This window comes from Commensalibacter sp. B14384M2 (genome assembly GCF_016101865.1).
Classification (GTDB): Bacteria; Pseudomonadota; Alphaproteobacteria; order Acetobacterales; family Acetobacteraceae; genus Commensalibacter; species Commensalibacter melissae.
Genome location: NZ_JACFPS010000001.1, coordinates 346029 through 403699, shown reverse-complemented (window position 1 = coordinate 403699; position 57671 = coordinate 346029). Strand labels below are relative to the sequence as shown.

At 39.5% G+C, this 57671-nt stretch carries 48 protein-coding genes and 1 pseudogene (1 of these 49 only partly in view); 25 read left to right on the top strand and 24 right to left on the bottom strand.

All coding sequences use genetic code 11. The annotated features are described in order from the left end of the window. The 5 genes in view from hisA to nth are tightly spaced (at most 26 nt apart) and all read left to right on the top strand, a layout consistent with a single transcriptional unit that may run on beyond the window. Positions 1-63, top strand: the final stretch of a protein-coding gene (gene hisA / locus H3R33_RS09185) for a 1-(5-phosphoribosyl)-5-[(5-phosphoribosylamino)methylideneamino]imidazole-4-carboxamide isomerase (RefSeq protein WP_347400748.1). It extends 702 nt beyond the left edge of the window; only the last 63 of its 765 coding nucleotides appear in the window; its start codon lies off the left edge, out of view; its stop codon occupies positions 61-63. Beyond that, the gene (gene hisF, locus H3R33_RS01820) at positions 57-815 is read left to right on the top strand and encodes an imidazole glycerol phosphate synthase subunit HisF (protein WP_110438257.1); all 759 of its coding nucleotides are present in this window, start codon (positions 57-59) and stop codon (positions 813-815) included. The genes hisA and hisF overlap by 7 nt, the downstream gene beginning before the upstream one ends. Before the next feature lie 26 nt (positions 816-841). Further along, positions 842-1186: a phosphoribosyl-ATP diphosphatase gene (locus tag H3R33_RS01815; RefSeq protein WP_198184629.1), complete on the top strand. Its 345-nt coding sequence runs from the start codon at positions 842-844 to the stop codon at positions 1184-1186. Positions 1187-1197: 11 nt separating this feature from the next. After that, a complete protein-coding gene (locus H3R33_RS01810) occupies positions 1198-1563 on the top strand; it encodes a histidine triad nucleotide-binding protein (RefSeq protein ID WP_110438259.1) in 366 nt (121 codons plus the stop codon). A gap of 13 nt (positions 1564-1576) precedes the next feature. After that, entirely contained in the window at positions 1577-2260 is a 684-nt protein-coding gene (gene nth, locus H3R33_RS01805; protein WP_232342105.1) for an endonuclease III, read from the top strand. Position 2261: 1 nt separating this feature from the next. Here nth and H3R33_RS01800 read toward each other — a convergent pair whose 3' ends face one another. After that, positions 2262-4310 carry a ComEC/Rec2 family competence protein gene (locus tag H3R33_RS01800; protein WP_198184628.1) on the bottom strand — a complete coding sequence of 683 codons (2049 nt, stop codon included), beginning with the start codon at positions 4308-4310 and terminating at the stop codon, positions 2262-2264. 180 nt (positions 4311-4490) lie between these two features. Between H3R33_RS01800 and gltX the strand changes: the two genes are divergently transcribed. From gltX to H3R33_RS01760, 8 genes are all read left to right on the top strand, one after another. Beyond that, entirely contained in the window at positions 4491-5894 is a 1404-nt protein-coding gene (gltX, locus tag H3R33_RS01795) for a glutamate--tRNA ligase (RefSeq protein WP_198184627.1), read from the top strand. Continuing rightward, positions 5887-6822, top strand: coding sequence for an aspartate carbamoyltransferase catalytic subunit (locus H3R33_RS01790; RefSeq protein ID WP_155565670.1), 936 nt, complete (start codon positions 5887-5889; stop codon positions 6820-6822). Before gltX ends, H3R33_RS01790 begins: the two co-directional genes overlap by 8 nt. Further along, positions 6819-8111 (top strand): dihydroorotase family protein, encoded by a 1293-nt coding sequence (locus H3R33_RS01785; protein WP_198184626.1) that lies wholly within the window; start codon positions 6819-6821, stop codon positions 8109-8111. The genes H3R33_RS01790 and H3R33_RS01785 overlap by 4 nt, the downstream gene beginning before the upstream one ends. Continuing rightward, positions 8108-8758: a glycerol-3-phosphate 1-O-acyltransferase PlsY gene (gene plsY / locus H3R33_RS01780; RefSeq protein WP_198184625.1), complete on the top strand. Its 651-nt coding sequence runs from the start codon at positions 8108-8110 to the stop codon at positions 8756-8758. Before H3R33_RS01785 ends, plsY begins: the two co-directional genes overlap by 4 nt. Continuing rightward, complete coding sequence (gene dprA, locus H3R33_RS01775) at positions 8759-9928, top strand: DNA-processing protein DprA (protein WP_198184624.1); 1170 nt, start codon at positions 8759-8761, stop codon at positions 9926-9928. It begins immediately after the preceding gene. Positions 9929-10099: 171 nt separating this feature from the next. Beyond that, positions 10100-12670: a type I DNA topoisomerase gene (gene topA / locus H3R33_RS01770; protein ID WP_198184623.1), complete on the top strand. Its 2571-nt coding sequence runs from the start codon at positions 10100-10102 to the stop codon at positions 12668-12670. A gap of 220 nt (positions 12671-12890) precedes the next feature. Further along, a complete protein-coding gene (locus H3R33_RS01765) occupies positions 12891-14447 on the top strand; it encodes a S41 family peptidase (RefSeq protein WP_232342104.1) in 1557 nt (518 codons plus the stop codon). Between the two features lie 297 nt (positions 14448-14744). Further along, on the top strand, positions 14745-15902 hold the full coding sequence (locus H3R33_RS01760; RefSeq protein WP_155568287.1) for an OmpA family protein: 1158 nt from the start codon (positions 14745-14747) through the stop codon (positions 15900-15902). Between the two features lie 68 nt (positions 15903-15970). Here H3R33_RS01760 and cysK read toward each other — a convergent pair whose 3' ends face one another. Continuing rightward, positions 15971-16948 (bottom strand): cysteine synthase A, encoded by a 978-nt coding sequence (gene cysK / locus H3R33_RS01755; protein ID WP_198184622.1) that lies wholly within the window; start codon positions 16946-16948, stop codon positions 15971-15973. 196 nt (positions 16949-17144) lie between these two features. Here cysK and H3R33_RS01750 point away from each other — a divergent pair, with 196 nt between their 5' ends. Further along, positions 17145-17594: an Rrf2 family transcriptional regulator gene (locus H3R33_RS01750; protein WP_110438269.1), complete on the top strand. Its 450-nt coding sequence runs from the start codon at positions 17145-17147 to the stop codon at positions 17592-17594. Positions 17595-17615: 21 nt separating this feature from the next. Here H3R33_RS01750 and H3R33_RS01745 read toward each other — a convergent pair whose 3' ends face one another. Then, positions 17616-18194 carry a hypothetical protein gene (locus H3R33_RS01745; protein ID WP_122123799.1) on the bottom strand — a complete coding sequence of 193 codons (579 nt, stop codon included), beginning with the start codon at positions 18192-18194 and terminating at the stop codon, positions 17616-17618. A 376-nt stretch (positions 18195-18570) separates the two neighbouring features. Between H3R33_RS01745 and H3R33_RS01740 the strand changes: the two genes are divergently transcribed. Next, positions 18571-19128 carry a hypothetical protein gene (locus H3R33_RS01740; protein ID WP_198184621.1) on the top strand — a complete coding sequence of 186 codons (558 nt, stop codon included), beginning with the start codon at positions 18571-18573 and terminating at the stop codon, positions 19126-19128. Between the two features lie 67 nt (positions 19129-19195). Further along, entirely contained in the window at positions 19196-21217 is a 2022-nt protein-coding gene (gene parE / locus H3R33_RS01735) for a DNA topoisomerase IV subunit B (protein ID WP_198184620.1), read from the top strand. Between the two features lie 112 nt (positions 21218-21329). On the opposite strand, the gene fumC is transcribed toward parE, so the two are convergent. The 10 genes and pseudogenes from fumC to H3R33_RS01685 form a co-directional block, all read right to left on the bottom strand. Next, entirely contained in the window at positions 21330-22775 is a 1446-nt protein-coding gene (gene fumC / locus H3R33_RS01730; protein ID WP_198184619.1) for a class II fumarate hydratase, read from the bottom strand. Positions 22776-22894: 119 nt separating this feature from the next. Next, positions 22895-24436 (bottom strand): NADH-quinone oxidoreductase subunit M, encoded by a 1542-nt coding sequence (locus H3R33_RS01725; RefSeq protein WP_198184618.1) that lies wholly within the window; start codon positions 24434-24436, stop codon positions 22895-22897. 131 nt (positions 24437-24567) lie between these two features. Next, positions 24568-26391: a DNA mismatch repair endonuclease MutL gene (gene mutL, locus H3R33_RS01720; RefSeq protein ID WP_198184617.1), complete on the bottom strand. Its 1824-nt coding sequence runs from the start codon at positions 26389-26391 to the stop codon at positions 24568-24570. Positions 26392-26452: 61 nt separating this feature from the next. Next, positions 26453-26971: a DUF3035 domain-containing protein gene (locus H3R33_RS01715; protein ID WP_232351039.1), complete on the bottom strand. Its 519-nt coding sequence runs from the start codon at positions 26969-26971 to the stop codon at positions 26453-26455. An 80-nt stretch (positions 26972-27051) separates the two neighbouring features. Beyond that, complete coding sequence (gene lspA, locus H3R33_RS01710) at positions 27052-27558, bottom strand: signal peptidase II (protein WP_255518766.1); 507 nt, start codon at positions 27556-27558, stop codon at positions 27052-27054. 20 nt (positions 27559-27578) lie between these two features. Continuing rightward, positions 27579-30455, bottom strand: coding sequence for an isoleucine--tRNA ligase (ileS, locus tag H3R33_RS01705; protein WP_198184616.1), 2877 nt, complete (start codon positions 30453-30455; stop codon positions 27579-27581). A gap of 106 nt (positions 30456-30561) precedes the next feature. Beyond that, the gene (locus H3R33_RS01700; RefSeq protein WP_122123807.1) at positions 30562-31512 is read right to left on the bottom strand and encodes a bifunctional riboflavin kinase/FAD synthetase; all 951 of its coding nucleotides are present in this window, start codon (positions 31510-31512) and stop codon (positions 30562-30564) included. Positions 31513-31652: 140 nt separating this feature from the next. Beyond that, positions 31653-31826 (bottom strand): annotated as a pseudogene (locus H3R33_RS01695) (twin-arginine translocase TatA/TatE family subunit); the annotation flags it as partial. 166 nt (positions 31827-31992) lie between these two features. Beyond that, complete coding sequence (locus H3R33_RS01690) at positions 31993-32460, bottom strand: CHAP domain-containing protein (RefSeq protein WP_230873441.1); 468 nt, start codon at positions 32458-32460, stop codon at positions 31993-31995. A 6-nt stretch (positions 32461-32466) separates the two neighbouring features. Continuing rightward, positions 32467-33051: a regulatory protein RecX gene (locus H3R33_RS01685; protein ID WP_155567105.1), complete on the bottom strand. Its 585-nt coding sequence runs from the start codon at positions 33049-33051 to the stop codon at positions 32467-32469. Positions 33052-33169: 118 nt separating this feature from the next. On the opposite strand from H3R33_RS01685, the gene H3R33_RS01680 reads away from it, so the two are divergent. The 4 genes from H3R33_RS01680 to H3R33_RS01665 all read left to right on the top strand — a co-directional run bounded on the left by H3R33_RS01680 (position 33170) and on the right by H3R33_RS01665 (position 37667). Beyond that, positions 33170-34360 (top strand): aspartate aminotransferase family protein, encoded by a 1191-nt coding sequence (locus H3R33_RS01680; RefSeq protein WP_198184615.1) that lies wholly within the window; start codon positions 33170-33172, stop codon positions 34358-34360. Between the two features lie 9 nt (positions 34361-34369). Further along, positions 34370-35353 (top strand): ornithine carbamoyltransferase, encoded by a 984-nt coding sequence (gene argF, locus H3R33_RS01675; protein ID WP_122123811.1) that lies wholly within the window; start codon positions 34370-34372, stop codon positions 35351-35353. Positions 35354-35437: 84 nt separating this feature from the next. After that, positions 35438-36358, top strand: coding sequence for an Hsp33 family molecular chaperone HslO (locus tag H3R33_RS01670; RefSeq protein WP_198184614.1), 921 nt, complete (start codon positions 35438-35440; stop codon positions 36356-36358). A gap of 436 nt (positions 36359-36794) precedes the next feature. Further along, positions 36795-37667: a hypothetical protein gene (locus tag H3R33_RS01665; protein WP_198184613.1), complete on the top strand. Its 873-nt coding sequence runs from the start codon at positions 36795-36797 to the stop codon at positions 37665-37667. A 3-nt stretch (positions 37668-37670) separates the two neighbouring features. Here the strand turns inward: H3R33_RS01665 and H3R33_RS01660 are convergent, their stop codons facing one another. The 4 genes from H3R33_RS01660 to H3R33_RS01645 all read right to left on the bottom strand — a co-directional run bounded on the left by H3R33_RS01660 (position 37671) and on the right by H3R33_RS01645 (position 42637). Next, entirely contained in the window at positions 37671-38249 is a 579-nt protein-coding gene (locus tag H3R33_RS01660; protein ID WP_198184612.1) for an LUD domain-containing protein, read from the bottom strand. Continuing rightward, a complete protein-coding gene (locus tag H3R33_RS01655; RefSeq protein WP_198184708.1) occupies positions 38242-39717 on the bottom strand; it encodes a lactate utilization protein B in 1476 nt (491 codons plus the stop codon). The genes H3R33_RS01660 and H3R33_RS01655 overlap by 8 nt, the downstream gene beginning before the upstream one ends. After that, positions 39714-40457, bottom strand: coding sequence for a (Fe-S)-binding protein (locus H3R33_RS01650; RefSeq protein WP_110438287.1), 744 nt, complete (start codon positions 40455-40457; stop codon positions 39714-39716). Before H3R33_RS01650 ends, H3R33_RS01655 begins: the two co-directional genes overlap by 4 nt. A 98-nt stretch (positions 40458-40555) precedes the next feature. Then, positions 40556-42637: a protein-disulfide reductase DsbD gene (locus H3R33_RS01645; RefSeq protein WP_198184611.1), complete on the bottom strand. Its 2082-nt coding sequence runs from the start codon at positions 42635-42637 to the stop codon at positions 40556-40558. An 88-nt stretch (positions 42638-42725) separates the two neighbouring features. Between H3R33_RS01645 and hrpB the strand changes: the two genes are divergently transcribed. The 4 genes from hrpB to H3R33_RS01625 all read left to right on the top strand — a co-directional run bounded on the left by hrpB (position 42726) and on the right by H3R33_RS01625 (position 48958). Continuing rightward, entirely contained in the window at positions 42726-45188 is a 2463-nt protein-coding gene (gene hrpB, locus H3R33_RS01640; RefSeq protein WP_198184610.1) for an ATP-dependent helicase HrpB, read from the top strand. 40 nt (positions 45189-45228) lie between these two features. After that, entirely contained in the window at positions 45229-46401 is a 1173-nt protein-coding gene (locus H3R33_RS01635; protein WP_155568306.1) for a S1C family serine protease, read from the top strand. Between the two features lie 265 nt (positions 46402-46666). After that, positions 46667-47734, top strand: a complete 1068-nt coding sequence (locus H3R33_RS01630; RefSeq protein WP_110438291.1) for a hypothetical protein — start codon at positions 46667-46669, stop codon at positions 47732-47734. A 150-nt stretch (positions 47735-47884) separates the two neighbouring features. Next, the gene (locus H3R33_RS01625) at positions 47885-48958 is read left to right on the top strand and encodes a hypothetical protein (protein ID WP_198184609.1); all 1074 of its coding nucleotides are present in this window, start codon (positions 47885-47887) and stop codon (positions 48956-48958) included. A 5-nt stretch (positions 48959-48963) separates the two neighbouring features. Here the strand turns inward: H3R33_RS01625 and H3R33_RS01620 are convergent, their stop codons facing one another. The 6 genes from H3R33_RS01620 to H3R33_RS01595 form a co-directional block, all read right to left on the bottom strand. Continuing rightward, a complete protein-coding gene (locus H3R33_RS01620) occupies positions 48964-49356 on the bottom strand; it encodes a DUF3293 domain-containing protein (protein ID WP_198184608.1) in 393 nt (130 codons plus the stop codon). 2 nt (positions 49357-49358) lie between these two features. After that, on the bottom strand, positions 49359-50516 hold the full coding sequence (gene rodA / locus H3R33_RS01615; protein WP_110438293.1) for a rod shape-determining protein RodA: 1158 nt from the start codon (positions 50514-50516) through the stop codon (positions 49359-49361). 12 nt (positions 50517-50528) lie between these two features. Further along, positions 50529-52454 (bottom strand): penicillin-binding protein 2, encoded by a 1926-nt coding sequence (gene mrdA, locus H3R33_RS01610; RefSeq protein WP_198184607.1) that lies wholly within the window; start codon positions 52452-52454, stop codon positions 50529-50531. Positions 52455-52467: 13 nt separating this feature from the next. Further along, the gene (locus H3R33_RS01605; protein WP_230882768.1) at positions 52468-53049 is read right to left on the bottom strand and encodes a hypothetical protein; all 582 of its coding nucleotides are present in this window, start codon (positions 53047-53049) and stop codon (positions 52468-52470) included. 2 nt (positions 53050-53051) lie between these two features. Next, positions 53052-53960 carry a rod shape-determining protein MreC gene (gene mreC, locus H3R33_RS01600; RefSeq protein ID WP_110438295.1) on the bottom strand — a complete coding sequence of 303 codons (909 nt, stop codon included), beginning with the start codon at positions 53958-53960 and terminating at the stop codon, positions 53052-53054. A 136-nt stretch (positions 53961-54096) separates the two neighbouring features. Beyond that, entirely contained in the window at positions 54097-55143 is a 1047-nt protein-coding gene (locus H3R33_RS01595; RefSeq protein WP_110438296.1) for a rod shape-determining protein, read from the bottom strand. 475 nt (positions 55144-55618) lie between these two features. Here H3R33_RS01595 and H3R33_RS01590 point away from each other — a divergent pair, with 475 nt between their 5' ends. Further along, positions 55619-55948 (top strand): hypothetical protein, encoded by a 330-nt coding sequence (locus H3R33_RS01590; protein ID WP_196424715.1) that lies wholly within the window; start codon positions 55619-55621, stop codon positions 55946-55948. 31 nt (positions 55949-55979) lie between these two features. Here the strand turns inward: H3R33_RS01590 and H3R33_RS01585 are convergent, their stop codons facing one another. After that, positions 55980-57554, bottom strand: a complete 1575-nt coding sequence (locus H3R33_RS01585; protein ID WP_155568309.1) for a 2-isopropylmalate synthase — start codon at positions 57552-57554, stop codon at positions 55980-55982. Positions 57555-57671: the final 117 nt, after the last annotated feature.

The following is a 57671-nucleotide window of genomic DNA, read 5'->3' as shown; positions in this document are numbered from 1 at the left end:
CGAGCCCTCTATGATGGACGCATTCGGATCAATGACGCTTTAAAGGTGTTGGAAACATGTTGAAAACCCGTGTCATTCCCTGTCTTGATGTCAAGAACGGACGTGTGGTCAAGGGAGTCAATTTTGTCTCCCTACGTGATGCCGGTGATCCCGTTGAACAGGCATTGGTTTATGATAAGGCAGGTGCCGATGAATTGACATTTCTGGATATAACCGCAAGCAATGAAAACAGAAACACCATCATTGATGTGGTGAATCGTACAGCGGAAAAAATTTTTCTTCCTTTGACTGTTGGCGGGGGTATTCGTACACCGGACAATATACGTGCGCTTCTTTTAGCAGGAGCGGATAAATGCGCCATTAATTCCGCAGCCATTAAAAATCCGGATCTTGTTAATGATGGAGCCAATAAATTTGGCAGTCAATGTATCGTTGTTGCTATTGACGCACGATCTGATAATAAAGGTTCATGGGAGGTCTATAGTCATGGTGGTCGTAATCCAACGGGTATTAATGTCATTCAATGGGCAAAGGAAATGACCAGGCGTGGTGCTGGTGAGCTTTTAATTACCAGCATGGATCGTGATGGTACGGGAAAAGGTTTTGATCTTGACCTTCTGAAAGCAATTAACAGTAATGTTCGTGTCCCTGTGATTGCTTCGGGAGGGGTGGGTCAATTACAACATTTTACCGAAGGCGCACAAACAGGAGCAACAGGATTACTTGCAGCCAGCGTTTTTCATTTTGGCCAATTTACGATTGAGCAGGTAAAAAAATCTCTGGCAGGAAACAACATTCCCGTCCGCCTTTCCTGATCTGTATTTAATAAAGGAAACAAGGTATGAAATCCAATCTAAATGGTGAAATTCTTGATCGTCTATATAAAAAGATTGAAGAAAGAAAAAATAATGACCCTCAAAAAAGCTATTCCGCCAAATTACTGAAAAAAGGGTCACACAAGGTTGCACAGAAATTCGGTGAAGAAGCTGTTGAATGCCTGATTGAATGTGCCACAAAAAATCCACAAAACCTGATCAGTGAAAGTGCCGATGTTTTGTATCATTTGTTGGCCATGTGGGTTATAACAGATATATCGCCTGAAGATGTTTGGGCGGAACTTCATAAAAGAGAGAAAATAAGCGGGATCGAGGAAAAGACTTCCCGTAATTTAAAATCTTCAAAATAACAGGTGAAACAATGGCTTCAACTTCAGTTCGTTACGATTCTCAAAATATATTTGCTAAAATTTTGAAAAAAGAAATTCCAGCAAAAACAATTTATGAAAATGAATATGTGTTGGCGTTTCACGATGTAGCCCCCAAGGCACCAATTCATGCCTTGGTCATTCCCAAAAACCCTTATACCTCCTATGCTGATTTTTCTCAACGTGCAGCCCCCGAGGAAATTGTGGCTTTTACCAAGGCTGTTGCACATGTAGCCAATTTATTGGGTCTTGACAAAGATGGTTATCGCATTATCAGCAATATTGGCAGGAATTCCGGCCAAGAAGTTTTCCATTTTCACTTTCATATTCTTGGTGGGAAAAAGTTACCATTTGCTTAATTAAAATTTTTCCATGATTATTAAAGCAGATAAAGAAACACCTTTAGCAAAGGCAATGAATAAGAAAGAAATCAAGGAATTCATTCGTCTTCTTGCCAAGGCACGTCCGGACGCTAAAACTGAACTGAATTATTCTTCACCCTACACGCTTTTAGTATCCGTTGTTTTGTCGGCTCAGGCAACTGACATATCTGTTAATAAAGCCACAAATAAATTGTTCAAGATTGCATCTACACCTGAAGCAATGGTTGCTCTTGGTGAGGAAAAATTAGTTCCCTTTATCAATTCCATCGGTTTATGGCGTGCCAAGTCCCGAAATGTTATAGCGCTTTCCAGACAATTGATCGAAAATTATAATGGGCAAGTCCCGCAAACGAGAGAGGCTTTGGAAGCTTTACCCGGTGTTGGAAGAAAAACGGCGAATGTAGTATTAAGTGTTGCTTTTGATCAACCTGCCATGGCAGTTGATACGCATATATTTCGAATAGGCAATCGCACGGGTCTAGCTCCCGGCAAGACACCCCTCGATGTTGAAAAAAATCTAGTAACAAATATTCCCCGAGAATTGATTGCGAAATCACATCATTGGTTGATTTTACATGGACGCTATTGCTGTAAGGCTAAAAAACCTGAATGCTGGCACTGTCCTGTTGCGCAAATATGCCATTACCAAGATAAAAACATAAGTCCGTTTTGATTTATTCACTCAAAGCTTCGGGTAAATTCGGAATACCACGTTGAATTGGTTCCATAACCCATGGACGATTGCCTCTTAATGACAAATCATTTTTGATCTTGTTTGAATTCAACCATATGCTATGTGATCCATATACCCAGTTTTTTTCTTTATCAACGAATGATATATCAGGACATAAACGCTGTTCCCATAATAAAGAAATTTCCAACCGCATAGCATGACATATTTCAGCTTGTGAAAAGAAATTCTCAGGTTTTTTTAATATGATCAAAACATGTTCATCCAGCAATTTGCAATAAAAATCCTTGCAAAGAATATTTCTGTCATGATTGTGAGAAAATTGAATTCTCACTTTTGATACACCCAAGTATTGTTTCCATCCCTCAATCGTATATTTATTGCATCCATGCTGACAAATTACCCATATAAACCCAGTTCGTCGAATGGCAATCATTTGTCCATCCGCAGAGGTTACCAGATCAGGATTTTTACCCCATAAACAAGATATAATCCCTATCGTAATCAGAAGAATGCCGGTACTTTTTAATCGAGTCACGCATAAACAGATAATGCATAATCCAATAAAATAGCATGTCAACCCCCATCCAGGCATATCCTTAACCCATATAACCGCATAAGGGAAATCATTAACAATTCGGGCTGTATTAATTACCAAATTAATTCCATACGCCATCAAATGTAAAAAATAATAATCAATTCCTGTCCCGATAGTTACCAGGGATAGTAATCCAGTTGGCATGATCAAAAACATTGTTACAGGAACCGCAATCAAATTTGCCAAAATAAAATATAAATTTAGTTCATGAAAATGAGCCATAACAATTGGACATACTGCCAAGCCAGCCAGGAAACTGATCCATGCAGCCTCTGAAATATAGAAAAAAAAATTTTTTAAACCACAAGTGTTCTTGGATTTTTTTAAAAAACGGTCATATCCCCAACCATATCCTGCAATTATAGCCATCACAGCTGCCATAGACATTTGAAAAGATACGTTCATGATCGATGAGGGTGAAAAAATCAAAATCATCAATGCTGCCAGCATCAAATTATGCATTGATAAACTTCGACGATCCATAGACATAGCGAAAACGATCAAACTTGCCATTATCAGACTACGAATTGCCGGCAAATGAAATCCTGTAAGAAAAAGATAGATACAACCTGCAATCCATCCAATTGATAACGCAATCATTTTCACTGGCCAATGCAAGGCAATATATTCACTTCGCAATAAAAGCCAGCGTACTGTACCGCCAACAATCAACATCACCGTTCCCAGATGCAGACCAGCAATGGCCAATAAATGGGCAAGTCCGGCCACAGCAAAAACATGTCTGTTTTCTTGAGATAAATTCGCATCAATTCCGGTTAATAGAATTTGCGCAATTGCACCAGTCTCACCAGGCAATAAAATCCTGATACGACAGGCTATTTTTTCACGTATCAATTGTATTGAGGTTTTATCGCTTTTTCTAATTACGTTAATAGGAGCGATAGCATATCCATAAGCACCAATATTTTTAAACCAATCATGAAATTGCAAATCATAACTCGCCATTCTAACTGGAGGAAATGGATGCTTCAGCATCGCTTTAACCTCTATCCAATCTCCGACATTAATTTGGGAATGATCGGTATGGAATAATGTAATTTGAATATATCGATGCCATTCTTTCTGTTCAGATTCTGGATATGATAAAAAATGAACACGATGCACTAAAACACGGGTTTTTCCACTTGATAAAATCTCTATTCGACGAATTTTTCCTTTCATTGTGGCCGCATGCGTTGGCAAACGGTAAAAAGGTTCCTGTCGATGTGTTTGTAACCATGCAAGACAAAACCCTGATCCCAATAAAAAAACAACACAGTGAAAAATATAGAGATTTAGTTGAAGGGGATAACGCCATCGAATGACTGCCATTCCTATCAAACCGAATATTGAAAATATAAAACCATAAGATAAATCTGGTTCACTCGTAAGAGTGAAATAAATCAGACTTCCAAGACCCAATATCACAGGCATCCATAATTTCGAATGGTCAGTTTCCCTTACCAACAGAGCAATGACATTTTTTATGCTGTCTAAAATAGTTCAAAAACTCCATAAAAATATTTTTTTTCTAGACTTCATATCTTTATTTTTAATAATTAATATAAACATTATTTCAATTCACTTTTCATTCTACGTGCAAGAAAGATACCCATGACCGTTCGTACACGTTTTGCTCCAAGTCCAACGGGATTGCTTCATATTGGCAATGCTCGCGCTGCACTATTCAACTATCTTTATGCCAAACATCATCATGGCGAATTCTTATTACGGATTGAGGATACTGACAGAGAGCGCTCTACTCAAGAAGCTGTTGATGTTATTCTTGATGGACTGGCATGGATGGAGTTAACACCTGACGAACCGCCTGTTTTTCAATCGACAAGAATTAAAAGACACCAGGAAATCGCTCTTCATCTTCTCGAGACAGGAAAAGCCTATAAATGTTTCTGCACATCAGAGGATTTGGCTCAAATGCGTGCCAAGGCACTGGCTGAGGGAAAACCTCCCCGTTATAACGGATACTGGCGTGACCGTGATCCATCCGAGGCACCCTCCAATGCACCTTATACCATTCGCATCAAGGCCCCCAAAGAAGGTGAAACCGTTATTCAAGACCTTGTTCAAGGAGAGGTAACCGTCGCCAATATCGAACTGGATGACATGATTATCCTACGCGCTGATGGAACACCAACATATCAACACGCTGTTGTCTGCGATGATCATGACATGAATATCACCCATGTCATTCGTGGCGATGACCATTTAACCAATAGTTTTAGACAATTAATGATCTATCGCGCGATGGAATGGAATATTCCCAAATTTGCCCATCTTCCCCTTATTCATGGTCCCGATGGTGCGAAATTGTCCAAACGACATGGTGCAAGTTCGGTTGTTGAATTTCGTGATGAAGGATATTTGCCTGAGGCTTTATGTAACTACCTGCTTAGATTAGGCTGGGGTCATGGAGATGAGGAAATACTCAGTCGGAAAGATCAAATTAGGTTATTTGATCTGGATGGTGTTGGCCGTTCTCCATCTCGAATGGATTATGCCAAATTAACACATGTTAATGGATACTGGTTAAGACAGGCAGATGATGTAAGACTAACCAAAGATGTATTGTCTCGTTTGAAGGGACGGAAAGACCTTGATTTAAGCCAGAATAATGAACAGAAAATCAAGTTATTGATGCCTGGATTGAAAGAACGCGCAAAAAATCTGAATGAATTGGCTGAAAATGCTTCTTTCCTTTGTATGTCAATTCCATTAAATTTTACGGACAAGGCACAAAAATTATTGAATGAAAATAATCGTGCCTTGTTGAGTAAACTTGTCATGGAACTGAATAAACTACCTGAATTCACAAAAGAATCTGTCAATAACTGTCTACATGCATTTGCTGAAAAGGAAAACCTGAAATTGGGTAAAGTTGCCCAGCCTTTACGGGCGGCTGTAACAGGAAGCACCATGTCGCCAGGAATTGATGATACACTTCTCGCATTAGGCAAAAATGAGGTTTTGGCTAGATTAGGAGCCGTAATTAATGGTTAATTCCTTTGGACAGCATTTTCTTGGTATAGAAGGACTTCCCGAAGACCAAATTGAAATATTACTGGACCGGGCAGAAAACTATGCCTTACTAAACCGTTCTCGCAAGACCCCTCGCAATCTGTTGAGAGAACGTACGTTAATCACCCTGTTTTTTGAAAATAGTACCCGCACTCGTACATCTTTCGAACTGGCGGGAAAACGTCTGGGTGCTGATGTCATTAACATGTCCGTTTCCACTTCTTCGGTCAGCAAGGGGGAAACATTACTGGATACGGCCTATACCTTAAACGCTATGCGAGCTGATTTGCTTGTCATTCGACATGCACAATCTGGTGCCCCTGCGCTTCTTGCCCAAAAGGTCGATGCAAGTGTCATCAATGCCGGCGATGGAACTCATGAACATCCCACTCAGGCTTTGCTTGATGCATTAACAATTCGTCGCCACTTTGGAAAATTGACAGGTTTGACTGTTGCAATATGTGGAGATATAGCTCATAGCCGAGTTGCCCGTTCAAACATAATCCTTCTTAACACAATGGGTTGCAATGTAAGGGTTATTGGTCCAAGAACCTTATTGCCTTCAACAATCGCTAAAATGGGTGCCACCCCTTATTACTCAATGGATGAGGGGGTTAAAAATGTTGATGTTATCATGATGTTGCGTCTTCAAAGAGAAAGAATGAGTGCTGGATTAATCCCAAGTACCCGTGAATATTTTCGTTTCTTTGGATTGGATCGAAGACGGTTAAACCTTGCAAAGTCAAATGCATTGGTCATGCATCCTGGACCATTAAACCGGGGAATAGAGATTGACAGTCATGTTGCCGATGATCCGCATCAAAGCGTCATACAGGAACAAGTCGAAATGGGTGTTGCCGTAAGAATGGCAGTTCTTGAAAAATTCTCTCACATAAAGGCGCAGCCATGAAACCAATTCTTTTCACCAATGTCCATTTAATTGATCCTCAATCAGGATTGGATCAACCGGGAAAACTTCTTGTCAAAAATGATAAAATTGCCGGGATAGATCTTCCGGATACAGAAGGGCAACCATCAGATTGCGATGTCATTGATGGAAAAGGAGCCATTCTTTGTCCTGGTCTTGTTGATATGCGTGTAACCGTGGGAGAGCCTGGATTTGAATATAGGGAAACCATTGCCACCGCAGCAGAAGCGGCTTCTGCAGGTGGGATAACCACCATGGCGATTCTACCCAATAGTAACCCCGCCATCGATAATCCCGCGTTGGTAACCCTGCTAAAGGCCAAGGGTGAAATAACAAAATCGGTGTCCATTCTTCCTTATGGTGCATTAACTGTTGGTTGTGAGGGAAAGGAACTTGCAGAAATAGGCTTGCTTCAAGAGGCTGGCGCCATTGGTTTCACGGACGGAGACAAGGCGCTTGCAGATACCCGTTTGATGATGCAGACCATGGCCTATGCAAGTGGATTTGACGGATTGATCATTCAGCATCCCGAAGACCCCAGTCTGGCCAAAAATAGCAGTGCCACCCAGGGAGAGCTGGCAACAAGACTTGGTTTGCCTTCTGTCCCAACTGCGGCTGAAGCAATTATGATTGCCCGTGATTTACGATTGGCGGAACAAACAAATTGTCGATTACATTTTGGACATATTTCCACCGCGGAGGGACTTAATCTAATTCGACAGGCAAAATCAAAGGGATTTAATATCAGCTGTGATACCGCCCCGGTCTATTTTGACTTGAATGAAGAGGCCATTGGTGATTTTAGAACCTATGCCAAACTTTCCCCACCACTCCGTTCCGAAGCGGATCGTCTTGCAATCTGTCAGGGATTGGCAGATGGAACCATTGATGCAATCGCCTCGGATCATCTTCCAAGAGATGTGGATGACAAACGTTTACCCTTTGCAGAGGCGGCTCCGGGCGGAACAGGGCTAGTTACCCTTTTAAGTGTTACCCTTATTCAAGTCAAAAATGGCAATCTGCCCCTCGCAAAGGCTATTTCACTTTTAAGTAACAATCCTGCGAAAATCCTGCGTCAACCTATCGGAACGCTTGCCAAAGGAAATGTTGCAGATTTATGCTTATTTGATCCGGATCAAACCTGGCAGGTTGAAGCGGGAAAATTACCAGGACGGGCTCAAAACACTCCATTTGACAATCGTGTCCTTCCAGGTGTCGTCCTTGGAACCTGGAAAATGGGACGCTGTATTTACAAAAGAGAGACCCTATGATTTGGCATATACCCCAATATGCATGGACATTAATGGCAGGCATTATCTTTTTGTCCTATCTGATTGGCAGCATTCCTTTTGGAATGTTGGTTAGCTATATTGGTGGAATAGGAGATATTCGCCAAATCGGTTCAGGCAATATTGGCGCCACAAATGTTTTACGTACAGGCAAAAAAAAACTAGCGGTTTTAACTCTTTTACTCGATATGGGGAAAGGTTCTTTTGCAATATGGTGTGCCTATATTTTTGCCATTAACTATACAGTTCAGGCCGAATCACTTGCCGCAATTTTTGTAGTAGTCGGCCATTGTTTTCCCGTTTGGATAAATTTCAAAGGTGGAAAAGGTGTTGCTACGGGGTTAGGTGTCAGCCTTGCCTTAACCCCTATTGCTGGTCTATTATCATGTATTGTATGGTTACTTGCCGCCAGACTGTCCCGAATTTCCTCTATAGGAGGGTTGTCCGCATTTGTTGCATGGCCTTTATTCATTATGATTTTCAATCATCTTGATCTTAAAACCCCTCTTTTATTTCCCGCCCTTCTTATAAGTTTACTCATATTTTTTCGTCATAGAACCAACATATACCGTCTCAGCAACGGTACAGAACCTCGTATTGGTGAAAAAAACCAAAAAAAATTAAGTTAAATGTCCAAGAAACCATTATCTTCCACCCTATCTGTAAAACAATTACTTCCATATTTAAAAATTGCCAGAACGGAAGGGATCGGTGGAATCCGTTATCGACAATTACTTGACCATTATCAAACCCCTGAAGCTGTTTTGGAAATTTTACCAAAATTAAAACGTTCAAAATATTCAACAAAAAAATTTCAAGTTCCTGATAATAAAATACTTCATAGAGAAATTGATCAAACACTTGAATTGGGGGGACAATTCATTCTTCGTGGAACTCTGGAATATCCGCCCTTGCTTGATATGCTTGAAGATGCCCCTCCTATTCTGATTGCCATGGGCAATATCGAGTTATTAAAAAAGAGAAATGTTGCTATTGTCGGGGCGCGTAATGCTTCTATACATGGCATTAAAATGGCAGAAAATCTTGCGGCTGATCTATCCGCACATCAAATTGGCATAACCTCCGGTCTAGCCAGAGGTATTGACAAAGCAGCTCACAAAGGAGCCTTATACACAGGTTTCACCATTGCCGTAATTGGTTGTGGAATCGATATGTTTTATCCAACAGAACATAAAGACCTTCAAAAATCAATAGCAGAAAAAGGAGTTGTTTTAACTGAATTTTCTATTGGAACCCAACCTCAAGCCATGCATTTTCCACGCAGAAACCGTATTATTGCCGGATTGAGCTGGGGATGTATTGTCATTGAGGCTGCCCAGCATTCCGGCAGTCTTATCACGGCTAAACAAGCGCTTGATTATAACCGTCCCGTTTTTGCAGTACCAGGATCTCCCATTGATCCACGTTGTAAAGGAAGCAATAACTTGATTAGAATGGGGGCTATATTAACAGAAAATGCCATGGATATAATATCCGAACTCCCCCATCCCCTTATCCAAGAAAACACCCCTTCCAATACAGATCTTTTCACCTATTCTCCCGCAGCTGAAAACATATCCCTCCAGAACAAGAATCCTCCACAGGTCAATATACCTGATAAAAACAATTCAAGAACAATTGAAGATGATATTCTCTTCCTACTTTCTGCCACCCCTACACCTATCGATCTAATCTTGAGAAATGTTCATTACCCTACCAATGAAATTCAGAGTGCTCTTACCTTGCTTGAAATCCAGCAAAAAATTTTTCTTTGCCATAATGGCTATATTTTAAAATGAGGAAATCAAACGAATTCTTGAATTTTTTTTCCATTTTCGTTTTAATATGTAAATCACATCCATTTAAAAAATTAATTAAAAACCAAAATAGCAGTTGCTTCTTACTAAAGAAAAGATAGTATTCTGTTTCTAATTGAAGAAATCATTTTTACTAATCCGTCTGGAGAGAAAATGACAGACGTCATCGTTGTTGAATCACCTGCCAAGGCCAAAACCATAAATAAATATCTTGGAAACAAATACACTGTTCTCGCCTCTTTCGGGCATGTCCGAGATCTTTCTCCGAAGGATGGAAGTGTTAGGCCGACTGAAAATTTTGCCATGGATTGGGAAACGGATGAACGTGGAAACAAGCAGATCAAGGCGATTGCCCAGGCCTTAAAAAATGCCAAAACACTTTATCTTGCCACTGACCCCGATCGTGAGGGGGAAGCAATTTCCTGGCATGTCCAATCCATCCTGAATGAAAAGAAATTACTTAAAAATATTAATGTCGAGCGTATTACCTTCAATGAAATTACCAAACAGGCAGTTCAATACGCTATTCAACATCCCCGGAAACTGGACCAACCTTTGATTGAAGCATATCTTGCACGACGTGCACTTGATTATCTGGTAGGCTTTACATTATCACCAATTTTATGGCGGAAATTACCTGGGTCCCGAAGTGCAGGACGAGTCCAATCTGTTGCCTTGCGTCTTGTATGCGAACGTGAAGCTGAAATCGAGATTTTTCAATCCAAAGAATATTGGACCATTCATGGCACTTTTATCTCTTCATCCAATAAGGATTTCACGGCAAAACTTACCCATTTAAAAAACAAAAAACTTGAACAATTTGATCTAAATACGAAAAATCTGGCAAAAGAGGCTTGTACATATTTAAATAATCAACAGTTTAGCGTTCGTACCATAGAGCGAAAAAAAACAAGAAGGAATCCATCCCCCCCCTTTACCACCTCGACATTACAACAGGAAGCATCAAGAAAATTAAGAATGAGCGCACAAAACACGATGCGTACCGCACAACAACTTTATGAGGGAATTGAAGTTAAGGGGGAAACCGTTGGTTTGATTACCTATATGAGAACCGATGGAGTACAAATGGCCAATGAAGCAATTCAGGCCATTCGTAATCATATCAATACCGAATATGGCGAAAAATTTGTACCAAAATCACCACGCAAATACACAAGTAAGGCAAAAAACGCCCAAGAGGCACATGAAGCCATACGACCTACACATATCAATTTCACTCCTGAACAAATCAGTTCTTATTTAACAGCTGATCAGAAACAGCTTTATGATCTTATCTGGAAAAGAGCTCTTGCCAGTCAGATGGAATCCGCAGAACTTGATCAAATTTCCATAACAATAACAGATGAAAAGCAGGAAAATTGCTTTAAAACAACGGGATCAACAATAACATTTGAGGGTTTCTTAAAAGTTTATACAGAAAGTTTTGATGATACAGATAAAGATGAGGCGGAAAATAAAAACAACAAAGGGTCACTCCTGCCCCCCTTAAGAGAAAAAGAGACTCTTCAAACCAAAGAAATTTTGCCTAGTCAGCATTTTACTCAACCTCCTCCACGCTATAGTGAAGCTTCACTTGTTAAAAAGATGGAGGAACTGGGTATTGGTCGTCCATCTACTTATGCATCCATTCTCGGGGTTTTACGTGACAGAGGTTATGTTACTCTTGAAAATCGTTATTTTATTCCTCAGGATCGTGGACGTTTGGTTACTGCTTTTCTAACATCTTTCTTTAAACGTTACGTTGATGTCGATTTTACCGCCACGTTAGAGGGACAACTTGATGAAATTTCTGATAGTAAAATAGATTGGAAAAAAGTTTTACAGGATTTTTGGAACGATTTTTCCAATGCCATCGAGCAAACAAAAGAACTGAAAATCTCTGATGTTATTGATGCGCTTGATCATGATCTTGGCTCTCACTTCTTTTCCGAAACAACGGACGGGTCCGACCCCAGAAAATGTCCTGCCTGTGAAAATGGCAAACTTCATCTAAAACTGGGTCGCTATGGGGCGTTTATAGGATGTACCAACTATCCTGAATGTCAATATACTAGAAAATTAACTCTGGATAATGCTGATCAAGAAGATAATGAGATTTTAAAAGAAGGCAGCAAAATCCTTGGAAATAATCCAGAAAATAATGAAGTAATCTCACTTCGTAAAGGACCTTACGGATTATATATACAATCTGGTGAGGCTGATCCTGAAAATAAAAAGATCAAACCCAAACGTGCCGCTATTCCAAATAATATTGATGGAAATACACTTACCCTGGATCAGGCCATTGCCCTGTTATCTTTTCCAAAATTACTTGGAGAATATCCTGAGACAGGTGAAAAAATCGAAATCGGATTGGGACGTTTTGGCCCTTATATCAAAATGGGAAATATTTTTGCCGCCTTGGATAAAAATGAAGATATTTTATCAGTAGGATTGAATCGAGCCTTGGAGGTTCTTGCAAAAAAAATGGCTTCTATCCGTAATCTGGGGCTTCATCCAAAAGATAAGGAACCTGTTTTATTAAGAAAAGGACGTTTCGGATTTTATATACAGCATAAAAAATCTGTTGCATCCCTACCAAAAGGAGATAACGGAGATAATACAACCCTAGAGGACGCATTGAAACTTCTCGAAGAAAAAGGAAAAGAGTTAAAGAAAACGCCAACAAAAAAGAAAAAAACAGTAAAAAAAGCAAAAAAATAATATGATTTTTAACTAGATTATTGTGTTTTTTACGTGACAGATTTTGTTATTTTTATATTTAGGTTTTAATAATCTTAAAGTTGCTATAGCTTTTTTAATATTGGCTAACCTTATATTTAAAATATTTTATTGTCTTTGGAGAACAATCATTTTCCTCCTAATACGACATTTCTGTTTCTTTAGACTGACGCAAAATGCGATATGTTTTCTATGTTTCATTTTGCAAAAATACAAACCTTTATTTTATTGTCTGTATATAATTCTTGCATTTAATACCTATACCCCTATATACGCACAATCCACTACATCCACAAAACCAAAAGATATCGCCCCGTTTAATCAACATAGCTACGAAAATGTCATCGCCACCGCATTGACTTTTCTACAACCCAGAATACTGGAAGAACATACGATAAAAGAATTGTCTTTATGGGGACTGAATGGCTTAAATGCCGTTGACCCCTCTTTATCAATTCATGAAATCGAAGATAAGCTTGTTCTTCAACAGTCTCAAAAAATTCTAGCTAACTATCCCTTGCCGGCAGATAACGATATACCCCAATGGGCAAAGACCATAACAGATATTTCTACCAAGGGATGGGAAAATTCCAATTTAATTCAATTGGCAAACAATCAAGGTCTTACCCAAGCTTTTTTTGATGAATTATTTGATCATATGGATCCCTATTCAAGATATGTCGCTCCCAATTTTGCATCCACGGATCGTAATCAACGAGGAGATGGTGAGGCAAATATCGGAATTACCATCTCCAAAGATAAAAACTATATCGTTATCAGCTCTATCAATACCAATGGTCCCGCCTGGTCAGCAGGACTTAACGTAGGTGAACGTATCTATAAAATAGATAGCAAACGTACCTATAAACAATCTGTTGAAACAATTAATAACTGGCTAAAGGGCAGCAACAATTCATCTTTGACTCTTGTCTTGGGCTCACACGGTAGAAAAAAAACAAGAATCGTACGTTTGAAAAGAGAAATTGTTCCTCCAGCGACCGTATTTGCATTTACAAATGATGACATAATCATTTTGAAAATAACCTCCTTTTCAACTTTCACTGCGGAAGAAATCAATCAGTATCTTGATCAAGCTGTTCAAGATATGAAATTAAAGGGACTGATTCTCGATCTCAGAGGAAATAGAGGAGGTGTTTTACAACAGGCCATAACAAGCTCTGCATTATTGCTGGATCATGGTATTGCAGCAACGACACAAGGACGAGATCAAGAGTCCAATCACGTATGGGCAGTACAGGGAGGAGACATAACCAATAATGTTCCCATTGTTATTTTAGTTGATGGCAGAACTGCAAGTGCTGCCGAAATTTTAACCGCTGCGTTATCCGATCATAAGAGAGCCGTCGTAATCGGCAGCACAACTTTGGGTAAAGGTCTTGTACAAACCATTGCACAATTACCTGATGGAGGAGAGCTCTTCGTTACATGGAGCAGGGTTATCGCTCCCTTGGGATGGCCAATTCAGGGCTTGGGCATCATTCCGCAAATATGCACAAGTCGTGGAGTTAAATTCACTCAAAAACAAATGAATAAATTAATTAATGATCAATCTTCCTATGCACGTGATGTTATCTTTTCCAGACAATCACGTTTTCCGGTTGAAGCAAAGGACATTCTTCAAATTAGAAATGCCTGTCCCCCTGCCATCGGTTCAGATATTGATCTTGAGATTGCCGATTATTTGCTTCTTAACCCAAAGCTTTACCAAAAAGCACTTGATATGATCCCGAATGATTAAGTTGTATAGACAACCAAATTAGATTTTTCACGGTATTAATATTTTTTTGATTATTACATTGCTAAATGATAACAATTAAAAATTGCTCTCTTGTATTTATTTAAGTTTGAAAATAGTATATTGCTTCTATTCAAGTAAATTTAAACCATGTGATGTTTCAATGACATTTGATATATTTTTCGAACAAAAAATTTTTTTTACTTCTTTCTTCACTAAAAAAAGGGTATTTCAGTTCGAAGAATATTTTACTAAAACAATTTGCAGCTGATAGCTAGATTTAAGGAGTGAAAAATTAAGATGAGTTTGAAATTCCCTCTATTTGCTGCATCTATATTTAATATTTCTACCCTTTTATGTTTAACCACTTTTCTCATGCCCTCAACCACGATAAAAGCACAACCGGTTAAAGGTTTGTATGTAACAGGTGCTGGCGGGCTTAGTATCAATCAAGATCAAGTTGTGCGTCAAAATCCCATTATGCCTGATGGTCGCGATAAATATACACCAGGGGCCACTGCAGTAACGAGTCTAGGATATGGTCTTGGAAACGGTTTTCGAGTTGAAGTGGAGGGAAATTATCGCAACAATCCCTTGAAATATCAAAATCTCGGTTCCTATAAAGCCCGTGGTGAGGGCCGCCAACAAACTTATGGATTTATGGTTAACGCCCTTTTTGATATGGATGTGGGAAGCCCTTATATATTTCCATATTTCGGTGCGGGGATTGGTTATGGATGGTCTACAATGAATGGAGTAAAACTTCGCACCTCGGATCATCGTCTTACTGAACACATGGGAGGTACGTTCGGACAATTCGCTTACCAGGGAATTGGAGGGCTATCATTTCCAACCCCTTGGATTGTTGGATTGTCCTTCATTACAGAATATCGATTCTGGACAATGCTGGCACCCCAAAGTCATACCGCCGATGTATGGGGTACCCAAGGAGGAAGAAACATTACCCATCCTTATGGCCATACCAAAGGCAATCGGGATACAACCACCTATTTTAACCATTCCATTTTACTCGGGTTACGTTATGAATTTAACCCTGCCCCTCCTCCTGCAGCACCTGTTGATGAAACCCCTGTAGTTCCTAAGGCTAGAAAATCAAGATTATATCTTGTGTTTTTTAACTGGAATAGTTATAGCCTGAGTAATCGAGCGCGACTTATTGTCCGAGAGGCTGCCCAAGCATACAATAACGTGGAAAACACCCGTATTGAAGCGGATGGTTATACAGATACATCTGCTAGTCCTGACATTAAGGGAAAAAAATACAATATCGAACTTTCCCTAAAAAGAGCCAAGGAAATCAGATCCGAATTGATACGAAATGGTGTTCCGGCCGGCAATATTGATATACATGGATATGGATCACAAAATTTGCGAGTACAAACAGGACCCAATGTAAGGGAGGCACGTAACAGACGTGTGGAAATAATTTTACGCTAAATAGTTTCATCGTGGAGGGAATATCACATATTCCGGATTTCCCTTACGATACGGTTTTAAATAAGGATTTAAACCAATCCATTGAACAAAGGTGTTGATAGATAACGTTCCGCAAATGAAGGAACAATCGTTACAATGACTTTACCTTTGTTTTCTTTACGGGCTGCCAACTGAATACTCGCAAACAGAGCTGCACCTGAAGAAATACCCACAGGAATACCATCCAATCGAGCAACGCGTCTTGACGTGGCAAGAGCGTCACTTTCTGAAACCATCAGAACCTGTTTAAGTAAATCGGTATCCAAAATACCTGGTTTAAATCCTGCCCCTATTCCCTGAATACCATGAGGACCAGGCTCTTCTCCGTTAAGAACAGCACTTTCTGCAGGTTCAACACCAAATATCTCCACCTTTGGATTATGTTTCTTCAATCCTCTGGCAATTCCTGTAATGGTTCCACCTGTTCCGATACCGGCAACAACAATATCGACTTTTCCTTGCGTATCCTGCCAGATTTCTTCCGCAGTGGTATACTCATGGACAAGTGGATTCACGGGATTTTCAAATTGTTTTGGCATCCAGGCATGAGGTGTATTTTCTACAATTTCTTTTGCTCGAGCAATTGCCCCAGCCATTCCCAGATGACCTGGGGTCAGTTCAACCTGCGCATCAAGAAAACGCATCATTTTTCGACGCTCAATCGATGCCTTTTCAGGCATTGTAACGATCAGCCGATAACCTTTCGCTGCCGCTATAAATGCCAAGCCAATTCCTGTATTGCCTGATGTTGGTTCAACCAGTACACTTTTATGAGGACTAATAATCCCTTCTTCTTCCGCCTGATATACCATCGCGGCGGCAATTCGATCCTTGACTGAAGATAAAGGGTTAAAAAATTCTAGCTTTAATAAAATATCAGCTTCGATATTATCCTGCTTTATTAGATTTCCTAGCCTTACAAGCGGTGTCCCACCAATTGTATCAATCAAAGAATTATAAATTTTACCTCTAGGTTGTGCCAACCCAAAACGATTATTTTTTGTCATAACAATTCCCATTACTCGTTGATTAAGGATAATAATCGCTATAAATAACCTATTTATGCAAAATATTTCCACATCACAGATTTTATTTATAAAAAATACTATTTTTCATCTTAAATAATTATTATATACTATTAATATTAGGATATAAATTTTAAATTAACTAAATATTTCTTTAAAACCTTAGGAAAAATATTTAATGCTCTTAAGACAAGATCGTGCCATTATCGCTATTCTTATTGTAACAGATATCGCCTTTTACTCAAGTCACAATAATACCGTAAGTGCTTCTGACATTTCTTCAAGGACAAAACTACCCAAAAGAAGTATTGAACCGATTTTACAACTTTTATCCAGAGCTTCAATCTTGGAAAGTACTCGTGGACCACGAGGTGGGTATCATCTGGCTAAACCAAAAAGACTACTTTCAATCGCTGATATCATTAAGGCCATTTCGGTTGATGAAAAAGAAAAATATGAAGAATTTACGTTTCCACTTTTTCAACAAGTTATCAAACCATTATGGCAATCTATTGATCAAAAAATCATGAAGGAAATAGCTTCAATAACGATGCAAGATCTCATCAGAAAAGCCGAGGAAAAAGGAATGAAGCGTCCTCGTCCCACAGCTATTAATTTTACTATTTAACGTAATGGCAAATTCAAATCATCATTTAGCTTTTCCTACGGTTTTTCGATGATGGGAGACAGCTCTATGACGTGTTACCTTTTTTCGAGAGGTCGTATTTTTGTTCGCGGGTTCTATAGCGGGTTTAGGAATCTGAACACCTGTATTGTCTACTGTTACATCTACTGACAAAACCGTTTTATTGCCCCCATCCTGATGTAAAAGATTGACAATGAATCTATCTGTTCCTGCATATGCCAAAGATGGCGTGTATCTTATATAGGTTCTTTTATCATAATTATAAACAAATGTCTTGCCATGTTCAGGAACAGTTGCAATACCAAAAGAGATGAAGTTGTTTTTGGAGTCAGGTTGCACAACATTGAATTCACATTGACCATCATCGCTGCGGACTGTCATCGTCGTTTTCCAACTTCCATCCGCTTCTTTGACTATAGGTGTTATTTGACAAACAGATGATTTTTTTGAATATTTAAAAGGATTGGCAGCCTCCCTATCGGGTTGGGCCACTGGTTGCTGATTATGTTGACAAGCTGCCAAAGCAATTCCCAATGAAGCCAAAATAAAAGATGAACGCAAACGCACGAAACTAGCCTCCATTTATTAAATCCTACCTATAACTTGGCAGTTTACAATTACAAACTTGATGAGAATATCAGTTTAAACCCGGATTGGTAAAAAAGATGTAAGAATTTATTCCTACCTTTTGTATCAATTACACATCCACTTACAAAGATCACTACCAGATAAAAACAAAATCACCAATAACTTTATGATATTTTAGATGAATTTTAACTTTTTTATTTTCGTTTATTATTGCAAAATGTGAATATAAACTATTGCATTATGTACAATTCCTGTTATATCCGATTTAATAATGTCATATACAACTGCAATAAACTTTTATAGAATAAATCCAATATTCTTTTAACTACCCAACCAATCTTTTTAGTTCATATCCGATTTGGAGCACTCAATGTCTCTATTAATTAAACGCTTTCTCTTTTCTGGATTAATCGCTGCGGGAATGTTTTCGAATCCATCATGGGCTTCAACGGCCACTTGCAATAATTCCCCTTCTCACGAAGCTTTTAACATAGAAGGCTTGAAAAGCGAATTAATGGTGACAGCCCTTTCATGTCAGGCTCAAAATCAATATAACGCCTTTATCAATCAATTCCGCCCGATTGTTAGCAGTGAGGAAGTTAAATTGAAGGGTTATTTCCGGTCAAGTTACGGAAAACGCTCAGGAAAGGCATATCAAAAAGCATATGATGATTACATCACACAGCTAGCCAACGTACAATCCTCTCAGGGACTTAAAGCGGGAACAATTTTCTGCATTCAAAGAATGTCCATGTTTGATGAAATCAAACCATTGAAAACGGCAAGTGAATTGTCTCAATATGCAGAGGCAAAAGATATTCTCCAACCAGCATCTTATGAAATCTGTCAGGCACCTGCAACACATAAAAAAGGCAAAGTCGTTAGAAAAAGACGAATCACACGCAAAGCGGCAGTTCACAAGAAATAATTTCAAAATTTAAGAGTCATGAAGAAAACATTTTGTAAAAACGTGTTTTTATGCGAAATACACTTATATGAGCGATTTATTTTCTTCAAACAATTCTTCTAAAACCCATTTTGCAGACAAGAAAAATGTAAAAGGGATAAAATCTGTTACCAGCGATTATAACGCCAAAGACATAGAGGTTCTTGAAGGTTTGGAGCCTGTCAGAAAGCGACCTGGTATGTATATTGGTGGTACGGATGAAAACGCCCTGCACCACATGGCAGCTGAAATATTGGATAATGCCATGGATGAGGTCGTTGGCGGTTTTGCAAACACCATTCACATAAAACTTGAACAGGATAACAAATTGACCATTCGCGATAATGGACGCGGAATTCCTGTTGACCCTCATCCAAAATTTAAAAATAAATCCGCCCTGGAAGTAATTCTAACCACGCTTCATGCAGGAGGGAAATTTTCCAATAAAGTCTATAATACTGCTGGGGGTCTTCATGGAGTTGGATCTTCTGTTGTCAATGCCCTATCTTCTTGGATGGAAATCGAAATTGCCCGTGATAAGATACTGTGGAAACAAACCTATGAACGCGGATTACCGATTACTCCATTAATTGAATGTGGTTATATACAAAATCGCAGAGGAACCCAAATCAGTTTTATTCCTGACATCGAGATATTTGGCAAACTGCAATTTTCACCGAAACAGTTGTATAAACTGTGTCGCTCCAAGGCGTTTCTTTATAAAGGTGTCACCCTAAACTGGTCGTGTGATCCTGAATTAGTGAATAACACTGATATTCCAAGGGAAACAATCCTGCATTTTGCTAATGGACTTGAAGACAGTTTGAAAGAAGAAACCGACTCGGACCAGTTGATCTGTCCTATATGGTCCGGTGACGTCAATTTACCCAATGATTCAAAAGGTGAAAATACAGGCAAAATTGAATGGTCTTTGGCATGGCTGGAAAAAGGTGAAAGCGGTTTGGCATCGTTTTGTAATACCATACCGACGCCATTGGGTGGAACCCATGAACAGGGCTTCAAAAATGCCCTGTTAAAAGGAATTCGGACATGGGGGGAAAACCGATCCAATAAAAGATCCTCAATCATCACTTCTGATGATATGCTGGGATCTCTTGCGGCAAAATTGTCCATCTTTATTCGGGATCCAGAGTTCCAGGGACAAACAAAAGAGAAACTAAGCTCAAAAAATACAACCAAACTTGTTGAAACCGCACTACGGGATCGTTTTGATCACTGGTTGGCAGCCGATCCAAATCAGGCAGATCAACTTTTCTCTTTCCTTCTTGATAAAGCTGAAGAACGTTTACAACGTAAAGAAAACCGGGAAACAGTAAGAAAAAGCGCAACAAAACGTTTAAGATTACCAGGTAAGCTGACCGATTGCACAAGTTCTAATACCAATCAAACAGAAATCTTTATCGTAGAGGGAGATTCTGCTGGAGGGTCGGCCAAACAAGCCCGTAATCGCGAAACTCAGGCAATTTTACCTTTGAGAGGTAAAATTCTCAATGTTGCAAGTGCTTCCAATCAAAAATTAAATAATAATCAGGAATTAAAAGATTTAATAGAAGCCTTGGGTTGTGGCATAGGTTCCGCATTTGATATCGATAAACTACGCTATGGTCGCATCATTATCATGACAGATGCGGATGTTGATGGTGCGCATATTGCTTCTTTATTGATGACTTTTTTCTATCAAGAACTTCCAGAACTTATTCTTCAAGAAAAAATTTATCTGGCTCAACCACCCTTATACCGTCTTAGCCAAGGAGATAAAATTATTTATGCCATGGATGATAAGGATAAAGACCATAATTTATCAAGGTTGAACCAAAAAAAAGGTAAAATTGAAGTTTCTCGTTTTAAAGGTTTAGGTGAAATGCCACCCAAGGATTTAAAGGAAACGACAATGGATCCCAAACACCGTATCCTATTGAAAGTCATCATTCCTCATGATGAAAAAGAAGTCACGGAAACACGTGTTTCTGATTTAATGGGAAGAAAATCAGAAATGCGCTTCCAATTTATACAGGAACATGCCGGTTCTGTTGATTTACTGGATATTTAATTCAATTATATTATAAATATTCGTTTTATCTGCCATGGAAAGGAATTATTAAATTCCTTTCTATTCGTTGTTAAAACATTTTATCGATGCCTAGAAAATTAAATCTTTTTATTTAGGCACCTTCAACACCATGTCCAGCCATCAACCGAGGTTTTACATGCTCGTCAAACTGCTTTTCATCAATCAATCCCGATTTTAAAGCCGCCTCTTTAAGACTTAATCCTTCAACATCCCCCATATGTGCAATTCTAGCCGCCCCATCATATCCAACGACAGGTGCCAGAGCTGTAACAAGCATTAATGAATTATCAATATATTTTTGAATACGCGCATTATTTAATGTTGTCCCTTCGACTGAAAATTCACGAAAGGCTTTAGCTGCATCCCTTAACAATCGGCTGGCGTGTAGCGTATTCATGATAACCAGCGGACGCGTTACATTTAACTGCAAATTACCCTGTGAGCCAGCAAAGGCAACGGCAGCATCAAGACCCATGACCTGCATGCAAACCATGATCATTGCCTCACATTGAGTCGGATTGACCTTTCCAGGCATAATTGACGACCCCGGTTCATTTTCAGGCAAATGAATTTCTCCAAGTCCACATCGTGGTCCTGAAGCGAGCCAACGAGTATCATTTGCTATTTTAAATAGAACAACCGCAACGCCACGTAACGCAGACATCGTGGCCACCATAGCGTCAAGTCCACCCAAGGAGGCAAACTTGTTGGGCGCTGTTACAAAAGGATAGCTGGTGATTTGAGCGATTTTTTTAGCAATCGCCTTGGAGAAACCTTTTGGCGCATTCAATCCTGTTCCAACAGCTGTTCCACCTGCAGCCAGTTCAAACAATTCTTTCTCTACTGATTTTAAACGATGTAAACTTTCCTTTAATTGAGCAGCCCAACCAGACCATTCTTGACCAACGGTTAAAGGAACTGCATCCTGTAAATGGGTACGACCGATCTTTACAACATCCATCCATTCCTTAGCTTTATGCTCAATGGCATTATGTAATTTTTGTAATTCTGGAAAAAGATGCCTTTCCAATTCCATTACCATAGCGACATGCATAGCTGTCGGGAAACTATCATTGGAAGACTGTCCCATATTCACATGATCATTGGGATGAACAGGTTTTTTGGAACCGATCTCCCCCCCTAAAAGCTGAATGGCCCGATTGGCAAGCACCTCATTTACATTCATATTGGTTTGTGTACCTGAACCCGTTTGCCAGACACAAAGAGGGAAATGATCATCAAGCGCACCCTCGGCTGCCTCTTCAGCAGCCTGAATGATTGCTTTTGCCTTCGTTTCATCCAAACGGCCCGCTTCACAATTCACCTCTGCGGCGGCATGTTTAACAATACCGTAGGCATGATAGACCTCACGCGGCATGACATCCCCACCAATATTGAAATGATGCAAGGAACGTTCTGTCTGTGCTCCCCAATAACGATCCGCAGGGACCTCTATTTTTCCCATTGAATCACTTTCTTGACGCAATCCTTTTTTATCAATTCCAATTGCCACTTCGCCAGAAACAGATTTGATCATAATTTACCTTTTAAAAAAATTATTAAAATAATCACTATAAATCATAAAAAAAACCCACGCATAAGCCAAGAGAGGCAACGTGGGTATTAATCAAATATATTCGCTTAGACTATCAAATCTTAGCGAACAAAAATACTGTGCATATTATTAATATTATCGGCCACAATATGACCATGATTCATCAATTCTTCTATACGGTCTGAATTTGTAAAGGCAGTCACTACCGGATTAAAAACCGATAAGAAACTGTTTGGATAAATCCCCATCCACAGGATAATTACGGCTAATGGTACCAAGATTGTCATTTCTCTTGCGTTTAGATCCCGAATTGAATTGATAACCGGATTAACAATTTTTCCAAATATGACATTGCGATACATGACCAGCATATAAACAGCACCTAATATCATGCTTGATCCTCCCAGGAAAGCAACCCAGAATGATATATGTAAAACTCCAATCATGACCAGCAATTCACCCACAAACGAACCCGTACCAGGCAATCCAACATTGGCCATGATAAAGATCATTCCAAGCAAGGCCAGTTTGGGCATTTTACTAGCGATACCTCCAAACGCCTCGATATCTCTTGTACCAATACGATAGGTGACAGCGGCAACACATAAAAAAAGTGCAGCAATAGTTACCCCATGAGTAAGAACCTGTAATAAGGCGCCATCAATTCCCTCTGGTGTCAGAGAGAAAAATCCTATGGCAATAAGACCCATATGAGAAAATGATGAATAGGCTATAATCCGTTTAATATCTGTTTGTTTATAAGCGATTATTGCACCATAAATAATCGCACATATACCCAATCCCATAATCAGCATTGCATAACGGTGAGATGCCTCAGGCAACATTAAAACACAAAATCTTAATAATCCATAGGCGCCTGCCTTAGACATGACGCCAGAAACCAGCAAGGTGGTCGACGCCGGACCCTCAACATATGCGGCTGGTAACCAGGCATGCAGAGGAAAGAGAGGCAATTTGACTCCAAACGCGAGGATAAAACCCAGCAATAACCACCCCTGGACAGCAGGTGAGAAAGATGCGTGCATTAAAACGGGAATATCCGTGGTACCTGTATTCACCCATATCCACAAAATCCCAATCATCATAAATAAAGAACCAGCAAACGTGAATAGAAAGAATTGCAAAGAGGCAAAAATCCGTTTCGGACCTCCCCAGATTCCAATTAACATGCTGCTTGGCAGCAGGGTCGCTTCATAAAAACAGTAAAATACAACCATATCTAGGGCGGAAAACAGGCCAACCAATGTCGTTTCCAACACAAGAATAGCAACCATATAATCACGGATACGATCCGTGATCATCTGCCATGCGGCCATTATTCCAATCAGGGTCAATAAAGTTGATAGGATAATAAAAAATAAACTGATCCCATCCACGCCAACATGATAGGAAACACCAAATCCCGAAATCCATGAATTTTGAATTTCAAATTGATATCCATCGTGTCGAGGATGAAATTCACTCCACATAACAATTGACAGACCAAATGTTATGATACTTGTCCATAAAGCAATCCAACGGGAAGTACGTGCAACCTCTTCAAAGGATCCACGCATAAGAAAGATGACCAAAGCCCCAAGCAAAGGCAAATACGTTACTAATGTAAGCAGTACTGAATGCACGGTATTCTCTTTTTTAATCTATTTAAACGTAACAATTGTTCGATTATATACAACTTTCTGACCATATTGCCCAGAAAGTTTTTATTTTTGTCAATATTACTTAAAATTAATTTTTCCTTAATATCAATTTATTAAGAGCGATGAAATAATTTTTCCATATCTTTTTTGCTCCATTTCAGCCATGTCGGTCTTCCATGTGAACAGGTTCCTGCCCTTGGAGTGGCCTCCATCTGACGTAAAAGGGCATTCATCTCTTCCTCATTCAAAGAGCGGCCTGCCCTTACACTGTTATGACATGCCATTCTGGCAAGAATAGCATCAAGTTGGGTATGGACGGATTCAATATCATTAACCGACATCTGTTCTTTATCCTGCAATTCTTCGGCAAGATCAATCAAAAGCGACTGTGCGGAAATGCTTCCCAAAAGTTGTGGTAGAGCCCTGACCAGAATCGTTTTTTCACCAAAAGATTCTATTTCTATTCCCAAATCGGCCAAACTGTCCTTAAAACCCATAAGACAACGATAATGAACAGCAGAAAATTCAATTGCTTCCGGTATGAGTAAAGGCTGTGTTTGTATTCCAGCCTCTAAATACTGTTGACGTAATGCCTCATGAGTTAAACGTTCATGAGCTGCATGCTGATCAACAATGACAAATTCTTCATGTTCTGTTACCGAAACAATATACGTTTTGAAAATTTGTGCCACGGCAAATCCCAAAGGCAAGGTTGCAGTAGTTTTTTGATATTTTTCATCAGGGAATCTTGATAACGTATCGCCAACATCCTTGAAAGATAATCCTGCTCCCAATTCAAAACTGTCCCCGGCACATGCATCTTCTTCTTGAATAAATTCTTTATTGTTTATACCCATTCTTTGCTGATACGCGGGATATTGAATAGAAGCTTTTTTGGGATGATATTGTGTGATGGGAAAAACGTGCAAAGATTCAGGATTAACATTTGCAACTCCCGCACCAATAGCCAGACTCTTTTGAATGCTACCAATTATCAAGGCTCGAACTGCAGCTTCGTCAGCAAAACGCAATTCAGTTTTGGCAGGGTGTACATTCACATCTACCTGATCCAAAGGTAGCTGCAGAAAAAGTACGGCAACAGGATAACGTCCTTTTTCAAGAACTTGACGATAACCAACACGAATAGCCATTTGCATTACTGGATCAGCAACAGGCCGATCATTAACAACCATAATTTGACCATTTGTTGTTGCCCGATTTACAGATGGAGCACTGATGAAACCGGATAATTTCAAATCCCCCCGATCGAAATTCAACATAATCAGTTCTTCGTCATGAATATCAGAAAACACTGCCAAAATACGATCTTTTTGCGATTGAATCGGTAGATTCAAAACGGTCTTACCATCTTTTATAACAGTGAATGAAACATCGGGGTGAGAGATGGCCAAACGCTGTATAATCATTTCACACCGATTATATTCAACTCGAGCGGTTTTCAAGAATTTACGTCGTGCAGGAAGCGCATAAAATAAATCTTCTACAACAACTTGTGTTCCCATTTGACCAGCGGCCGGACTAGGGTTTACAATCTTACCACCTTCAACCGAGATCTGCCACGCACTTTCCGCCGATTTGACACGCGAAATAATTTTCAATCGGGCGGCGGCCCCAATGGAAGGCAGAGCTTCCCCCCTAAATCCCAATGTTTTAATATTTACAAGATCATCTTCAAACAATTTTGAAGTACAATGTCTTGAAACTGCAAGAGGCAGGTCGGCAGCCTCTATTCCACAACCATTGTCAATGACCTGAATATGATCAATACCACCGTTATCAAGATTGATCTCAATTCTGCCTGCCCCTGCATCAAGCGCGTTTTCCACAAGTTCTTTAACAACGGCGGCAGGACGCTCAATAACTTCTCCTGCAGCAATTAAATTAACTGTATGTTCGGATAAAGGGCGAATAATCATTATTCTAATAATGACTTGGAGAATTGCAAATTTTTTTTATAACCCTCTTTTGTCAAAAAACCTATTTTTGCGTCGTTGTTGGTGTTGCCCCGTCATCAGGACGCAAACCCAAACTCAAGTTATTATGCAATCGTTTATTTTCAGCCGCACTGTCAACAGCCAAATCTGAAGGCTTGCCATTTTTCCAGAACATGACCTGGTCAACAAAACCATTCTGCGTGACCAACTCATTATGACGCTCCTGATCAGCTGATTGATTGGCATCCTGAATCAACCGGGTTTGACCCTGGCTTGGAACATCTTTCATGCCTTCCAAGGCAACATCGGGAGAAAGAATTTCCAGTGCCTGCTGACGTATGGACTGTTCTTGAGGTCTGACTCCATTTTCATCAGGCTTCATCAAACTATCATTAGGTGGCATTGATAAAGGCGCGCGAGTCGTAACGGTATATTCATCAGGCATTGATCTTTTGATACCAAATGCACGGGAAACATCCTGACCGGAACAGGCAGAAAGCAAGACAACAACACCGATTAGGGATCCCATGGGCAATAAAAATTTCAAACCTGATTTACGCATTATCATCCGTCTTATTCCTTAACAAAATCCGTAAAAGCAATAATAGTTAATAATATGAATCTATTTCGTATCATATTAAACTATTCTTCCCAACCAAAAAAAGCATCCATTAACAAGATAATCACACCACAAACAATTGCGCCATCTGCAACATTGAAAACATACCATGACCACCCTGCAACATGAAAGTGAATAAAATCAACCACTGCGCCAAAGCGCAAACGGTCTAAGATATTTCCCAACGCTCCGCCAACAATGGCACCCAGACTCATGATAACCCAGATTTTACGGGCACGAATCATCCATATGAATAAACTTGCCGCAATCACAAAAGCGGAAACAGAAAAAATAACGGATCCCCATGAACCAAACTGACCCAACATGCCAAAAGTAATTGCCCTGTTCCATACCATAGTGAAGTTGAAAAATGGAATCACGGGAATAGAACCTTTTTGGGGCAAATTTACTATATTGAGAATACAGTATTTGCTGATCTGGTCCAGCAAGAATATCAGAAACAGCATTCCCAATCCCCAATACCATTTTTTCAAATGATTAACTTGCATGACAACGGAACTTTTATTCATGAAAATCCCTAAACCAAATATTACGAAACAACATCAATGCAACGCAAGCACAATTCTGGATAACTTGAATTGCCTCCCACTTCATCGAGAACTTTCCAGCAACGTGCACATTTATATCCTGTTGCTACCCGAATACGAGGTGCGGCATGACCCTCTCCACCCTGTTTGGTTTCTACTGAATATAAAGATGCCGAACCCGGTATAATATTGATATCAACCCGGGACACAATAACCAGTTCAGCCCAGTCATAATGACCGAACAAGGCGGCTTCTTCCTCTGAAAAATTCAATTCTACAGCAGCTTGGAGCGAAGACTTGATAATCCCTTCCCGACGCATATTTTCAATTTCCGTCGTAATGATACGACGAATAGAACGTAATTGAATCCAACGTTTTGCCAGATCATCATTCAACCATTTCACAGGTATGAGAGGAAATTCTTCCAAATGAACAGTCGCATTCTCACCAAAGCGAGCAGTCCATGCATCCTCTGCAGTAAAGCATAACACCGGTGCCAACCAAGTGCATAAACATCTATGCAAAACATCCAATACGGTTCGAACCGCCCTACGGCGTATATTCTCTTTTTTATCACAATAAAGTGAATCCTTGCGAATATCGAAATAGAAAGCCGACAAATCACTTGTACAAAAATAGTGTAAAGCAGGATAAACCCCAACCCATTCATGAGTATGAATAGCTTTTTGAATAACCTGATTCATTTCATAAATACGATGCAGAACCCATTGCTCAAGTTCGGGAAGATCTTCATAATCAAGTTTTTCCTTATCTGAAAACCCTTCCAAACCTCCAAGAACCCAACGTAACGTATTTCTTAAACGTCGGTATAATTCACCTTGCTGTTTTAAAATCTCTTTTCCAATTCGAAGATCTTCATTCGTATCAGAGTTCATTACCCATAAACGCAAAATGTCTGCACCAAGTTCATCATTGACATTCTGGGGTGCAATAACATTACCGAGGGATTTTGACATTTTACGTCCCTGTTCATCCATTACAAATCCATTAGTGACAATGGCCTTGTAAGGTGCAACTCCACGTGTTCCCACACATTCTAGCAACGATGACTGGAACCAACCACGATGCTGGTCGGAACCTTCCAAATACAAATCCGCAGGAAAATCAAGTTTGTCCCTACCCAGGACAAAAGCATGCGTTGAACCACTTTCAAACCAAACATCCACAATATCAAACACCTGTTCATATTCTTCACTATTGTAATTTTCACCAAGAAAACGCGAGGGAGAAGAATTATACCATGCATCTGCACCTTCTTTTTTGAAAGCTTCTACAATCCGTTGCATAACTTCAGCATCCCTTAAAACCTCACGGGTTGCCTTATTGACAAAAACGGCGATTGGCACACCCCAGGCACGTTGCCGGCTAATACACCAGTCGGGACGCGAGGCAATCATGCTGGTTAAACGGTTACGGATTTGTGCGGGAACAAATGTAACATCCTCTAGAACTGACAATGCATTCTCACGAATTTTTCTCTTATCATCCATTGCTATGAACCATTGCGGGGTAGCCCGATAAATAATCGGGGCCCGTGATCGCCAGGAATGAGGATAAGAATGCACGATGGAGGATTGGGCAACAAGACCAGTAAATGGTTTGTTTGCATTCCTTGCCTCATCTCTGGATAAGTTTAACTCTTCACAGACAGCTTCAGCCGCCTTGAAAACATGGATACCGGCAAATAGAGGGACATCCGAAGCGTAGCGCCCATCATCTTCAACATATTCCGTTACACCAATTTGATGTTGCTGACATAAATAAAAATCATCTTCACCATGTGCGGGAGCACAATGAACCAATCCTGTTCCCGCTTCAGTCGTGACGAACTCGCCTGCTAATAAAGGGACATCAAAATCATAGCCTTTTCCCCGCAAGGGATGCGCTGCAACTGCACCTGCCAACACGTTTCCTTCAAGCGATGCCTCTTCCTTGAATTCCGTAATACCTGCCTGTTCACAAAATGAGGTCAGCAAATCCTGTGCAATAAGAAAATTGGCTCCAATGGACACGTGGGAATCAGCGTTAACAGCTTTAACACTGATAATTTGATAGGTTATATCGTTATTGTAAGCTATGGCTCGGTTCGCAGGAATTGTCCATGGAGTCGTTGTCCAGATAACAGCCGAGACATTTTCCAATAAATGCTGGGGGGTTGGATCTTTGACAAAAGGAAAAGCTACAAATATAGTTGCCGATGTATGATCGTGATATTCAATCTCGGCCTCAGCCAGAGCTGTTTTTTCAACCGGGCTCCACATAACCGGACGCAGGCCACGATATAAACTGCCATTTAATAGAAAACGACCAATTTCTTCAACAATGGCTGCCTCTGAACTGAAATCCATTGTTGCATATCGGTGATCCCACTCTGCCTGAACCCCAAGTCTCTGAAATTCGGATGATTGAATTGACAACCAGTTTTGGGCATAGCTGCGACATTCTGCCCGAAATTGCAATACCGGAATATCATCCTTGTTTTTACCTGCCTTGCGATATTTCTCTTCTACCTTCCACTCAATGGGCAAACCATGACAATCCCAACCGGGAATATATCGAACAACCTCACCATTCATACGATGGGAACGATTAATCACATCCTTGATAATCTTGTTAAGCGCATGTCCGATATGCAAATGTCCATTGGCATAGGGAGGGCCATCGTGCAGGGTAAAGACCTTTTTCCCTTCCAAAATCCGTTGATCCGATTGCCGGATAATGGCCTCATCCAATCCTATTTTTTTCCAACGTTCCAAAATTTCAGGTTCCCGTTGAGGTAACCGCCCACGCATTGGGAATGAGGTTGAAGGTAAAAAAACTGTATCTCTATACAGGTCGGTAGATTTGGATTCAGCCATGATTTCGTTCTAACTGTAAAATTAAAGTAGATTAAGACAATATTTGATTTTATAAAATAAAACCAATTTCTAAAAAATAAAATTTATCATTATTAATAATTCTTTTTTACAAGGAATTAACAGAGTCATTTTTTATTTTAAAAAATTCTTTCGCATTATTTGCATCCCGGGCTATTTGTTTTTTCAATTCATTCAAATCACTAAAACGTTTTTCATCACGAATAAAATGATACAAATAAACCGTAATCTTTTGACCATAAATATCCTGGTTAAAATCAAACAAATGGGCTTCCAGACAGGCTCTGGTCTGTTTTCCAATTGTTGGACGGTATCCGAGATTGGCCACTCCTTCGTGCATTCTCCCATTGGCCAACTGAATTTTAATCGCATAAACCCCGCATTTGGGCTCTACCTGTTCCCCCAACTGTAAATTCGCAGTTGGAAAACCAATTGTCCTGCCCCTTTTATCCCCATGCTCCACTATATTCTGAATGCACCAGATCCTACCCAAATAATGGGCAGCCTTTTCAGGATTACCATTTTTCAGACAGGAACGGATAAGGCTGGAAGAAATCACCGTTCCCTCTTCCCGCAAAGGTTTTACAATCGTAACGCCAATACCCAGTTTATCCGCTTCAGAAATCAAAAAATCGGTATTTCCTTGACGATTGTGCCCGAATACAAAACCCTCACCGCAAGCCACATGAAAAATCCCGAATGATTTATAAAGAATTTGATGAATAAAATTCTTTGCATCTAGCGCAGCAAATTCTTGATCAAATGTTATCTGAAAAATATTTTCAACACCCAGAGCGGACAAGGCTGCATTTCGTTCATCTGCATTCGTCAATCGAAATGAAATTTCCCTGCCTTCGAAAAGCTGTCTTGGATGAGGTTCAAAAGTTACTACAGATAAAGAACGGTCTGGAAACTGTTTTTTTAAAGTCTCCAATAAATAAGCGTGCCCACGATGCACACCGTCAAAATTGCCCAAAGCTGTTACAGAACCCCGGGCTGATAGCGGAATTGCCTGTCCGTTTGTATAGATAGTCGTCATAAACGGCAAATTTTCTTTCGTTATTAATCTAAAACCTCTTCTGAAACAACAAAACCTTATTTCTGTGTTTCGGATGATACAGGGTTTTTTTCCTTATTATCGTTAAAGGAAACAGAGGTATCCCCTTTGTTGTCGACATCTGGCAAAATTGTCTTGCTTTGTGGAGAAGAGGTTTCATCGTCGGCAATATTTTTCTTGAAAATCTTGATACCCTTGGCCAGATCCCCCATTAATGTTGAAATCTTTCCTGATCCAAAAACCAGCAAAACCACAATCAATACAATCAGCCAATGCCAAATACTCATACTGCCCATAATATATTTATTCCTTACACAACTTACACATGCAGACAATTTTCGGAAAATTCAATCGATTTTTTCTAACTTAAACACAGGAAATATCATAATTTAATTAAAATTATCATACTATATTTTACTTTTAACACCAAATTGCAAATCACGCGGTTTTTTGTTGCCTCGATCACGACTTGTTGGGAATAATAAAACCATAAGTCGCATATCGCTTGATCCCGATTTTTCCCGTAGGAGCCCACCAAACCCTTACCAAAGACCAGTCATTACGTGATGAAACATCTATAATTGGCGCCTTGTGATCAATTCTCTGCGCTTCCCAATTGGCATGATCAACAATAATCGTGCGTGAATCCTGAAGTTTTTTTACGACAGAAACATGCCCATAAGGTAATCTGGAAGTTTTACGAAAAACCAATATTGCCCCCGGTTCTGGCCTTTTGGTTCTATAATATTTCCCTCTTGACTGATACCACCAACTATAGGCTGCCCCCTGAAGTTCAACACCAGTGATCTTGCGGGCATAGGGTGCGCATTGCAAGGAGCCATGATAGCTTCTTCCCCCTCCACAGGCAGCCAGCAAGGGTAGAATTCCAAAAAACATGATTAAGACGCGAACAAAAAATCCTGATTTCATTTTCCCCTATAAAGAACGTATTTTATTGATACATTCTTCTGCCTCTGCATGGGTCATCGATAAAACTTCTTTTGAGATTGTAAACGAAAATCCACGCCTTGCAAGGATCATTTGTTCACGATCCTTCAGTTCAGCTGTTTTTTTTAACAAACGCTGACGAAATGGTCCAATCTTCCTTTTCCGTGCATAGGCCAAAGCGGATAGCAGCTCAAGATGATCATCATGATATTCTTGCAAGGAGGACTGAATTAAGGAGGGATTGATTCCCTTTTGTATAAAACGTCCCTGAATTTGTTTTTTGGAACAACCCGCACGGATCAAGGATGGCATTTTGGAAAAAATAAATCTGTCATCATTAATACCGCCATTTTGCTTCAATTCATTGACAATCTGATCAATCTTATCGTATGCCTTCTTGAGAATTTCATCGTAATCTTGATCGTCCTCCTTTTGAATTTGTTTAATCCAACGATTGACTTTCTGCCTTAAAAGTTTAACCAATCCTGCCTCGGTATTATTATAACGGGCAAGATAATTCAGTGCATACTCTTTTAAGTCAGGAAGCTGTATCCTGTTTGACATGATTTGCATCACTTCCCTTTAAACATTATCCAATCAATTACCCTTGATTATATTAGGAATAAATTGACTTTTTTTTCTCAATCATTAATTATGTCTGTTTCCTTCAATAAAATCGACAAGAGAGATTATGATTTCCGCTTTGATGCCCACCTATAATCGTGCAGACCTTGCCTTTGACCATGGAAACGGCGTGTGGCTTTTTACGGTTGATGGGCGACGATTTCTGGACTTCGGGGCTGGAATTGCAACATCATCTCTAGGTCATAATCATCCCCTTTTATGTAAAGCCATTTCGGAACAGGCAAAAAAAGTCATTCATGTTTCCAATTTATACCAAATTCCTCAGGCAATAAAATTAGCCGAAAGATTAATAGCAATAAGTTTTGCCGACAGTGTGTTTTTTTGCAACTCTGGGGCAGAGGCAAACGAAGGAGTCATAAAGGCTATTCGTCGCGCCCAATATAAAAACAACCATCCAGAAAGAACAGATATCATCTGTTTTAATCACGCTTTTCATGGAAGAACTATTGCAACTTTGAATGCGACAGGCAATCAAAAATATCTGGAGGGTTTCGGGCCTAAAATACCTGGAATCAAACATATTCCAATACATGATATTGACCTGGTAAAAGAAGCCATTGACCAGAATACGGCAGGATTTCTGATCGAACCCATACAAGGCGAAAGTGGAATCACTGTTATTTCTCCTGATTTTCTAAAGGCATTGCGACAAATTTGTGATGAGAATGATCTTTTCCTAGGATTTGACGAAGTTCAGTGCGGAGTTGGCAGAACAGGTAAATTTTTTGCCTATCAATGGACAGATATTGAACCTGATATTCTTTCATTGGCAAAGGGTATCGCCGGGGGCGTACCCATGGGCGCTTTTCTTGCCAAGGAAAAAATCGCCAAACACATGACCTTTGGAACGCATGGATCAACCTTTGGAGGAAACCCTCTTGCATGTGCGGCTGGAAATGCAGTTATGGATATCATATTGAAACCTGGATTCCTGAAAAATATACGGGAAACAGGACTGTATCTAAAGGAACAACTGCAACAATTAACCGAGATTTATCCAGATGTTTACGCTGAAGTTCGCGGAAAAGGTCTTTTATTGGGATTAAAGGGAGCCATTCCTGCAAACGAGATACAAAATGCGGCCCTAGAGCAAAATCTACTGACCGTATTGGCAGGAAATAATGTCATTCGCATAATTCCTCCCCTAATTATAACCAAGGAGGAATGCCTGGATGGTATTCACCGGTTAAGAAATGCTGCCGAGCAATTACGTAAAAACCTGAAATCTGTTCAATGAGTAATTTCTATGAATAACCCAATTATTTCTCAATCCAAAAAAATAAAACACTTTTTAGAACTCAAAGATATTAGTAAACAAAATTTAAGAGATATAATCACCCTTGCCTCTCAAATCAAAGGAATGCAGGAAGATAGAAAATATCCCTCACATCCTGCCCAACCTCTGAAAGGACGTTCAATCGCACTTATCTTTTCCAAACCTTCAACCCGTACACGCGTATCTTTTGAGGTGGGAATTCATCAACTGGGCGGTAATCCGATTGTTTTATCAACCAGTACAATGCAGATTGACCGGGGCGAAACCATTGCCGATACTGCCCGCGTTCTTTCAAGATTTGTGGATGGCATAGTTCTTCGAACAGGCTGTACCGAACATTTGACCGAATTGGCACAATTAAGTTCAGTCCCCGTTATTAACGGACTGACTCCCGCCTCGCATCCTGGACAAGTCATGGCTGATGTCATGACCTTTGAAGAACATAAAGGTCCTATCAAGGGACGTGTAATTGCCTGGGTTGGCGATGGTAACAATGTTGCAAATTCTTTCATTGAAGCTGCCGCACAATTTGATTTTACTCTTAAATTAGCCACCCCACCCGATTTATTACCCTCAAAAACCATACTGTCATGGGCCAAAGAAATGGGGGCAGACATTCAGCTGACCACAGATCCAAAAAAGGCAGTTAAAGATGCGGATTGTATTGTTACCGATACCTGGGTTAGCATGTCTGATAATGATTCTGAAAAACAACAACGCTTGAAATTATTGCATCCTTATCAAGTTAATCTCGATTTAATGAAACTAGCCGCCCATGATGCCATTTTCATGCATTGCTTGCCTGCCCATATCGGTGAAGAGGTAACCGCTGAGGTTTTTGAAAGTAAACAATCAGTTGTCTTCGATGAAGCTGAAAATCGTCTTCATGCACACAAAGCCATTCTGATTTGGGCTTTGATGGGTGATAATTGGCGTGATTACGGCTCCCGTTAATTCCATTCTTGAAATAGACAATATTTAGCCTATCTTTTCAAAAAAGATTTCTCGGCTATTCGCTTTTTTCTTGAGAAGATAACCATGAAAAACCTTCATCATTCCAATAATGATCGACCCAATGTTCCAGATATTACCTACGGCAAGGGAATTACGCCTTTTTTCTTCTCTTCGGCAAGAGGAAGGCTCATTCGTTTGGGACCTGTAGCTCATTCCATTCTTGAACGCCACAACTACCCAGACTGTATCACCAAACTGGGAGGTGAAGCTTTGTCATTAGTTGCTGGCCTGGCTTCATCATTAAAATTTGAGGGATCTTTTTCTTTGCAAATCAAGGGAGAGGGAGTCGTGTCAATGTTGGTTGCTGATTGTACCCATAAAGGCGAGCTACGCTTCTATATTCGTTATGACAAAGACAAAATAAATGATTTTACTGAAAATGCATCAGCAAAAACACTTTTGAAAAAAGGATTATTCGTTCTGACCGTAGACCAACAAGACAAAAAAGACAATTATCAGGGGATGGTTGAACTGACAGGAGAAACACTTGCAGAAATGGCCAGTCACTATTTTGAAAATAGTGAGCAGTTTCCCTATTCAATTCAATTATATTGCGAATGCTATCAAAATAAATGGCAAGCTGGCGGCCTAATTCTTGAAAAAATTGCCCATGAAAATTCAATCGTTTTGAAACCAACCACTGAAAATGATGAAAAAGAATGGGAAACAATATGTATTTTAGCCAACACTTTAAAAGCTTCAGAGTTATTTGATAAAAATCTGGCTTCAGAAAAATTACTTTATCGTCTTTTCAACAGTTTGGAATTTTCTGTTGGCAAGCCGAAAAGTGTCGCTTATGGTTGTCGTTGTTCCCGATCAAGGTTACAAGAGGTCTTGAACAATTTTTCCAAAGATGAACTTGATAGCATGGCAGAAAATGAAAAAATTATCATGACATGCGAATTTTGCTGTTACGATTTTATTTTTTCTCGTAAAGAAATCTAATAAAAATAATATCGATTAATAAGCAAATTCAAAATAATGTTAAAATTTTCTATTTGTTGAATATAAACAAATGTGAATTCTATAGAATTTTTACTAATTATAATATTCACTTTTTAATTTTTAAATAACCAAAAAACAGATAAAAAACTGTCTTAATAAATAACACCTAATAAAATTATGATTTCTTCGTATTGTTTCAAACAAATAAGCTTTTAACTCTCTATTATCATAATCATTGTCATATTTTATTCTAAACAAATTATATCATTCATAAAATTGGAATAGTAATATGATATAATTTTTTCAAAAGATTTGTTATCATGACTAAATTTTGGAATAGGATTATATCATGATAAACAGGTTAAATATATACGTATAATTAACCTGTTTTAACGTAACCAGCAATTAATGAATTTATAAATATCAAGGGGTTGTCATGTCATTCGAATTACGCAAATCGTTATCATATCGATTTAAATTTTATTTATCTGCATTTTTATGGATTAGTCCGGTCGTGATATTATCAGCTTGTGCACATAAAGATACCACTCAATATGCACCACTAACATATGATTATCTAACCCCTATATTCCTGAATGTTGGACAAATAAGCATACAGGATCATTCTAACGCAAATCAATATCCAAGGGATATTTCCAATTTAAGCCCGACCCCTCCCGCCATGGCCTTGAATAACATGGTTAATAATCGTCTTAAAGCAAGAGGCACATCCGGAAAGGCTATATTTACAATCAGCCGAGCTTCTTTGCAAGAAAACAATGATGATGCCGTTTACGGGCAAATTGATATTCGTCTTGATATTTATAACAACAATAATAGAAAAGTTGGCTCAATTCAGGTCAGTACAAATCATACATACCAGACTGATCATAATAAGGGAGACTTAGATAGTCGAGCAAATTTATATGATATTACCCAAAAAATGATGCAAGATGTCAATGTGGAACTAGAATATCAAATTCGCAATCATTTGGAGCCCTGGATTGTTGATGCCACAGGCACACCAATTTCAGACTCAATTAAAACACAGGATTTGAATGATAAGGCATCTTCAACCGCTGTAAAACATGATATGTTCCCTCCCGATCACAGGACTATAGCACCTGCCACCAACAAACCTTCTGCTTCAAACGCAGATTTAAATGCTGTTTTCCCTGATGGCATTCCCAACAATGAATCTGCCGCACCCCCAGTCCATGATACACAACCTGTTTCTTCAACTAAAGGTAAATATCCTGTTGGGGTATTGGGAACACTGCCTCAATCAGCCATTTCCAAAAAATACTAGATTCTAAAGCAATAACAAGGAAAATGAACGTACACCCTGGGCGCCATGGATCAATACCCCTTCAATATCTGCGGTGGCCGAGGGACCTGTATGTAGTGCTGCATAATGATTTCGCCTCCATTCCGGACGTGCATACGCATCATGCAGGTTTTCCACGATTTCGGAGCTGTTCAATAAAACGACCAGATGTTGCGGCAAATAACCTAAAGTATTTACAACCAGATCTTTTTCGGTAAGACAAACAGATCCTGTTTCAGCCACACCAAAACTTGCCCTGACAACTGCATAGTCAATATCATGCAAACTATTCGGAGGCGTTTGATCCGTTATATTATAATCACCCTTTATTTCCCTAACAACAGAACAGATATTCTTTGCGTTTGAAAGTTTTTCATAAATCGACTCAAAAGGATTATCGGCATGATTTTCCAGTAATTCACCCCCCATCTGCTCAAAAACTTTCTTAAATTTTTTTATCAAATCAGGATCATTCTGGTGAAAAAAGGGAACAGAAGGAGGCTTAACATATTCATCAACACAGGCCTTGCGGATTTTGCCCAAAATGATATCACGACTATTCATTAACACTTTCCTTTTTCAGATAATTCTTTTCATACCAGCCATGAAAGGTCTCCTTGGGTGCAGGTGGCAAATCTCTCTGCTTTCCCCATTTATTGAGGTTATTGTAAACAATAAAATGTGGGAGATATTTCAATGCCCGATCGGCATTTTTTATCGCGGCCCTGTACAGGGCTGGATTGCCCAAAATTTTCCCGGCGGCCTGCATCAATATTCTTTTTGCAAGTGACAATTCACCCTTTTCTGCCAATGTCTCTCGCCACTCAAAAATTTGTTCATGAATATTGATTTTAACAGGACAGACATTGGAACAACTGCCATTCAAGGTTGAGGCAAAGGGAAGATTACGAAATTTATGTGCATTGTATCCCGGACTAAGTATCAAACCAATTGGCCCTGCATAGGTACTTCCATAACTTAATCCACCACTACGACGAAACACGGGACATGTGTTCATACAGGCACCACAGCGTATACATTTCAAGCCTGCCTTGAATTTCTTGTCAGCTAAACGGGTGGAACGCGTATTATCGACCAGTATGACATGCATTTCCCCGCCATGATGTCTGGGCCCCCGGAAATAAGATGTATATTGTGTTATTGGGGAACCTAGCGCACTACGTGACAATAAACGAATGAATACTGCCAGATGTTCAAGCCCTGGAACTATTTTTTCAATTCCGACCGTTACAATATGCATCCCGGGTGTATTGGCAGAAAGATCGGCATTCCCTTCATTCGTGCAAACAACCACCGCACCCGTTTCAGCAACCAAAAAATTTCCTCCTGTCATGCCAGCTTCGGCTTTCAGGATCAAGGGACGATTTGTTTCGCGCTGGGTTTCGGCAAGATAATGTATATCATTATTGCCCGCCTGTGCCCCGAGAGTTTTGGTAAAAACCCTGGAAACATCCGTACGGGATTTGTGAACAGCCGGAACAACAACATGACTTGGATCCTCATTGTCCAATTGCTGGATCCGTTCACCCAGATCCGTTTCAATTACGTTGATCCCCTCCTTTTCCACAGCCTTTCGCAAACCACATTCTTCCCCAAGCATGGATTTGCTTTTCACTAAAATTTTGGTCTGGCGTTTTTTCATCAACTCGATGGCAATCGAATTACACTCTTCAGCATTTTGCGCCCAATGAACATGAATACCATTATCTTTGGCATTTTTTTCAAACATTTCGAGATAATGAGCAAGATGATCAAGCGTGTGCTCCTTGATATCCGAAGCCAACTGTCTAAGTTCCTCCCATTCTGGGATAAGATGCATTTGCGCATCACGCTTTTTACGTAAATCCCATAAACGGTTATCATGCATTTTCTCGTGGGCCTGCGCAGCGATAAAGCGATTGGCGGCTTCAAGCTGATCTATGGGTTTATTACCTTTGACAACCGCGCCCCTTGCGCCAACTTCATGTTGAAGCGCCGCATCATTCACGTCTGAATTAATATTGACATTCATTGTAGATCTCCATTCAGAACGCGTGCAATATGGGCATATTTCACGGGAATTTTCATCCGTTGCGCGCATCCCTGCTGATGCATGAGACAAGAGCTGTCTGCGGAAATTACGTATTCTGCACCGCTATTATATTGGTCCATAACCTTATCCTGACCCATTTTTGCTGAAACACCCTCCTCAAAAACTGAAAAAGTCCCCCCAAAACCACAACACTCATCAGGACGTGTCAATTCAACAAATTCAATTCCTCTTACCTTTTCAAGCAAATCCCTGGGTTTTGAGAAATATGGTTCCCTCAATTCTGACATGCTCGCATGTCTTAGTCCTCTCAATGCATTGCAATTATTATGAATGGCAACCTTGTAGGGAAAAAACGCCCAGGGAAAAGAATCAATCTTGAGAATATCATGCAGAAACTCAACCAGATCATAAGTATGCGTTCTGACATGTTTTACCTCATCAGTCTGTTCGATGGCATCAAAATTGGAACGAACCTGATGCGTACAGCTTCCCGATGGCATGACAATATAATCAAATTGCGAGAAATTCCTCACAAACAGGGTTTCAGTCGCGGCAGCCTCTTTATGACACCCCGTATTAGTCATGGGTTGACCACAACAGGTTTGATCAAAAGGATATGTAATATCCAGATCAAAACGTTCCAATAACTTTAAAGTTGAAATACCAACTTCAGGTTCCAATGCATCCATGTAACATGGAATGAATAACCCTACCTTCATTTGTACAAACCTTGATATCCATTTATAATTATTATATTTTCAATGGCAATTTATCACTTTATGAGTTGTTTCACTACTTGTAATTATTATTTCGATTTTTAATTTTTAACATTTTCAATATTTTTTATCACCAAATCCGGGGTCAGGATTTGGGGCAACACCCTGGGGTTTCCATAGGCAGGATAATAGATATAAAGTGGAACCCCTTCCCGTCCAAACTGTTTTAGAAAACGACTGATTTCATTATTGTGATGTGTCCAATCACCAATCACATATTGAATATGATGACGATGGAAATAGTCTCTTACTTTTCGGTTGGATAAGGCAACCTTATCATTAACGAGACATGTTAGACACCAACTTGCCGTCATGTTAACAAATACAGCTTTATGATCAATCTGCAATTGCTGAACATTCTTTAATGAAAATACCATATATTCCCTATTTTCCACTGTTTCATTAGAGGATTGCACAAGATTCATTTCCGTGATCATACCCCCTAACAAAATGAAAATCAGAATAAGCGTGATACTGGAAACCCTTTGAAATACACGTGTAGCAGTTTTATATCGCAATAGCTGATTTTTACCCAATAACCATGCTCCAAATCCAATTAAAACACAGCCTAACAAAACAGTTAATAAAGATATGGACTGATCATGCTGATAAATTACCCATACCAGCCACACACAGCTAAGTAATAGGGGAAATGCCAAAAATTGCTTCAATATTTCCATCCATATTCCTGGTCTCGGTAAAAAACGGGTCAATTTTGGAATAAAAACCAATAGCAAATAGGGAAAGGATAGACCCAATCCCATTCCTATAAATATAAAAAAAGTTTTTTCGGCTGAACTATTTAAGGCGGCTGCTACAGCTATACCCATAAATGGCGCGGTGCAAGGTGTTGCAACCAAGACAGCAAGAATACCTGTAAGAAAATCAGAAAGGTAAGAGGATGAATTTGTTCTTGAATAAAATGAAAAATTTATCGTGAAGACATCCAGAAGATTTAAGGCAATGATAAATAATAACCAGCATAGAATTATCAAAAATGAAACCGATTGAAACTGGAAACCCCATGTTATCTGTTTTCCCATCCAGCGCAGACTTATAAATATGAGCGATATACCCGTAAAACTGCTTAAGATCCCTGCCGTGTATGACAGACATGACCGGTATTGATAGGCACGGTTTTTATTTCCCAAACGACTTAAGGATAACAATTTCATGGCAATGACAGGAAAAACGCAAGGCATGAAATTTAACAGGCACCCACCAAGAAAGGCACTGCTGATCAATAAAAATAGATTCAGAATATGTGAGACAGGTTTCTTTTTAATTATGGGATGAATTGACCAGTAATGAATCTTGCCATTGTAATCCTTCAATGCCAAGATACCAGCCAAGGACTGATCAAGCCGTTTTTTTGATAATAGGGGCAATTTCAATTCAAAATATTCTGGATTGATTTTAAAATGCTGTTTTTGATCTTGATCAATCAATCCCGATCTTTCTGGCATAAACCAAGCATCCTGCACTTGATCAAACAGAGGATCTGTTTTATTGCCCCACAATTTTCCATTTGGTGTAATGAATAAATTATGTTGCAAAGGCCTGGGTTTATTATTCAGTGATTTTTGAATCAAGATCGCTTCATTTGCCTGATTGATTTTTCCTTTTGGTAGATCAATTGTAAATTCGGCCTGCACGGGAACACAGATATTGGCACAAATCAACCACGTCGCCTTGATATGAAGATGCAGATCTTTGGCACGATAGGATTCTGGAATATGAAGATAAAAAGGTAAAATAACTCCCCCATCATATATGTAAGACAATAAACCTTTTTCAAACAACCGCTTGGGAACAGGCCATTCTATTTTTGGAAATATAATTTTTCTATCATGGTTGATTGAAACTTGTAACGAAGCAGGATCTCCCGCATCTCCCGGATTCAGCCAATAAGTGTGCCACCCTTGCTCCAGTTTGATTTTAAGGGCTAGTAAAGACCGATCAACATCATCATTGAAATCGCTTTCACTGATGATACTCGCCTCAACATGCGCTTTAAAGATTCTATCGCTTTCTTTACCCAAAATAACATGCGTGTTAAACCCTATTACAATCAATAATATAGCAATCCAGAATCGCACTTGATTTAATCCTGTCCCTGTCAATAATATTCCATTTTTATCTTAAAGATGAGATAAACAAAATTAATAATCATTCATGTCACCAAGCCATTTTATCGACTAGTCTCAACTTATGTTTAAACCTGATCCCATTTCCCTACCAATACAGAATACCTTACCAGAACTCCATGATCATCTACTTACCCATCAGAACTGTATTCTTGTAGCTTCACCAGGGTCAGGAAAAACAAGCCTTGTACCTTTGTCATTACTACAGGCTCCATGGCGAAACGGACATAGGATTATCATGCTGGAACCACGACGCATTGCCGCCCGAGCCGCAGCAAAACAGATGGCCTGTCTTTATCATGAAACCATTGGCCAGACGATAGGTTACAGAACCCGCATGGAAAAAGTGGCCAGTTCAAAAACCCGTATAGAGGTTGTCACACATGGGCTGTTCTTGAGACATCTTTTGAACAATCCATTTCTTGACCAAGTTGCCGCCATTATTTTTGACGAAATTCATGAACGTTCCCTTGAATCTGACCTCTGTCTTGCCTTGTGTCGTGATCTTCAAAAAAACCTGAGACCGGATTTAAGGCTCATCGCAATGTCGGCTACACCATCCTTGTCTCAACTACAAAAAATATTAAACTGTCAGATTATTGAAAATAAATCAAGAATACATCCTGTAACAATACATCATCGACAAAGAGATATTCATGCAATAAAAGATCTGCCCAAAATAACCGCAGCGGAAATAGAGAATGTTTATTACAAAAATCAGGGTAATATACTGGTATTTTTACCAGGCATTGCTGAAATTCATCGCACAATGAATATGCTTGCATTGCCAGATGCTGAAGTTCTTCCTCTGTATGGCGAATTACATTCCACAGAACAGGACAAGGCCTTGCGATCTGTCAGTGCCAAAGATAAAAGGCGGATAGTTTTGACCACTTCCATTGCTGAAACTTCCCTAACCGTTCCTGGCGTAAGGATTGTCATTGATGGAGGTTTTCGTCGTGCTCCTCAATTGGACGGAGACACTGGACTAACACGACTTTTAACACGAAGAATATCCAGGGCAGCAGCTGATCAAAGGGCCGGAAGGGCTGGACGTGAAGCTGAGGGAGTTGTCTATCGTCTATGGACCCAAGCGATGGAACGAAGTTTTATCCCGCATGATTCTCCTGAAATATTATCTAGTGAATTAAGTGAATTCTTATTGATTTGCAAAACATGGACAGACCTTATGGGAACCTCAATAAAGGAATTGGTCTTTCCTGATTTTCCTTCCAATGGCCTTCTTGAGGCGGCCGGCAATATACTGACTTTATTAGGTGCGTTAAATGAAAAAGGGCTCATCACTGATTTTGGTAAAAAAATTATTCAATTCGGTGCGCATCCACGTTTGGCGTCAATGATGTTAAGAGCAACCTCAAATGAAGAAAAGGCATTGGCGGCCGATCTGGCTGCATTACTGGAAGAGCGTGATCCTTTTCGTAAAAATCATGACCAATCCTGCGATATCCAAACTCGTCTGAACTGGCTACAAACCCTACCGCATAATCAACATGATAAGGAATTATGGCACCGTATCCACCATATAGGCCAGGAATATCGCAAAAGATTAAAAATACCACTCACCCAAAAATCTCTTGGAAATCCTGCCAAATTATTATGCGCCGCTTTTCCCGATCGATTGGCACAAAAACGTGATGAAATTGGATCATTCCGATTGGCAGGCGGTGGCAGTGCATATCTTTCTCAACAAGATATATTGGCAAAGGAAAAACTATTAATTGTTGCAAATATCCATACTCAGAAAAAAGCCAGAATCTGCCTGGCAGCACGCATGAATTCCGATATTCTTCCCGATTTTATCCTTAATCGGTCCCGTCATGTAGAAAATATTTCTATTGACCCAACCAATGGAAAAGTCATTGCCCGAAAACAAGTAAAATTTGGGCGGCTTATTCTACAAGACAGAAACGATATAGCCCCAGACGAAAAGGCTTATCCGGTCTTGCTTGGCTATGTTAAAAACAATTTTTATAAGGCTTTGAACTGGAACGAGGCTACGAAACAATTACAGTCACGTGCTTCATGGGCAAGACAATATTTAACAGAAGAAAAAATTCCGGATTTAACTGATGACAAGCTAGAATTACATATTGAAAAATGGCTATCCCCCTGGATCACACAAATCAATAATTTGAAAGATCTAAAAAAAATAGACTTAAAAAATATTCTCGAAGCCTATCTTGGTTATGATATTTGCCAAAAACTAAACCGGTTATTTCCTGAATTTATTATATTGAATCATAATAAATTTTATATTGATTATACACAACCCGCACCCATTATTTCAGCACATGCACAAAAATTTTATGGTATAAAAGATACTCCTTCTATTGCAAAAGGACAAATTCGATTACAATGCTGCCTTCTGTCCCCAGCCAATAGACCTCAAGCAGTAACCAGTGATTTGAAAAATTTTTGGAAAGAGGGTTGGAAAGATATGAGAAAAGATATGAAGGGGCGTTATCCCAAACATCACTGGCCAGAAAATCCCATGAATGACGAATAATAGTTTATTTAATAACTTAAATTTTTTGAATAGATTAATAATGTTTGTACCAATTGAATATTCAAACCAGATAAAAAAAAAGCTAGGTCTCAATCTCAAGACTTATCTCATTATTGTTTTATTCAATTTTCCCGTCTATGCCCAGGATATAAATAAAAAAGATATCGAACCATCAAAAACAGTCATTCCATCCGACACATTTACGGCCTCCGCAACACCACTTGTAGAAAATGGGCCTCTGACCTTTTCCCCGCTAGTGAAAAAAGTTGTACCAGCCGTTGTTAACATTTCGGTTTCCCAAAATATATATACAAAACAATCCAGAAACATTCATATACCACCCTCCTTAAAGGGAACACCATTTGAAAAAGAATTCAGGCAACGTCAACATACCCGCAACCGTAGGGTTACAGAAGCTGGGTCTGGTTTTATCATTGATCCCCATGGGATCATAGTAACCAATACGCATGTAATCGGGACTTCCAACAACATAACAGTATATCTTGCGAATGGAAAACGTTTCACAGCAAAAGTTATCGGTAATGATTCTCTCACAGACATAGCAGTCATCAAAATTGATAGCGATCATCCCCTTCCCTATGTACAATGGGGTGACAGTCGCAAAGTGGAGGTTGGTGACTGGATTCTTGCTGCAGGAAACCCTTTTGGCCTTGGTTCTTCCGTCACTGCCGGAATTGTATCAGCTCGTGGTCGCGATATTGGTTCCAGCCCTTTTGACGATTTTTTTCAATTGGATGCTCCAATGAATCCGGGAAATTCTGGAGGACCATCCTTTAACCTTGCCGGACAAGTTGTCGCCTTGAATACCGCAATTGTTTCCCCTACCGGAAGTTCTGTTGGAATTGGTTTTGGTATCCCCTCTGAAATCGCCGCCCCCATTGTTACTCAACTATGTAAAACAGGATTTATTGACCGCGGATGGCTTGGTGTTACCCTTGAAGAGGATTCTGGACACAATGGAGTGAAAATCATTGATCTTGATCTGGATGGCCCGGCCTACAAGGCAAAAATCAAAATTAATGACCGTGTTGAATTAATTGACGATCAGCATGTAGACACAATTCGTACTTTTATTAAAACAGTGGCCATTGCACATCCTGGATCAAATTTACAACTGACAATAAGGCGCAACAAGAAAACCATCAAACTTGATGTTACGGTTGGTCATCGACCAAAAGATGATGTAGAATAACAAATTTTTTTTATCTCTTGCTAAAATAAAATTTTTTTATAGATTGATATCATGAATACGAATAATTTTATTACATTGGTGATCAATTTTATCTTAAGATAACAATTAAATGAATATTTTAATCCATTTTAACAAATATAATATTTAATCTTTACTAATTACAAATGGTTATAAATACTATTAATTGATCACTTGAAATTATTTAATCATAAAAAATCGTTATAATTTTTTGTTTTCCCCATAACTTTGATTGAGGAATTTTTTGATGCATCGTCGTTTCATACAAACCCCTGTATCTCAATTTTTATTGTTTTGCAATAATACTAAAATAAATTTTTCGTTAATTTGCATCTCTGTGATATTTACTTCACATTACACATATGCAAGCAATGCATCTAAATCCGATATAAACAATTCATCAATCAATAATATATCCGACAGTGTCAATGTATTGGATGAACAACGATATACGGGTTCCCTTCTTTCCCCTTCAGGTGCCATTACCAAGGCAGGTATCCTTGCTTTGGAACCATATCTCCAATCTACAATCAGCCGTGGGGCCTATCAATCCGATGGAAGTGTCAAAAATAGCAAACACAGGACAGATTCAGCGGACAGTTTCCTTTTGATCAAATACGCCATTACCGATAATCTGACCATTCAGGCAACCCCACAGGTTAATTATGCCTGGAACGGTAAAACCACATCCAGCAGTGTACATATTTCTGACTTGCCTGTAGAATTTCAATACCGCTGGATTGACCAGGATAACGCACATTATCGACCCAGCTTCACGACTTTCCTGGGCATGAATTTTCCTACCGGCAATTTTGATCAGTTGAACCGTTCCCTTGATGCTTTTGGAAGTGGACAATATACCCTACGTTTTGGTCTTCATTCCCAAGCTGCCTATGAAATATTTCATCGCGCCATACGCTTCCGCTGGTGGGGTGTAGGTCGAAAACCTATTGGTCACCGAAATATCAAGGGGATAAGCAACTATGGTACAGATCAGGGTTTTGCAGGCACAGTCAGAGGTGGCTTATTTGGCAACGCCGGATTTTCATTTGAATTTGGAATAACCAAAGCATGGGTATTGGCCTTTGACTTTCAGTATGATTGGGCTCAGGGGACACATATTAAGGGAAATTATAATCACCAGCGTTATTTGCGCCATATCACAGGTGCCTCTCATGATTTTCAAATCGCTCCTGGTATAGAATATAACTTTACACCGGCCGTTGGACTTATCGCTGGTGCGGCATTGACCGTTGACGGCCATAATACCAATGATTTCATTCAACCTCAATGTGCCGTGAACATCGTTTTTTAATCTGATAAAATTTAACTTTTCATCAATATTGCAACCGTAAGCGATTGAACTATATAGAATAAGCAACTATCTGATAACCTTATAATTTATAACAATTATAAGGTCATTTTATAGAAGCATTATGAATTATCCCTGACTAGGAGCCATTTTATGACTCAAATTTTCAGCAATTCCTGTATTCTATTTCGTATGCTTAAAAACAGAATTAAAATTAGTTATTTTTGTTTTGTTTTTTTCGGTTTACTCAACCCTTCTGTAAACGTATACGCTGTCCCGAACGACATTGCGCTTGAAGCTACACAAGAGGAAAACAAGGAAGATACAGGTTCCAAAATTTTACAGGAACAAAGATATACGGGTTCCTTGTTGGCACCATCCGGAGCATTGGTCAATGCCGGGACTTTTGTTATCGAACCGTATTTGCAAAACACAATAAGCCGTGGTGCCTATCAGGCAAATGGAAAAACCAAGAATTCCAAACATAGAACTGATAATACCCTGAATTATACATTGGTTAAATATGCAGCAACCGATCGCCTGTCAGTTCAGATTGTGCCCCAGATCCGCTATACCTGGAACGGTCACACAACAGCTAGTACAGTTCATTTCTCGGATTTACCTTTTGAGATTCAATATCGTTGGATTGATCAAGAAGATGCCCATTACCAACCTAGCCTAACTACTGTCCTTGGCATGATCTTTCCAACAGGCAATTATAACAATCTTGGTCGTCATTTGGACGGTGCAGGAACAGGCAATTATACGCTGAGATTTGGATTGCAGTCCCAAGCCGCATATCAGGTATTTGATAAAGCCATTCGAGTTCGTGTTTGGGGTATGGGCAGGGAACCTCTGAATTCCGTTAATCTCCGCAATATTAGCAGTTACGGCACTGATACTGGATTTCGTGGAAAAGCAAGATCAAAACTTTTTGGCAATACTGGTTTTTCCCTGGAGTACGGTCTGGATAAAAAATGGTTAATGGCTTTTGACCTTGTTTATGATTGGGCAAAGGGCACTCGAATAAAAGGAGGATATCTTGATAAACCCCATTCCTATCAACGTAAAGTAAATGGTGCCTCCCATGACATTCAGGTTGCACCAGCAATCGAATATAATCCCTCCACCCGCATAGGTATTATTGTTGGAACGGCTTTAACCGTGGACGGACATAATGCAAATAATTTTGTTCAGCCTCAAATGGCGGTGAACTTTGTTTTCTAATTCAATCAATTCAGAAATACCAAACGCGATAATCGTTGATCTTGTATAACAACAATCGCGTTTTGACGAAACTTTCTTGCCAATACGATCGCCTTGCTGGGATCCATGACAACCATAAATAATGGCTCTGAAAAATTTCTTAAAGTTCCTGTCCCTTTTCTGTAATCATAGCCTGACAAATACAAGGAAAGTTTTTGCATCATGCGCTTGTTCCATCCCTTGGCCTTTATTCTTCCTCCCGGGTTACAGGCACTCATCATAACCAGTTTCTTACTTTTATAGCGTTTGGGTAAATTTAAAGGATAGTGCCCTATTCTGATTTTAACAGTTCCAGCCTGATATATACTTTTAATATAGTTAGATCTAATTTTATTTGTCGCAGGTAATATTCCAGTCATTATTATATCTTTTTATAAGATTGATCCTCACCAAATGTTGAATTTTTATGAACTTGTACAGATAATAAAAGACCAAATCCAAACATTACCGTCAGCAGGGCTGACCCTCCATAGGATACCATTGGTAACGGCACACCCCCCACGGGTATGGCACCCATAACCATTGAAAGATTAACTGCACAATAAAAAAAGAAATTCATCGTGATCCCCAATGCAAGCAAGCGACCAAACTGATTACGTGACCGCATGGCGATAACCATGCCCCCCACAATAATTAACAGTAATAACCCTATAACACAGATTCCCCCCACAAAACCCCATTCCTCTGCAATCATCGTAAAGATGAAATCAGTTTGTTTTTCTGGTAAAAAATTCAATTGCCCCTGTGTACCATGCAAATATCCCTGTCCCCACATTCCACCAGATCCCAATGCTATTTTTGACTGGATGATATTATATCCCGCTCCTAATGGATCATTTTCAGGATGCATGAAAGTGGTAATCCTCGCTTTCTGATAATCATGCAAATGATTATAAACCAACTTTATGACAAACGGGATCGGTGTTAGTAACAAAAGAATCAAATACCAGCGCATACCTGCCGCAAAAAAAATAACAGCCCCTATACAACCTATAATAACCGCTGTGCCCAAGTTCGGTTCTTTTAATACAAGAACAACAGGTAATAATACAAGGATTGCAGGAATAATCAGGCGTAATGGATTTGCCATCTGCTTCCAGCTAATTTTGTAAAACCAGCTGGACAATAAAAGAACCAAGGCAATTTTCATTAATTCAGAAGGTTGCAAGGCAATACCGCCAATTATAATCCAGCGCTCTGCTCCTTTACCCACATGCCCCATATGCAATACTGCAACCAATAACATTACAGCCAGTCCATAAAGAGGCCAAGCCAGTTTTACCAATATTTGCGGAGGAGTTAACGCCAACCCTATCATGATTATAAAACCCACGCAAAATTTAACAAATTGTGAATGAGCATAAGGATGGGAAGATCCTCCCCCAGCGGAATATTGGGCAAAATAACCAACCATTGCAAGAAGGCAGATCAATCCAACAAACAGCCAGTTAACTCGCCAAAGCTTGCCCAGAATTCTAAAATTTGGTTCTGCTCTTAATAAACGTTTCTCAAAAACCATTATGTCTATACTTCATTCAACTTCAGATGGTTTTGAATCACCTGTTTCCGTTCTTGTATTTTTAGACTGATCTTTTTCCCAATTTTTTGCAGGATCACACTTTAATGTTGCAACCATCATCTCACGTGCCAAAGGCGCCGCAACAGAAGCCGCAGCATTACCATGTTCTACAATTAAAGAGATAGCATATTGTGGATCATCATAAGGTGCAAAACAAATAAACAGCGCATGAGGACGATATTTCCATGGCAAATTAGCAGAGTTGAAATGGCCACTTTCTCTCAATGCACGGGAAACACTCTTTACCTGTGCCGTACCCGTTTTTCCAGCCAGTAACATACCATGATAGTCCATTTTTGCTTTTGCACCCGAACCTTTGTTTTCATTGACTACAGCATACATTCCAAACCTGATCATTTTTAGAAAATCAGGCTTGATATCCAGTTTTTGCCAATAGTTTGGATCTGCTTGCGGAACCAAAATATTATTGCGCTTCCTAATAAGATGCGGATCAATTTTTTTACCCGTGGCAATTCTCGCCACATAAGTGGCAAGCTGCAATGGGGTTACATGAACAAATCCCTGTCCAATACCGCTGACGATTGTATCACCTACATTCCAGTGATGTCCTCGGGACTCACGCCATTTAGGAGTGGGAATTAACCCGGAACGCACATGAGTCAACTCAATCGGCAACTCCACTCCCAAACCGAGCTTATCACATGTGGCATGAATTGCTTCCATTCCCGTCCTGCGGGCAACCTCGTAAAAATATACATCACAAGAATATTTTAGGGCACCATGCAAATCCAGTGACCCATGTCCATATTTATTCCAGCAATGAAACCGGCTTCCCCCATAATCATAATAACCCGGGCAATGAATACGCGTATTTTCCGTAATCGTTGAAGCTTCAAGCGCAGCTAGGGCAACAGCAGGTTTAAAGGTTGAACCGGGAGGATAGGAACCTGCCACTGCCTTGTTTGTTAAGGGACTCCTTTCATCTTGAATCCAGGTCTTCCATTGTGCATGACTGACACCACTGTCAAATAAGGAAGGATCAAAAGATGGATTACTGACCATTGCCATCACTTCCCCATTCCGACAATCTAAAATAACTGCGCTGGCGGATTGGTCCGCGACGATTGAGGAAATTTCCTTTTGCAATTCAACATCAATGGTCAAGGCCACATCCTGGCCCTGGATACTATCAACATGGCCTAATTCTGTAATGATATGTCCCACGGAATCTACTTCAACCTGAACCTCACCGGCCTTTCCACATAAATCATTTTCCTGAGTCTGCTCGATCCCGGACCGACCCACTCGCATACCTGGCAACGCCAAAATGGTATTCTGTGCAATGTCTTTATCATTTGGGGGCGCTACATAACCGACAATATGAGCCAACAAACCTTCCAATGGATAAAGTCTTTTAGTGCCCACATCAATGACAATACCTGGTAGGGAAGGCGAATTCACCTCGATAATCGTCATTTCGTCACGAGACAGAAAATCTTTCAACATAATGGGTATAAAACGACGTTGATGATCCAAATTCCATTGTATACGGGCGTAATCATGCTCATCCAAGGAAATTAAATCAGCAAACCGTTCTATCACATCAGAAACATTGTCTGTTTCTTCGGGTATAAGCATGGCCCTCCAATTTATCTTGTTATTGGCAAGAATGGCCCCGAAACGATCAAGGATACGTCCACGAGGTGGAGACAATAACCTTTTGCTTATAAGGTTTTTCTTGGCCATTTTTATATATCGGTCGCCATTTACAACCTGCAATTTATAAAGACGATTAGCCAATAAAGACAAGATCCCTGTTTGAGCCGCTAGAATCAAAATTGCCCGCCGCGTAAATACACGTCGCGAATTCGTATCTGACAATACATTTCTGATACGATAGGGTAATCTTTTCTTCATTTTACAAGTTGTTCTACACCTGTTCGGGATCAGCTATGGTACGATGGGCCCAGGTAAACATGATTGATAAGAGCGGATAAAATCCTATAGCAAAAACCATCTCAAATATAAAGTATGAAACTGAAACCAGCTTTAAACTTAACAAAGAAATCAACAGCCATTGTATAAAAAAAACACTCAATGCAATTATTGAAAAAATTAACCAGACTATTAAAAAATTATATCTTGCCAGACGAAAACGCTGCGTGATTGCCATTCCATAAACAATGAGTAAAATGAAAATCACAACACCAGGTGAGGAAAAGTTTAGGAGATCAATAAGAAACCCCAGAAAAAAAACACCAATTGCCGGCATGGAAGTTGGACGATAAATTGACCAAAAATAAACCGATGATATCACAATAGCCAATAAAAGTTCATTACGGCCAGGAATATTCAAGGGAACTGAAAAGATTAAAATTACAAACAGATTAAATCCCAAAGGAACCATCCAACGAATGACAGCATCAATTTTTTGACACCTCGTTAAAGAAGGACGTATCCCTGGATGCCTTTTATGTGTTTTACTTTCAGATGATTTTTCTTTTTTAATCATTCCTAATCATGGCCTAGTAATTCAGGATTGGCGACGGGCCTGGTTTTCATCTTCTTTTTAGCCAGATTTACACGTCCCGGTGCATCAGGTGGAATGATATCATAATTTTTAAAATCAAAAATTCGAACAATTCTCAGACTTTCCAATGAAGTGTAAGGCACAACAACGGGATGTCCAGGTTCAAGATAATGTACGAAACCAACAGGAATTCCAGTCGGAAAAGCGTTTCCTTTATTGTCAGTCAAAACTTTCTCCCCTTCAGTTGGAGGTTTATCTTCCGGGTAAAAAATCAATTTGGGATAAAGACTGTTATCACCAGCCATAATCGCCTGTACATGTGAACTCATCAAATTAACAGGAATTCGACTGGCAAGATCATTGATTAAGAGTATCCTGGCAGAACGATCACCAATTTCTGTCACTCTACCTATCAAACCGAAACCACTCAAGGCAATTTCACCGGCGTGCACGCCATGCCCCGGTTGTAGCATCACCAAAACTGCTTTATGATAAATTCCGCTTCCATCTGCGGCAACATGTGCGGTAATATAGGATATTGTCGGATCGGGTATCCAATGCAATTGATTTTTCAATTCAACATTTTCCTCTGCCAATCCTATTGCAACATGATACCATCCCTTAAGTTGCGCATTTTCCTCTTCAAGTTTCTTTTTTTCCTGAGAAATATTTTTAACTGTATTAACATTCAGAAAAAAACCATGAACAATATCAAACGGTCTCTCCACCAAAACATAGGCAGGCAAAAGAAAATCAATAACTTTTAACCGTATATCTTCTATTAATTTGGGTTTTGCCTGGCCAAGCAACATGATTAAACTCGCCATTACAAATAAGAATGGTAAGATTAATTTTGCCAACGCTTGCTTGATTTGAATGGATATAGGAATCATTATCGTAATATTTTTACGTTATTTTTCATTTTAAACCAGCTACTTAATATATAAGATGAGCAATATACCAAACTGTATATTGCTTATTAATATTAACGCTATTTTTTATATTTTCTCAATTGTGTTGACGTAACAACTAATACATAGTTGTTAAAACATTCCTAAGCTTTTTCATTTCCTCCAATGCACGTCCTGTTCCCAAAGCCACACAGTCCAATGGATTTTCTGCAACAATAATAGGTAACCCTGTCGCCTGTCGCAAAACATCATCCAGTCGAAGCAATTGACTGCCCCCACCTGTCAACATAATACCTTTATCAACAATATCTGCAGCCAGTTCCGGAGGGGTATTTTCTAAAGCAACGGATACTGCCTCGACAATTTGAGAGACCGGTTCAGCCAAACTATCGGCAATTTGCTCCTGGGAAACCAAAACTTCCCTTGGCACTCCATTCATCAAATCTCGGCCTTTTACTTCACGCCAAGGACCGCCATCCTCCTTGGAGGAATCGGGAATGGCGGCTCCCAGTTCCATTTTCAATTTTTCCGCTGAACTCTCTCCAATTAAAAGATTATGATTACGACGTATATAGGCAATGATGGCATCATCCATTCGGTCACCACCAACTCGAACGGAACGCGCATAAACAATTCCCCCCAGGGAAATTACTGCAACCTCGGTCGTACCTCCTCCGATATCAACAATCATGCTGCCAGAGGGTTCCGTAACTGGCAAACCGGCCCCAATTGCAGCAGCCATAGGTTCTTCAATCAGCTGAACCCGTCGAGCACCTGCACTTTCTGCGCTTTCCTGAATAGCTCGCCTTTCAACGGCCGTTGATCCCGATGGAACACAAATTACGATTTGCGGGCTGGCAAACATACGACGATTATGCACTTTATGTATGAAATGCTTAATCATCTCTTCCGCAACTTCAAAATCCGCAATGACACCATCCCGCATTGGCCGTATAGCAGTTATATTACCAGGCGTTCTTCCCACCATATTTTTGGCCTCTTCCCCAACGGCCAAAACCTGCTTTTTCCCACGAACATCAGCAATGGCAACAACTGATGGTTCATTCAATACTATTCCACGACCTTTGACATAGACTAGTGTATTAGCCGTTCCAAGATCAATTGCCATGTCTGCAGACATAAAACCAAACAGACGAGAAAACATCCAAAACTCCCGACAACAAACTTATAATTCTAACAAAAATTTGTCTTAAATTTCTATCATCACAATTTGATAGAAATTACCAACCCCTACTTTTCACAGTATTTCCTTTCGACTTACTCATTTACAACCAATGGAGCAAGCGTTATCTGGCAAATGCTATATAGCCTTATATATTATTTTTACCTTAAAGTATCGTTCACTAAAAAAAAATGTAAAAAAAATCATCTTCTACAATGTAATTACCTATTTTGAATACTATTTTTCTCATTTAAATAAAAATTCATTTAAAAAAAACGAATCGAAAATATAATTATTTAAACCCCCTTAGCATATTATTTATGTTTCACTGTTTATACGTTTTATTCTGACTTTTTTATGTCTTTTTAAAAATTAATTTTAATAATCAAAAATCAAATTTTCATAAAAATGACAAAAAACATGTTTTATATAAATAAATAACAAGGAGAATTTATAAATGTTTAGAATTAGCAAACAAACTTTTTTGGGGTTTTCAACCGTTATATTATCTGTTTCTTTTTTAACTGCCTGTGATAATGGCTATAGTGCTGGTGGAAGGGCAGGAACTGGTGCACTTATTGGTGGTGGAACCGGAGCAGCCATCGGGGCCCTTGCAGGAGGGGGAAGAGGAGCCGCTATTGGAGCTTTATCTGGTGGAGCGTTAGGGGCAGGTGTTGGCGCTTTGACAACGCCTAATCGTCCAGGACCCAATTATAATAATCAGTACTATCAAAACCAGCAATATCGTCAGCAACCAGTTAATAATTACAATTCATCCCGTCGTTAATCAAAAACGGCGTCAAAACGCCGTTCCATTTTTAAGAAACGTTTTCTGGTTTCTGTCGCTGACGCTTTGTTAACAATTTATTTAAAGCATGGACATAGGCCTTAACAGCAGAAACCACGGTATCAACATCTGTTCCTTGACCATCAACTGTTTTGCCATTCTCTTCCAACCTTACAGTTGTTTTTGCCTGTGCATCCGTTCCCTGCGTAACAGCCCCGATCGAAAATAGGGATAATGTTGCTTCAGGATGAGGGAAAATTTTCCTAATCGCATTAAAAGCTGCGTCAACCGACCCGCTATTTCCCGTAAATTCGATTTTTTTATTTTGTTTGTCAACTTCAAGAGTCAATAAAACCTCAGAAGCTCTTATCCCACTTTTAATTGACATATCAATAAACCGGATAAATTCATGATCTCTGACTTCATCATCAACCAAAGCCGAAATATCATCATCGTAAACCGTCTTCTTTTGATCAGCCAACGTCTTGAATCGCTGAAACGCCTCGTTTAATTTCTCATCAGAAAATTCATCATATCCCAATGATTTTAATTTGTCCCTAAAAGCAGCTCGACCCGAATGTTTACCCAAAACAAAAGAGGAACGGTTCCAGCCTACACTTTCAGGTGTCATGATCTCGTAGGTTTCTGCATTTTTCAACATTCCATCTTGATGGATACCACTTTCATGTGCAAATGCGTTTCTACCTACAATTGCCTTATTCGGTTGCACATCGAACCCGGTAATCGTTGATAAAGTCCGTGAGGCATTTAATAATTTCTTAGAAATTATCCTGTTATCATAAGGAAATTCATCATGACGTGTCCGTAAAATCATTGTTATTTCTTCCAGGGCAGCATTCCCGGCTCGTTCACCAATTCCATTGATCGTACACTCAACTTGCCTTGCTCCACCTTGCAGTGATGCGATAGTATTAGCCACCCCTAATCCCAAATCATTATGGTTATGACAAGAAAAAATGACCTGATCAGCACCTGGAACCCGTTCCAACAAATCTTTAAATATACGACGCATATCTTCAGGAGTTGAATAACCAACCGTATCAGGAATGTTAATTGTTGTCGCTCCATTTTTAATGGCCACTTCAACACAGCGACATAAAAAATCTGGGTCTGTGCGTGATCCATCCTCCGCTGACCATTGAACGTCATCTGTAAATTGTCTGGCCTTTTTATTTCCATCGGCAATAATTTCCAAAACGGTTTCAGGTTCCATACGCAATTTATATTTCATATGCAGTGGAGAAGTCGAAATGAAATTATGAATACGTTTACGCTTGGCCGGTTTTAAAGCTTCCCCCGCCTTTTCAATATCATTTTTACCACCTGAACGTGCCAAGCTACAAATAACTGAATCTTTGATTAGCTCAGCAATTCTGTAAACACTTTCAAAATCTCCTGTTGACGCAACGGGAAATCCTGCCTCGATTACATCAACTCCTAATTCAGTCAATATTCTAGCCATTCTCAGTTTTTCATCCAAATTCATTGAAAAACCTGGGGACTGTTCACCATCACGTAACGTTGTATCAAAAAAAATAACTCTATTTTTGTCAATTTTTCCAAATGATGGATGATTTATATTCATATCCGATGAACCTTCATAATCGTTTACAGGCATATTCTGGACGCAACTCACGCCCTCAGTTTGCCTATGAAAAAATAAATTTTTAAAGGAAATTACAAAAAAAACCCCTAAATAAGA

Bases quoted from the DNA above. Each gene is read 5' to 3' on its own strand.
- hisF (WP_110438257.1), top strand. From the start codon at position 57: ATGTTGAAAACCCGTGTCATTCCCTGTCTTGATGTCAAGAACGGACGT.
- H3R33_RS01815 (WP_198184629.1), top strand. From the start codon at position 842: ATGAAATCCAATCTAAATGGTGAAATTCTTGATCGTCTATATAAAAAG.
- H3R33_RS01810 (WP_110438259.1), top strand. From the start codon at position 1,198: ATGGCTTCAACTTCAGTTCGTTACGATTCTCAAAATATATTTGCTAAA.
- nth (WP_232342105.1), top strand. From the start codon at position 1,577: ATGATTATTAAAGCAGATAAAGAAACACCTTTAGCAAAGGCAATGAAT.
- H3R33_RS01800 (WP_198184628.1), bottom strand. From the start codon at position 4,310: ATGCCTGTGATATTGGGTCTTGGAAGTCTGATTTATTTCACTCTTACG.
- gltX (WP_198184627.1), top strand. From the start codon at position 4,491: ATGACCGTTCGTACACGTTTTGCTCCAAGTCCAACGGGATTGCTTCAT.
- H3R33_RS01790 (WP_155565670.1), top strand. From the start codon at position 5,887: ATGGTTAATTCCTTTGGACAGCATTTTCTTGGTATAGAAGGACTTCCC.
- H3R33_RS01785 (WP_198184626.1), top strand. From the start codon at position 6,819: ATGAAACCAATTCTTTTCACCAATGTCCATTTAATTGATCCTCAATCA.
- plsY (WP_198184625.1), top strand. From the start codon at position 8,108: ATGATTTGGCATATACCCCAATATGCATGGACATTAATGGCAGGCATT.
- dprA (WP_198184624.1), top strand. From the start codon at position 8,759: ATGTCCAAGAAACCATTATCTTCCACCCTATCTGTAAAACAATTACTT.
- topA (WP_198184623.1), top strand. From the start codon at position 10,100: ATGACAGACGTCATCGTTGTTGAATCACCTGCCAAGGCCAAAACCATA.
- H3R33_RS01760 (WP_155568287.1), top strand. From the start codon at position 14,745: ATGAGTTTGAAATTCCCTCTATTTGCTGCATCTATATTTAATATTTCT.
- cysK (WP_198184622.1), bottom strand. From the start codon at position 16,948: ATGACAAAAAATAATCGTTTTGGGTTGGCACAACCTAGAGGTAAAATT.
- H3R33_RS01750 (WP_110438269.1), top strand. From the start codon at position 17,145: ATGCTCTTAAGACAAGATCGTGCCATTATCGCTATTCTTATTGTAACA.
- H3R33_RS01745 (WP_122123799.1), bottom strand. From the start codon at position 18,194: ATGGAGGCTAGTTTCGTGCGTTTGCGTTCATCTTTTATTTTGGCTTCA.
- H3R33_RS01740 (WP_198184621.1), top strand. From the start codon at position 18,571: ATGTCTCTATTAATTAAACGCTTTCTCTTTTCTGGATTAATCGCTGCG.
- parE (WP_198184620.1), top strand. From the start codon at position 19,196: ATGAGCGATTTATTTTCTTCAAACAATTCTTCTAAAACCCATTTTGCA.
- fumC (WP_198184619.1), bottom strand. From the start codon at position 22,775: ATGATCAAATCTGTTTCTGGCGAAGTGGCAATTGGAATTGATAAAAAA.
- mutL (WP_198184617.1), bottom strand. From the start codon at position 26,391: ATGATTATTCGCCCTTTATCCGAACATACAGTTAATTTAATTGCTGCA.
- H3R33_RS01715 (WP_232351039.1), bottom strand. From the start codon at position 26,971: ATGCGTAAATCAGGTTTGAAATTTTTATTGCCCATGGGATCCCTAATC.
- lspA (WP_255518766.1), bottom strand. From the start codon at position 27,558: ATGAATAAAAGTTCCGTTGTCATGCAAGTTAATCATTTGAAAAAATGG.
- ileS (WP_198184616.1), bottom strand. From the start codon at position 30,455: ATGGCTGAATCCAAATCTACCGACCTGTATAGAGATACAGTTTTTTTA.
- H3R33_RS01700 (WP_122123807.1), bottom strand. From the start codon at position 31,512: ATGACGACTATCTATACAAACGGACAGGCAATTCCGCTATCAGCCCGG.
- H3R33_RS01690 (WP_230873441.1), bottom strand. From the start codon at position 32,460: ATGAAATCAGGATTTTTTGTTCGCGTCTTAATCATGTTTTTTGGAATT.
- H3R33_RS01685 (WP_155567105.1), bottom strand. From the start codon at position 33,051: ATGCAAATCATGTCAAACAGGATACAGCTTCCTGACTTAAAAGAGTAT.
- H3R33_RS01680 (WP_198184615.1), top strand. From the start codon at position 33,170: ATGATTTCCGCTTTGATGCCCACCTATAATCGTGCAGACCTTGCCTTT.
- argF (WP_122123811.1), top strand. From the start codon at position 34,370: ATGAATAACCCAATTATTTCTCAATCCAAAAAAATAAAACACTTTTTA.
- H3R33_RS01670 (WP_198184614.1), top strand. From the start codon at position 35,438: ATGAAAAACCTTCATCATTCCAATAATGATCGACCCAATGTTCCAGAT.
- H3R33_RS01665 (WP_198184613.1), top strand. From the start codon at position 36,795: ATGTCATTCGAATTACGCAAATCGTTATCATATCGATTTAAATTTTAT.
- H3R33_RS01660 (WP_198184612.1), bottom strand. From the start codon at position 38,249: ATGAATAGTCGTGATATCATTTTGGGCAAAATCCGCAAGGCCTGTGTT.
- H3R33_RS01655 (WP_198184708.1), bottom strand. From the start codon at position 39,717: ATGAATGTCAATATTAATTCAGACGTGAATGATGCGGCGCTTCAACAT.
- H3R33_RS01650 (WP_110438287.1), bottom strand. From the start codon at position 40,457: ATGAAGGTAGGGTTATTCATTCCATGTTACATGGATGCATTGGAACCT.
- hrpB (WP_198184610.1), top strand. From the start codon at position 42,726: ATGTTTAAACCTGATCCCATTTCCCTACCAATACAGAATACCTTACCA.
- H3R33_RS01635 (WP_155568306.1), top strand. From the start codon at position 45,229: ATGTTTGTACCAATTGAATATTCAAACCAGATAAAAAAAAAGCTAGGT.
- H3R33_RS01630 (WP_110438291.1), top strand. From the start codon at position 46,667: ATGCATCGTCGTTTCATACAAACCCCTGTATCTCAATTTTTATTGTTT.
- H3R33_RS01625 (WP_198184609.1), top strand. From the start codon at position 47,885: ATGACTCAAATTTTCAGCAATTCCTGTATTCTATTTCGTATGCTTAAA.
- H3R33_RS01620 (WP_198184608.1), bottom strand. From the start codon at position 49,356: ATGACTGGAATATTACCTGCGACAAATAAAATTAGATCTAACTATATT.
- rodA (WP_110438293.1), bottom strand. From the start codon at position 50,516: ATGGTTTTTGAGAAACGTTTATTAAGAGCAGAACCAAATTTTAGAATT.
- mrdA (WP_198184607.1), bottom strand. From the start codon at position 52,454: ATGAAGAAAAGATTACCCTATCGTATCAGAAATGTATTGTCAGATACG.
- H3R33_RS01605 (WP_230882768.1), bottom strand. From the start codon at position 53,049: ATGATTAAAAAAGAAAAATCATCTGAAAGTAAAACACATAAAAGGCAT.
- mreC (WP_110438295.1), bottom strand. From the start codon at position 53,960: ATGATTCCTATATCCATTCAAATCAAGCAAGCGTTGGCAAAATTAATC.
- H3R33_RS01595 (WP_110438296.1), bottom strand. From the start codon at position 55,143: ATGTTTTCTCGTCTGTTTGGTTTTATGTCTGCAGACATGGCAATTGAT.
- H3R33_RS01590 (WP_196424715.1), top strand. From the start codon at position 55,619: ATGTTTAGAATTAGCAAACAAACTTTTTTGGGGTTTTCAACCGTTATA.
- H3R33_RS01585 (WP_155568309.1), bottom strand. From the start codon at position 57,554: ATGAATATAAATCATCCATCATTTGGAAAAATTGACAAAAATAGAGTT.